General features: G+C 71.7%; 38 protein-coding genes, 1 tRNA gene and 1 pseudogene. 17 read left to right on the forward strand and 23 right to left on the reverse strand.

The genetic code is table 11. The features are described from left to right. From ACWCP6_RS33970 to pdhA (ACWCP6_RS33980), 3 genes are all read right to left on the reverse strand, one after another. The coding region (locus ACWCP6_RS33970) for a biotin/lipoyl-containing protein (RefSeq protein ID WP_450936482.1) at nucleotides 1–441 on the reverse strand (441 nt) is incomplete at its 3' end. A gap of 10 nt (nucleotides 442–451) precedes the next feature. Beyond that, a complete protein-coding gene (locus tag ACWCP6_RS33975) occupies nucleotides 452–1,432 on the reverse strand; it encodes an alpha-ketoacid dehydrogenase subunit beta (protein ID WP_450936483.1) in 981 nt (326 codons plus the stop codon). Between the two features lie 2 nt (nucleotides 1,433–1,434). Further along, complete coding sequence (gene pdhA, locus ACWCP6_RS33980; protein WP_450936484.1) at nucleotides 1,435–2,583, reverse strand: pyruvate dehydrogenase (acetyl-transferring) E1 component subunit alpha; 1,149 nt, start codon at nucleotides 2,581–2,583, stop codon at nucleotides 1,435–1,437. Between the two features lie 385 nt (nucleotides 2,584–2,968). Here pdhA (ACWCP6_RS33980) and ACWCP6_RS33985 point away from each other — a divergent pair, with 385 nt between their 5' ends. Then, nucleotides 2,969–3,628, forward strand: coding sequence for a response regulator (locus ACWCP6_RS33985; RefSeq protein ID WP_450936485.1), 660 nt, complete (start codon nucleotides 2,969–2,971; stop codon nucleotides 3,626–3,628). 390 nt (nucleotides 3,629–4,018) lie between these two features. Beyond that, nucleotides 4,019–5,017 carry a phosphotransferase gene (locus ACWCP6_RS33990; protein ID WP_450936486.1) on the forward strand — a complete coding sequence of 333 codons (999 nt, stop codon included), beginning with the start codon at nucleotides 4,019–4,021 and terminating at the stop codon, nucleotides 5,015–5,017. Nucleotides 5,018–5,098: 81 nt separating this feature from the next. On the opposite strand, the gene ACWCP6_RS33995 is transcribed toward ACWCP6_RS33990, so the two are convergent. Next, on the reverse strand, nucleotides 5,099–6,664 hold the full coding sequence (locus tag ACWCP6_RS33995) for a protein kinase domain-containing protein (RefSeq protein ID WP_450936487.1): 1,566 nt from the start codon (nucleotides 6,662–6,664) through the stop codon (nucleotides 5,099–5,101). Nucleotides 6,665–6,992: 328 nt separating this feature from the next. Here ACWCP6_RS33995 and ACWCP6_RS34000 point away from each other — a divergent pair, with 328 nt between their 5' ends. Next, nucleotides 6,993–8,606 carry a protein kinase domain-containing protein gene (locus tag ACWCP6_RS34000; RefSeq protein WP_450936488.1) on the forward strand — a complete coding sequence of 538 codons (1,614 nt, stop codon included), beginning with the start codon at nucleotides 6,993–6,995 and terminating at the stop codon, nucleotides 8,604–8,606. A 106-nt stretch (nucleotides 8,607–8,712) separates the two neighbouring features. Here ACWCP6_RS34000 and ACWCP6_RS34005 read toward each other — a convergent pair whose 3' ends face one another. The 9 genes from ACWCP6_RS34005 to pdhA (ACWCP6_RS34045) form a co-directional block, all read right to left on the reverse strand. Next, nucleotides 8,713–9,255 (reverse strand): bacterial proteasome activator family protein, encoded by a 543-nt coding sequence (locus tag ACWCP6_RS34005; protein ID WP_450936489.1) that lies wholly within the window; start codon nucleotides 9,253–9,255, stop codon nucleotides 8,713–8,715. A gap of 116 nt (nucleotides 9,256–9,371) precedes the next feature. Next, entirely contained in the window at nucleotides 9,372–10,082 is a 711-nt protein-coding gene (locus tag ACWCP6_RS34010) for a hypothetical protein (protein WP_450936490.1), read from the reverse strand. 356 nt (nucleotides 10,083–10,438) lie between these two features. Beyond that, entirely contained in the window at nucleotides 10,439–11,443 is a 1,005-nt protein-coding gene (locus ACWCP6_RS34015; protein WP_450936491.1) for an NAD(P)H-quinone oxidoreductase, read from the reverse strand. Between the two features lie 122 nt (nucleotides 11,444–11,565). After that, nucleotides 11,566–12,648, reverse strand: a complete 1,083-nt coding sequence (locus tag ACWCP6_RS34020) for a potassium channel family protein (protein ID WP_450936492.1) — start codon at nucleotides 12,646–12,648, stop codon at nucleotides 11,566–11,568. Further along, nucleotides 12,636–14,381, reverse strand: a complete 1,746-nt coding sequence (locus tag ACWCP6_RS34025; protein WP_450936493.1) for a molybdopterin molybdotransferase MoeA — start codon at nucleotides 14,379–14,381, stop codon at nucleotides 12,636–12,638. Before ACWCP6_RS34025 ends, ACWCP6_RS34020 begins: the two co-directional genes overlap by 13 nt. After that, on the reverse strand, nucleotides 14,378–15,280 hold the full coding sequence (locus ACWCP6_RS34030) for an NTP transferase domain-containing protein (RefSeq protein WP_450936494.1): 903 nt from the start codon (nucleotides 15,278–15,280) through the stop codon (nucleotides 14,378–14,380). The genes ACWCP6_RS34025 and ACWCP6_RS34030 overlap by 4 nt, the downstream gene beginning before the upstream one ends. 135 nt (nucleotides 15,281–15,415) lie before the next feature. After that, nucleotides 15,416–16,864 (reverse strand): dihydrolipoamide acetyltransferase family protein, encoded by a 1,449-nt coding sequence (locus ACWCP6_RS34035; protein WP_450936495.1) that lies wholly within the window; start codon nucleotides 16,862–16,864, stop codon nucleotides 15,416–15,418. After that, complete coding sequence (locus tag ACWCP6_RS34040; RefSeq protein ID WP_450936496.1) at nucleotides 16,864–17,874, reverse strand: alpha-ketoacid dehydrogenase subunit beta; 1,011 nt, start codon at nucleotides 17,872–17,874, stop codon at nucleotides 16,864–16,866. The genes ACWCP6_RS34035 and ACWCP6_RS34040 overlap by 1 nt, the downstream gene beginning before the upstream one ends. After that, entirely contained in the window at nucleotides 17,871–19,007 is a 1,137-nt protein-coding gene (gene pdhA / locus ACWCP6_RS34045; RefSeq protein WP_450936518.1) for a pyruvate dehydrogenase (acetyl-transferring) E1 component subunit alpha, read from the reverse strand. The genes ACWCP6_RS34040 and pdhA (ACWCP6_RS34045) overlap by 4 nt, the downstream gene beginning before the upstream one ends. Before the next feature lie 251 nt (nucleotides 19,008–19,258). Here pdhA (ACWCP6_RS34045) and ACWCP6_RS34050 point away from each other — a divergent pair, with 251 nt between their 5' ends. Beyond that, nucleotides 19,259–19,777: an Lrp/AsnC family transcriptional regulator gene (locus ACWCP6_RS34050; protein ID WP_450936519.1), complete on the forward strand. Its 519-nt coding sequence runs from the start codon at nucleotides 19,259–19,261 to the stop codon at nucleotides 19,775–19,777. A 270-nt stretch (nucleotides 19,778–20,047) separates the two neighbouring features. On the opposite strand, the gene ACWCP6_RS34055 is transcribed toward ACWCP6_RS34050, so the two are convergent. Both ACWCP6_RS34055 and ACWCP6_RS34060 read right to left on the reverse strand, forming a co-directional pair. Then, entirely contained in the window at nucleotides 20,048–20,638 is a 591-nt protein-coding gene (locus ACWCP6_RS34055; RefSeq protein ID WP_450936497.1) for a TetR/AcrR family transcriptional regulator, read from the reverse strand. Then, on the reverse strand, nucleotides 20,635–22,149 hold the full coding sequence (locus ACWCP6_RS34060; RefSeq protein WP_450936498.1) for a 3-hydroxyacyl-CoA dehydrogenase: 1,515 nt from the start codon (nucleotides 22,147–22,149) through the stop codon (nucleotides 20,635–20,637). Before ACWCP6_RS34060 ends, ACWCP6_RS34055 begins: the two co-directional genes overlap by 4 nt. Before the next feature lie 148 nt (nucleotides 22,150–22,297). Here ACWCP6_RS34060 and paaN point away from each other — a divergent pair, with 148 nt between their 5' ends. Then, a complete protein-coding gene (paaN, locus tag ACWCP6_RS34065; protein ID WP_450936499.1) occupies nucleotides 22,298–23,989 on the forward strand; it encodes a phenylacetic acid degradation protein PaaN in 1,692 nt (563 codons plus the stop codon). A gap of 67 nt (nucleotides 23,990–24,056) precedes the next feature. On the opposite strand, the gene ACWCP6_RS34070 is transcribed toward paaN, so the two are convergent. From ACWCP6_RS34070 to ACWCP6_RS34080, 3 genes are read right to left on the reverse strand one after another with little or no spacing between them, the layout of a single operon-like run. After that, complete coding sequence (locus ACWCP6_RS34070) at nucleotides 24,057–24,872, reverse strand: TrmH family RNA methyltransferase (protein WP_450936500.1); 816 nt, start codon at nucleotides 24,870–24,872, stop codon at nucleotides 24,057–24,059. 30 nt (nucleotides 24,873–24,902) lie between these two features. Then, nucleotides 24,903–26,123, reverse strand: a complete 1,221-nt coding sequence (locus ACWCP6_RS34075) for an HTTM domain-containing protein (protein ID WP_450936501.1) — start codon at nucleotides 26,121–26,123, stop codon at nucleotides 24,903–24,905. Then, complete coding sequence (locus ACWCP6_RS34080; protein WP_450936502.1) at nucleotides 26,120–27,385, reverse strand: DUF5819 family protein; 1,266 nt, start codon at nucleotides 27,383–27,385, stop codon at nucleotides 26,120–26,122. Before ACWCP6_RS34080 ends, ACWCP6_RS34075 begins: the two co-directional genes overlap by 4 nt. A gap of 249 nt (nucleotides 27,386–27,634) precedes the next feature. Here ACWCP6_RS34080 and paaA point away from each other — a divergent pair, with 249 nt between their 5' ends. The 6 genes from paaA to ACWCP6_RS34110 all read left to right on the forward strand — a co-directional run bounded on the left by paaA (nucleotide 27,635) and on the right by ACWCP6_RS34110 (nucleotide 32,652). Next, nucleotides 27,635–28,705, forward strand: coding sequence for a 1,2-phenylacetyl-CoA epoxidase subunit PaaA (gene paaA / locus ACWCP6_RS34085; protein ID WP_450936503.1), 1,071 nt, complete (start codon nucleotides 27,635–27,637; stop codon nucleotides 28,703–28,705). Further along, nucleotides 28,702–28,992 (forward strand): 1,2-phenylacetyl-CoA epoxidase subunit PaaB, encoded by a 291-nt coding sequence (paaB, locus tag ACWCP6_RS34090; protein WP_450936504.1) that lies wholly within the window; start codon nucleotides 28,702–28,704, stop codon nucleotides 28,990–28,992. The genes paaA and paaB overlap by 4 nt, the downstream gene beginning before the upstream one ends. Next, nucleotides 28,989–29,705 carry a 1,2-phenylacetyl-CoA epoxidase subunit PaaC gene (paaC, locus tag ACWCP6_RS34095; RefSeq protein WP_450936505.1) on the forward strand — a complete coding sequence of 239 codons (717 nt, stop codon included), beginning with the start codon at nucleotides 28,989–28,991 and terminating at the stop codon, nucleotides 29,703–29,705. Before paaB ends, paaC begins: the two co-directional genes overlap by 4 nt. Continuing rightward, nucleotides 29,699–30,295, forward strand: a complete 597-nt coding sequence (paaD, locus tag ACWCP6_RS34100; RefSeq protein ID WP_450936506.1) for a 1,2-phenylacetyl-CoA epoxidase subunit PaaD — start codon at nucleotides 29,699–29,701, stop codon at nucleotides 30,293–30,295. Before paaC ends, paaD begins: the two co-directional genes overlap by 7 nt. Continuing rightward, the gene (locus tag ACWCP6_RS34105; RefSeq protein ID WP_450936507.1) at nucleotides 30,295–31,353 is read left to right on the forward strand and encodes a 2Fe-2S iron-sulfur cluster-binding protein; all 1,059 of its coding nucleotides are present in this window, start codon (nucleotides 30,295–30,297) and stop codon (nucleotides 31,351–31,353) included. Before paaD ends, ACWCP6_RS34105 begins: the two co-directional genes overlap by 1 nt. Before the next feature lie 165 nt (nucleotides 31,354–31,518). Further along, the gene (locus ACWCP6_RS34110; RefSeq protein ID WP_450936508.1) at nucleotides 31,519–32,652 is read left to right on the forward strand and encodes an acyl-CoA dehydrogenase family protein; all 1,134 of its coding nucleotides are present in this window, start codon (nucleotides 31,519–31,521) and stop codon (nucleotides 32,650–32,652) included. Between the two features lie 15 nt (nucleotides 32,653–32,667). Here the strand turns inward: ACWCP6_RS34110 and ACWCP6_RS34115 are convergent, their stop codons facing one another. From ACWCP6_RS34115 to ACWCP6_RS34130, 4 genes are all read right to left on the reverse strand, one after another. Then, a complete protein-coding gene (locus tag ACWCP6_RS34115; RefSeq protein WP_450936509.1) occupies nucleotides 32,668–33,015 on the reverse strand; it encodes a rhodanese-like domain-containing protein in 348 nt (115 codons plus the stop codon). Between the two features lie 59 nt (nucleotides 33,016–33,074). Then, nucleotides 33,075–34,070 carry a J domain-containing protein gene (locus ACWCP6_RS34120; protein ID WP_450936510.1) on the reverse strand — a complete coding sequence of 332 codons (996 nt, stop codon included), beginning with the start codon at nucleotides 34,068–34,070 and terminating at the stop codon, nucleotides 33,075–33,077. A 156-nt stretch (nucleotides 34,071–34,226) separates the two neighbouring features. After that, nucleotides 34,227–35,681: a DUF2252 domain-containing protein gene (locus ACWCP6_RS34125; RefSeq protein WP_450936511.1), complete on the reverse strand. Its 1,455-nt coding sequence runs from the start codon at nucleotides 35,679–35,681 to the stop codon at nucleotides 34,227–34,229. Between the two features lie 330 nt (nucleotides 35,682–36,011). Continuing rightward, complete coding sequence (locus ACWCP6_RS34130; protein WP_450936512.1) at nucleotides 36,012–36,386, reverse strand: winged helix-turn-helix transcriptional regulator; 375 nt, start codon at nucleotides 36,384–36,386, stop codon at nucleotides 36,012–36,014. A 188-nt stretch (nucleotides 36,387–36,574) separates the two neighbouring features. On the opposite strand from ACWCP6_RS34130, the gene ACWCP6_RS34135 reads away from it, so the two are divergent. After that, nucleotides 36,575–37,231, forward strand: coding sequence for an FMN-dependent NADH-azoreductase (locus ACWCP6_RS34135; protein WP_450936513.1), 657 nt, complete (start codon nucleotides 36,575–36,577; stop codon nucleotides 37,229–37,231). A gap of 291 nt (nucleotides 37,232–37,522) precedes the next feature. On the opposite strand, the gene ACWCP6_RS34140 is transcribed toward ACWCP6_RS34135, so the two are convergent. After that, nucleotides 37,523–37,606, reverse strand: a tRNA-Leu gene (locus ACWCP6_RS34140). A 721-nt stretch (nucleotides 37,607–38,327) separates the two neighbouring features. Between ACWCP6_RS34140 and ACWCP6_RS34145 the strand changes: the two genes are divergently transcribed. The 5 genes and pseudogenes from ACWCP6_RS34145 to ACWCP6_RS34165 all read left to right on the forward strand — a co-directional run. Further along, nucleotides 38,328–39,173: an FhaA domain-containing protein gene (locus tag ACWCP6_RS34145; protein WP_450936514.1), complete on the forward strand. Its 846-nt coding sequence runs from the start codon at nucleotides 38,328–38,330 to the stop codon at nucleotides 39,171–39,173. A gap of 10 nt (nucleotides 39,174–39,183) precedes the next feature. Next, complete coding sequence (locus ACWCP6_RS34150) at nucleotides 39,184–39,699, forward strand: FHA domain-containing protein FhaB/FipA (RefSeq protein WP_450936515.1); 516 nt, start codon at nucleotides 39,184–39,186, stop codon at nucleotides 39,697–39,699. Nucleotides 39,700–39,822: 123 nt separating this feature from the next. After that, nucleotides 39,823–41,334 (forward strand): Stp1/IreP family PP2C-type Ser/Thr phosphatase, encoded by a 1,512-nt coding sequence (locus ACWCP6_RS34155; protein WP_450936516.1) that lies wholly within the window; start codon nucleotides 39,823–39,825, stop codon nucleotides 41,332–41,334. A gap of 26 nt (nucleotides 41,335–41,360) precedes the next feature. Continuing rightward, the gene (locus ACWCP6_RS34160; RefSeq protein WP_450936517.1) at nucleotides 41,361–42,791 is read left to right on the forward strand and encodes an FtsW/RodA/SpoVE family cell cycle protein; all 1,431 of its coding nucleotides are present in this window, start codon (nucleotides 41,361–41,363) and stop codon (nucleotides 42,789–42,791) included. Beyond that, nucleotides 42,788–43,415, forward strand: a pseudogene (locus ACWCP6_RS34165) (penicillin-binding protein 2); the annotation flags it as partial. The gene ACWCP6_RS34160 and the pseudogene ACWCP6_RS34165, both read left to right, overlap by 4 nt.

Genomic DNA, 43,415 nt, shown 5'->3' on the forward strand with positions numbered 1-43,415 from the left:
GGCCGGGGGCGCGGTGGGCGCGGCCGGTGCCGGCCGGTCCTTCCTGGGCCGGCGCTTGGTCGAACCCTGGGCGACGCCGTACCCGACCAGGACGGGCTGCCGGCCCTGCGGCTCGCTCTCCTCCGGTGCCGGGGCCGGGACCTCGGCCGGAGCCTCCGGCGCGGCCGTGTCCCCGGGCTCACCACCGACACCGACGGAGATGATCACCTGGCCGACGTCGACCGTCGTGCCCTCGGGGAACCGGAGCTCCCGGACGACCCCGTCCCACGGGATCGGCAGCTCCACCGCCGCCTTGGCCGTCTCGACCTCGCACACGATCTGCCCGTCGGTGACGAAGTCACCGGGCTGGACGTACCACTTGAGGATCTCGGCCTCGGTCAGTCCTTCGCCGACGTCGGGCATCTTGAACTCGCGCACGGACGCCTCTGTCATCGTCGTCACGACCCTCTCCTCAGTACGCCAGCGAGCGGTCGACGGCGTCGAGCACTCGGTCGAGCCCTGGCAGGTACTCCTCCTCCAGCCGCGCCGGTGGATACGGCGCGTGGTACCCGCCGACCCGCAGCACCGGGGCCTCGAGGTGGTAGAAGGACCGCTCCGTGATGCGCGCGGCGATCTCCGCGCCGGTGCCGAGGAACACGGGGGCCTCGTGCACCACGATCAGGCGGCCGGTCTTCTCCGCCGACGCCTGGACGGTGTCGAAGTCGACGGGCGAGAGCGACCGGAGGTCGACGACCTCCAGCGACCGGCCCTCCTCCTCGGCGGCGGCCGCCGCCTCCAGGCAGACCTTCACCATCGGGCCGTACGCCACGAGGGTCACATCGGTGCCCTCGCGCGCGACGCGCGCCTTGTGCAGCGGGGCGGGAATAGCCTCGGGGTCGACCTCGCCCTTGTCCCAGTAGCGCCGCTTCGGCTCGAAGAAGATCACCGGGTCGTCGCTCTGGATGGCCTGCTGCATCATCCAGTAGGCGTCGGACGAGTTCGACGGGGAGACCACCTTCAGGCCCGCGACGTGCGCGAACAGCGCCTCGGGCGACTCGCTGTGGTGCTCGACCGCGCCGATGCCGCCGCCGTAGGGGATGCGGATGACGACCGGCAGCTTGATCTTGCCGAGCGCCCGCGCGTGCATCTTGGCGAGCTGGGTGACGATCTGGTCGTACGCAGGGAAGACGAAGCCGTCGAACTGGATCTCCACGACCGGGCGGTAGCCGCGCAGCGCGAGGCCGATCGCGGTGCCGACGATGCCGGACTCGGCCAGCGGCGTGTCGATGACGCGGTCCTCGCCGAAGTCCTTCTGCAGTCCGTCGGTCACACGGAAGACGCCGCCGAGCTTGCCGACGTCCTCACCCATGATGACGACCTTCGGGTCGGTCTCGAGGGCCTTGCGCAGCGATTCGTTGATCGCCTTGGCGAGGGGCAACTTCTGTACGGCCATGGCTACTTGACCTCTCCGTCCGCGAACGACGCCTGGTAGGCGGCGAACTGAGCGCGCTCCTCGTCCACGAGGGCGTGCCCGTCCGCGTACACGTTCTCGAAGATCGCGAAGTGGTCCGGGTCGGGCATGGCCCGCACCACCTCCCGCACTCGCTTGCCCAACGCTTCGCTCTCCGCTTCGAGTTCCGCGAAGAACTTCTCGTCCGCGTGGTTCGAGGCCTCCAGGTACCGGCGAAGGCGCAGGATCGGGTCCTTGGCCTCCCATGCCTCGCGCTCCTCGTCGGCGCGGTACCGGGTCGGGTCGTCGGAGGTGGTGTGCGCGCCCATGCGGTAGGTGAACGCCTCGACGAGGGTCGGGCCCTCGCCGCGGCGGGCCCGCTCCAGGGCCCACTTCGTCACGGCGAGGCAGGCGAGGACGTCGTTGCCGTCGACACGGACGCCGGGGAAGCCGTAGCCCTGTGCGCGCTGGTAGAGCGGCACACGGGTCTGCTTCTCGGTGGGCTCGGAGATCGCCCACTGGTTGTTCTGGCAGAAGAACACGACGGGGGCGTTGTAGACCGCGGAGAAGGTGAACGACTCGGCGACGTCGCCCTGGCTGGAGGCACCGTCACCGAAGTACGCGATCACGGCCGAGTCCGCGCCGTCCTTGGCGATGCCCATGGCATAGCCGGTGGCGTGCAGGGCCTGCGAGCCGATGACGATCGTGTACAGGTGGAAGTTGTTGCTGTTGGGGTCCCAGCCGCCGTTGTTCACGCCGCGGAACATGCCCAGCAGGTTCGTCGGGTCGACCCCGCGGCACCACGCCACCCCGTGCTCGCGGTAGGTCGGGAAGACGTAGTCGTCCTCGCGGGTCGCGCGGCCCGAGCCGATCTGCGCGGCCTCCTGGCCGAGCAGCGACGCCCACAGACCGAGCTCGCCCTGGCGCTGCAGGGCGGTGGCCTCGGCGTCGAAGCGGCGGGTCAGCACCATGTCCCGGTACAGCCCGCGCAGCTCCTCGGGCGTGATGTCGGCGACGTACGCGTCGTACTCAGCGCTCTTGACCCGCTCGCCCTCCGGGGTCAGCAGCTGGACGAGGTCGTGCTGGGCGCCCGGTGGCTTTTTCGCAGCGGTGCGCTTGCGCGGCTTGCGCGCGGCAGTGCTCTCCACGGTCACGTGTGCTCCTCCGTCGTTCCGGCCCCCGGGGTCGCCGGGAACCGTGGGGGTCCCCCTGCTCCTCGAGAGCCCGGGGGAGGCTCGCCTGGTCCCTACACGCGCACGGGGTGGGTGCGACTCGGCCGGGAACAGGCGTGACAGGTGCCCCGGCGAGCGCCCTGCAAAAGGCACGTTACCCAGAGCTTCCCATAACTGTGAAACCCCACCTGACCTGCAATTTTGCTTGGATTTCCAAGTAAAACCGCGAAGTGGGGAACAGTCGCTGGTCACAGCACTGGTGCGGACCTTTGCAAGTGGCCGGAACATCGGCACGTTATCCCGGCCACCCCGGCGCGGGGAAGAGCCGCCGAAAGCGTCCTCCTAGATCATGTGTGAGACTGACTCCGTGCGCGAAGTGGTAAAAATCAGGGTATTTCTTCTGGACGACCATGAGGTGGTCCGGCGCGGCGTCCACGAGCTGCTCTCCGTCGAGCAGGACATCGAGGTGGTCGGCGAGGCCGGCACCGCCGCCGACGCCCTGGCACGGATCCCGGCGACGCGGCCCGACGTGGCCGTGCTCGACGTACGCCTCCCGGACGGCAGCGGCGTCGAGGTGTGCCGCGAGATCCGCTCCCGGGACGGATCCGTCAGATGCCTGATGCTGACCTCGTTCGCCGATGACGAGGCTCTTTTCGACGCGATCATGGCGGGCGCCTCGGGGTACGTCCTGAAGGCCATCCGCGGCACCGAGCTGCTGACCGCCGTGCGCGACGTGGCCGCCGGGAAGTCCCTGCTCGACCCGGTGGCGACCGCGAGCGTCCTGGAGCGGCTGCGCACCGGGGGCCGCGCCAGGGACGACGACCGGCTCGCGAGCCTCACCGAGCAGGAGCGCAGAATCCTCGACCTGATCGGCGAGGGCCTCACCAACCGCGCCATCGGTGAACGGCTGCACCTGGCCGAGAAAACGATCAAGAATTACGTCTCCGGCCTGCTGTCGAAGCTGGGCATGGAACGCCGCTCGCAGGCGGCGGCGTATGTCGGGCGCATGCAGGCCGAAAAGCGCTGACCTCGTCGAATGGCGCCGACCGCGGAATGGCGTTGACCTGGTCGAATGATGCCGGCCTCGTCGAATGGCGCCGGTCACGATCAAGATCCCGGAACATGCCGGGGACGCCTTTCCCGGTCAGCTTTCCCGGTCAGCCGTCCGGAAGGACTCATGCCATTCCCATAAGGGGCCCGCCAGGGGTCGTATCAGGAGCTTTTCAGGATTCGATCAGGAGGTATCCCGAGGACCGCCCCACAGCCACCTCATGCGGTCATCCGATCGCCCTGTGTGACAAGACGCAGGTCCGGCGCCGCCCGGTGCCCTAACATCTGGCGCGTGCCGCGCTCATATGCACCCTGCCTCAGCCTCCCTGCCCCGCGCGCGAAGGACGGACCCCCGCCCTCCTCCCGCGTGCCTCCCCCGCTGGGTGCCCTGCTCCCGCGCTACGACGCCGGAGCCCCGCTGACCTGCGAGCCCGTCGACCAGGGCCTCCTCAACCGCGGCTACCGCCTCGCCACCACCCGCGGCCGCTACTTCCTCAAGCACCACTTCGACCCCGAGACGGCCGACCCGGCCGCCATCGCCCGCCAGCACCGGGCGACCCAGCGGCTCGCCGACCTCGGCGTCCCGGTCGCCCCGCCGCTGACCGGAAGGGACGGACGGACGGTCGCCGTCATCGGCGGGCACTACTACGCCCTGCACCCCTGGATCGACGGGCGGCACCGCCACGGGGGGCAGCTGACCACCGTCCAGTGCCGGCGCCTCGGAGCGCTCCTGGGCCGCGTGCACGCCGCCCTCGAGGGCGTCATGGGGGCCGTGGGGGCGGCACCCCGGGCACCGCAGGAGAGCGCCGACCCGGAGGCCACCTTCGGCGTGATCGACGACCTGCTGGCCCGCGTGCGACGGCACCGCCCCGCCGACGCCTTCGACGAACTCGCGCGGTACCGGCTGCAGGAGCGGCGCGCCCTGCTGGAGCGGTACGCATCCCTGCGGCCGCCCGCGGCACGCACGGTGGGCTGGACGCACGGCGACTTCCACCCGTTCAACCTGCTCTACCGCGGCGGCGAACCGGCCGCCATCGTCGACTGGGACCGGCTCGGCGTCCAGCCGCGCGCGGAGGAGGCCGTCCGCGCCGCCGTGATCTTCTTCGTACGTCCCGTCGGCACCCTGGACCTGCCGAAGGTGCGGGCCTACGCGCGGGCGTACCGCCGGGCGGCGGGCGCCGGGGCCGCCGAACTCGCGGCCGCCGTCCACCGCGTGTGGTGGGAGCGCCTCAACGACTTCTGGATGCTGCGCTGGCACTACGAGCGCGACGACCGCCGGGCCGATCCCCAATTCCCCGCCGCATCCGCGCTGGTGGTCTGGTGGACGCGCGAATACGGGGCCGTGCGCGAGGCGTTCGCCGGGTAGGACGGAAAACGCCCTCCCCGCGCGTGGGGAGGGCGTTCTCGTCGCGAGCGGCGTCCGCCGGGCGGGACGTCCGGGACGCCGTCAGCCGAGCGGGCCGCTCCCGCCGGCGTCCGTCGGGTCCGGGCTCACCGGGGCGTCCGACGTGGGGTCCGTCGGCTCGTCCGTGGCCGGGTCCGTCGGAGTGTCCGTGGCCGGGTCCGTCGGCTCATCCGTCGTCGGGTCCGTCGGCTCGTCCGTCGTCGGGTCCGTGGGCGACTGCTGTCCGCCCGTCGGCTCCGAGGTCGAGGGCCAGTCGGAGCCGTCGTCGGTCGGAGCGGTGTCCGGGTCCGTGGCCTCGTCGCTCGGCGTCTCCTCGGCGCTCTTAGTCGGCTTCCTGGGCTTGCTCGAGTGCGTCTGCGTCTGCTTGTGGTCGTTGCCCTTGTCGGTGCCGGGGCTGCCCGCGTTGTTCATCGCCAGGGCGACGCCCGCCGCGATGGCGATCACCGCGAGCACGGCGAGGATCCACAGCTTGCCGCGGCCGTTGCCCCGGTTGCCGCCGCCCTCGAAGCCGCCGTCGTCGCGGCCCACGGACGGCAGGATCGGCTGCGGGATCTGCGCGGTGCCCGCGTCACCGGGGTGCGGCAGTGCGGTCGTGCCCGCGAGACCGGTGGCCGGCGTGTGCGCGCCCTCGTGCATCTCGACGAGCCCGGTGTTCCAGATGCCGCCGGTGTGGCTGCCCTGGTCGTACAGCATCTGCAGCGCGTACTGGACGAGTCCGCGCATCTCCTCGGCGGTCTGGAACCGGTCGTCCGGGTCCTTGGCGAGGGAGCGCATGACGAGCCCGTCGAGCTCCGGCGCCGCAGCGTCCGACACCTCCGACGGCGGCACCGGCATGTCCTGGACGTGCTGGTAGACGACCGACAGCGGCGTCTCGCCGGTGAACGGCGGGCGCAGCGCGAGGAGTTCGTAGAGCAGACAGCCGGTCGCGTACAGGTCGCTGCGGTGGTCGACCGCCTTGCCGAGCGCCTGCTCGGGCGACAGGTACTGGGGCGTGCCCATGACCATGCCGGTCTGCGTCATCGTGGACTGCGCGCCGTGCAGGGCACGCGCGATGCCGAAGTCCATCACCTTCACCGCGCCGGAGTTGGTGATGATCACGTTCGCCGGCTTGATGTCGCGGTGCACGATGCCGTGCTGGTGCGAGTAGGCGAGCGCCTCGAGGACCCCGGAGACGATGATCAGCGCCTGCTCGGGCCCGGGGGCCTCGGCGCTGATCAGCAGGTCGCGGATCGTACGGCCCTCGACCAGCTCCATGACGATGTACGGGACGGTGCTGTGGCCGACCTGGTCCTCACCGGAGTCGTACACCGCAACCACGGCATGGTGGTTGAGTCCCGCGACGGACTGGGCCTCGCGCGTGAAGCGCGCCTTGGACACGGGGTCCTCGGCCAGGTCGGAGCGGAGCAGCTTGACGGCGACCGTGCGGCCGAGTCGTACGTCCTCGGCGGCGAACACCTCGGCCATGCCGCCCCGGCCGAGTCTGTGGGTCAGCCGGTACCTGCCGTCTCCGACAAGCCCGCCGTTGCCCCACATCTCCGGCGCGTCTGACATACCGCCGCCAGTCGCCTCGGGGTCGGACGGGCCCTGAGCGCGCTGCGTCTGTGCCATCAGTCCTCGCCGTCGTTTTCTGCCCGCGGTTGCGCGGTGGTCTTACGGTCTCCGTCGGGCCACGCTACAGCCTTCGCGCGGGCCCCCGGTCCGAGATTGACCGGCCATCCAACCTCGCACGGCCCCACCCGGGCAAATCCGGTACGGCCCGCATGGCGCACCTGTAACGCTTCCGCGACGCTTCTTGCGCGTACGGTCACGGAACGGGCACCGAGCTTGACGTGTCCGTGCCCTCGGGCAGACTTGGGCCGGAAACAGCGGTAATGGATCACCGACAGCGGGGCCGCGGGCGACAGCTTCCGCCCGCGCCGATGGGGGACGCACAAACATGAGCCAGGACGGCGCACAGGGCCGGTACATGGGGCGCTCGGTGGCCGGCGGGCGCTATCAGCTGCGGGATCTGCTCGGCGAAGGCGGCATGGCGTCGGTCCATCTCGCGTACGACTCCGTGCTCGACCGTCAGGTCGCGATCAAGACACTGCACACCGAGCTCGGCCGGGAGCAGGCGTTCCGCGAGCGGTTCCGCCGCGAAGCCCAGTCTGTGGCGAAGCTCACGCACACGAACATCGTCTCGGTCTTCGACACCGGCGAGGACGATCTCGACGGCATGACGACGCCGTACATCGTCATGGAGTACATCGAGGGCAAGCCGCTGGGCTCCGTCCTCGACGCGGACGTCCAGCAGTACGGCGCGATGCCCGCCGACAAGGCGCTGAAGATCACCGCCGATGTGCTGGCGGCGCTGGAGATCAGCCACGAGATGGGCCTGGTCCACCGCGACATCAAGCCCGGCAACGTGATGATGACCAAGCGCAACGTCGTCAAGGTCATGGACTTCGGCATCGCCCGCGCCATGCAGTCCGGTGTGACGTCCATGACACAGACCGGCATGGTCGTCGGCACACCGCAGTACCTGTCGCCCGAGCAGGCCCTGGGCCGGGGCGTGGACGCCCGCTCCGACCTCTACTCCGTCGGCATCATGCTGTTCCAACTGGTCACCGGACGGCTGCCGTTCGAGGCGGACTCGCCGCTGGCCATCGCGTACGCGCACGTCCAGGAGGAGCCGGTCGCCCCGTCCTCCATCAACCGCTCCCTGCCGCCGGCCGTGGACGCGCTGGTCGCCCGCGCCCTGAAGAAGAACCCGAACGAGCGCTTCCCGAGCGCCGAGGCGATGCGGGACGAGTGCCTGCGGATCGCACAGTCGCTCCAGCCGTCGGCGCCGCAGATCGTGGCGGGGGCACAGACGCAGAGCGGTGCGGGTGTGAGCTCGGCGGTCTTCCCGCCGGTCGACCAGTCGACCCAGGCGCCCACGGGCCCCGTCCAGGCGCCCTACCAGCCGGGGCCCTACGGCGCCCCGACCGCACCGATGGGCGGCTACGGCTACCCGCAGCAGGGCGGCTACCAGACGCCTGCCCCGGGCCCGTACGCCCCGCAGGCGGCCACCCCGCCGCCGTACACGATCTCCCCGCAGCAGACCTCGGTCGGCTCCTCCGGCGGCGGCAAGAAGTCCAGCATGCCGGTCGTCGTCGGCTCGATCGTCGTGGCCCTCGTCGCCATCGGCGGACTGATCACGGCGCTGACGCTGAACAGCGGCGGCGGTGGCAACAAGGGCGGCGCCCAGGCGAGCCACTCCGCGTCGAAGAAGCCCGGCTTCCGCGGGCCGGACAAGACGAAGACGATGGAAACGACGGAATGCACGGAGCCCACCAAGTCGTACGACGACGAGAAGAAGATCGAGCTGCCCGACTTCGTCTTCAAGAACTGGGACTCGGTGCGGTCCTGCCTTCAGGCGGCGGGCTGGCACTACAAGCTCAACAAGGTCGACGAGAACACCTACGGCCAGGACACGATCATGGATCAGTTCCCCAAGGCCGACACGGCCGTCGACCCGAAGGACCCCGGCGAGATCCAGCTGAACATCTCCACCGGCAACCCGTCCTGACCGGATGACCGGAGCTCCGTCCGGAGCACGACGTGAAGAAGGGGCCCGGCCACGCACGCTGCGTGGCCGGGCCCCTTTTCCTCACGGCTGCGCCGGGTCGGCCTGCTTACAGGTACGGCCCCCCGGAACGGCCCGCGTTGCGCTGTACGTCCTCGTCGTCAAGGGCACCCATGCCCGGCGGCAGCGCACGGCGCATCTGTTCGAGCTGGGCGCGCGCCGCCATCTGCTGGGCGAACAGCGTGGTCTGGATCCCGTGGAAGAGACCCTCCAGCCAGCCCACCAACTGGGCCTGCGCAATGCGCAGTTCCGATTCGCTCGGAACGACGTCGTCCGTGAACGGAAGGGAGAGCCGCTCCAGTTCCTCCACGAGCTCCGGCGCGAGCCCGTCCTCGAGCTCCTTCACCGAACTCGCGTGGATCTCCTTGAGACGCTGCCTGCTCGCCTCGTCGAGAGGCGCGACGCGCACCTCTTCCAGCAGTTGCTTGATCATGCTGCCGATGCGCATGACCTTGGCGGGCTGTTCCACCATCTCGGTCACCGGCACCTCGCGGGAGTCCTCGTCTCCACCGCCACCGATCGCCATACCGTCCTGGCCCACGACCAGGACGTGCGGGTTCTCCGGTGACCTTTCGTTCCTCGGCATCTCCATGCCGCCATTCTCTCGCACCCGTACGTGTCACCTCGGTGGTGCCCCCGCTTGACGGTGATCCACCGTGCACGGGTGCGCACGCACTGTACAAACAGGGTGCGATGTCCAAATTCCGGTCAGCCGCGGCGCAGCCTCAGCGCCAGGAAGGCCAGGCCCAGGCCGATGAGGACCAGTCCGGTGCCCAGCGGCAGCGGCTGGAACGCCTGGTCGGCGGCGCTGCCGGCGGTCTGCTCCCTGGTGCTGCCCGCCGCCTGCGGCGCGGGGGACGTGGACTGCGACGGCGTGGGTGTCGGCGTCGGGCTGGGCGTGGCCTCGTCGGACGAGTCGTCCGGGGAGTCGTCCCAGGGCGGGGAGTCGGCCTCGGAGTGCCGGTGGGGCTGGCTCTGCCGGTGGCGCTTGGGGTGGTCGGACGTCTCGGAGGGAGACGCCGACCGCGGCGGGTCCGCGCTCCGCGAGGACGGGTCCGAGGGCTTGGGCTGCTTGCTCTTCGACGGCGACGGGGTCTTCGGGGGGTCCTGGTCCGTGTACGTCGGCACGTCGTCGCCCTTGCCGGGGGGCGACGGCTCGTCCCGCCCGGGGCGGTCATGCCCCTCACCCGGCCGGGTGCCCGCCCGGGACTCCTCGGGCGTCGCCGCAACGATCGGCCCCGGACCGGGCCCCGGCACCGTGCGCACCGGCCCGGGCTCCGCCGCGTGGGCGAGCGGGACGTGCGGCAGGAGCAGACGGGACAGATGGGTGGGCAGGCCGGGTGCCGGAAGCAGCAGGGCGGCGCCGATCAACAGTGGTGCGGCCCCGCGGAACACGCGGGGCCCAGGCCGTGGAGTCACGTCGGTGACCCCCCTCCGGGTCGAGCCGAGTCGCCAAGATCCGAAAAGCAAGATCAACGGAATAAGCGTCACATGGCTCGTGAATTCCGGCATCTTGACTGTTGGGATCCCGACGGCCCGCCCAGGGCGGAAGCTTGCCGCCTCACCTCACCGGGGGGCCTCCGCGCCACCGCCCGCCCGCGACGGATTCGGCCTCCCGGCCCGCCTCACCTGGCCCTGGGCGCCGAGCCCACGGACGGCCTGCGGGTGAGGCTGCGGGCCGACCGGCTCCTCGGGGCCTGTTCACCCGTCCGGACCACCTCCGCCCCCGGTGAGCCCACCGCCGGGGGCGGGGCGGGGTTGAGGCCCGGCGCCGTTCAGGCTCCGCGGGCCGCCTGCGCGCCGGGCGTGACGAGCAGCACCTTCCCCACGTGCCCGCTCTCCTCCACCACCCGGTGCGCCTGCGGCGCCTCGTTCATCGGCAGCACCCGGTCGACGATCGGCCGGACATGCCCGCCACCGATCAGCGGCCACACGTGCTCCCGAACGGCCGCCACGATCGCCGCCTTCTCGGCGAGGGGCCGACCCCGCAGCGAGGTCGCCGTGATCGCGCCTCGCTTGTTGAGCAGCGTCGCGATGTTCAGCTCGCCCTTGATGCCGCCCTGCATCCCGATGATCGCGAGCCGGCCGTTGACCGCGAGGGTGCGCACATTCCGGTCCAGGTACTTCGCGCCGATGATGTCGAGGATGACGTCCGCGCCCGCACCGTCGGTCGCCGAGCGGACCTCCTCGACGAAGTCCTGCTCGCGGTAGTCGATGAGGACGTCCGCGCCCAGCTCGGCGCAGCGTTCCAGCTTCTCCTTGCCGCCGGCCGTGACGGCGATCTTCGCGCCGACCGCCTTGGCGAGCTGGATGGCCATCGTGCCGATACCGCTCGCCCCGCCGTGCACCAGCAGCGTCTCGGCCGGCCGCAGGTGGGCGATCATGAACACGTTCGACCAGACGGTGCACGTCACCTCGGGCAGCGCGGCCGCTTCCACCAGGTCCGTGTTCTCCGGTACCGGTAGCAACTGACCGGCGGGCACGGCGACCTTCTCGGCGTACCCGCCGCCGGAGAGCAGTGCGCACACCTCGTCGCCGACGGCCCATCCGGAGACGCCGGGGCCCAGGGCGGCGATCCGTCCGGAGCACTCCAGACCGGGGTAGGGGGACGCCCCGGGCGGCGGATCGTAGAAGCCCTGCCGCTGCAACAGATCGGCTCGGTTGACGGCGCTGGCCACCACGTCGACCAGCACTTCGCCCTCGCCGGGCACAGGATCGGGCGCCTCCGTCCACACGAGCGCTTCGGGTCCGCCAGGTTCCGGAATCGTGATCGCATGCATGCCGCGAGGCTACTCCGCGCGGCCCTCACTCCCACGCTGCCGGCCCGCCCGGATCGACGGCGGCCGGCCGGCGGGCGCGCACCCCGCGGAACGGCGGGCTCACACCCGGCAGAAGGGCGGGCTCACACCCCACGGGAAGCGTTCGGTACCGCCCGCACGATCGTGATCAACCGATCCGTCAACTCCAGGGGCGCGGCCCCCGGATCGTCGTAGGCGAGCACGCGATGCCCTCGTACGACGCTCACCACCAGGTCGTCGGTCTCCCGCGTCCCACGGCCCACCTCGGCCCTGGTCACGGGCCGTTCGACGAGATCGAGCCCGCTGCCCTGCTGGATGAGGTCCTCCAGCACCCGGCTGGCGCTGGGGCTGAGCACCGCAAGCCCCAGCAGCCGCCCGGCCGCGCTGGAGCTCGTGATCACCGAGTCCGCGCCGGACTGTGCGAGCAACGGCGCGTTCTCCTCCTCCCGCACGGCAGCCACGATCTTCGCTCCCCGGTTCAGCTGTCGGGCCGTGAGCGTCACCAGGACTGCCGTGTCGTCGCGCTGCGTCGCGATGATGATCTGGCGCGCCTTCTGCACCTCGGCGTGCAGCAGTACGCCGGTGCGAGTGGCATCACCGACCACGCCCACATACCCCTCCGCGGAAGCCGCCTCGATCGCCTTCTCGTCGGGGTCGACGACGACCACCTGTTCCTTCCTCAGCCCCGTCGCACGGACCGTCTGAAGCGCGGAGCGCCCCTTGGTGCCGTATCCGACGACCACGGTGTGCTCACGCAAGGCCGACCTCCAGCGATTCAGCCGCCATTCGTCCCGGGTGCGCTCGGTGAGCACTTCGAGAGTCGTACCGACCAGGATGATCAGAAAGAGCACGCGCAGCGGCGTGATCACGAAGATGTTGGTGAGCCGGGCGGCGTCGCTGACCGGGGTGATGTCGCCGTATCCGGTGGTGGAGAGCGTGACGGTGGCGTAGTAGAAGGAGTCCAGCAGGCCCACCTTGCCGTCAGCGGCGTCCCGGTAGCCACCGGCATCCGCAAACACGATGAGCGCCGTGGCGACGAGCACCAGCAGGGCGAGCAGCACCCGTCTGCTGACCTGCCTGATCGGTCGTTGGACGGCTCGCCGCGGCAGTTTCACCCGATGGGTGACCAGGTGTTCGTCGGCCTGCCGGGCCATCGCGTCCCGGACCGACTGTTTCACGTGAAACACTCCCCGCTTCCCGGCAACACCCCGTTCCCGGGTAGCGACCAGGGCAGGTCGAGGATGTCCAGTTCCTGCCCGGACCGGGCTCCGCCGGGCGGCACGACCGCGAGACCATCGGCAACCGCCACACTCCGCAGCATCGCCGGCCCGTTGTAGTGCAGCGGCACGGCCCGGTCGTCGCGCAGGACGACGGGAACGAGCCGGGTGTCGTACGGGTGCCCGTGGACCTCCTCCCGCACGGGGGCGGTGTACGTCTCCGGGGCACGGCGGCCCGCGAGAGTGCGCAGCACCGGCTCGGCCAGGGTGAGCAGACCGGAGACGGCGGCGAGCGGATTGCCCGGCAGTCCGACCAGGTGCTGGTTCTCCCCGGTGCGCGCCAGCAGCATCGGGTGGCCCGGGCGGACCTTGACGCCGTCCACGAGGAGTTCCGCGCCCAGGCGCCCCAGCATGGGGTGCACATGGTCGACGGGGCCGCCCGCGGTGCCGCCGGTCGTGACGACCAGGTCGGCCTCGGACGCCGCGACCGCCTCGTACAGCGCGTCCTGGGTGTCGCCGAGGCGGCGTACCGCGATGACCTCCGCGCCGAACGACCTCAGCCACGGCGGCAGCATGGGGCCGAGCGCGTCCCGGATCAGCCCCTCGTGCGGCAGGCCCTCGCTGAGCAACTCGTCTCCCAGCACAAAGACTTCGGTGCGGGGGCGCGGAACGGTGAGCAGCGTGTCGTACCCGGCGGCGGCCGCCAGGCCGAGTACCGCGGGCGTGACCAGGGCACCGGGTGGCAGCAACTGATCGCCCGTGTGGCACTCCTGGCCGCGCGGGCGGATGTCCTGGCCGTGCACGACGGTGGGGGTCCCCCCTGCTCCAGCGGAGTCGAGAGCCCGGGGGAAGCCGAGGTGCAGACGGCCCTTGCTGTCGATATGGCCGTGTTCGCTGCGCAGGACGGCCGTGGCCTCCTGCGGCACCCGGGCGCCGGTGGCGATGCGCACCGCCTCGCCGTCCGCGAGCGGCGGGGGCGGCGCATGGCCCGCGAGGATCCCCTGGGCGTGCACGTGCCAGGGGCCCGGCCCCGAGACGGCCCAACCGTCCATGGCGGAGGTGTCGAAGGACGGCAGATCGGTGAGCGCGGTCAACGGTGCGGCGAGCACCAGACCGAGCGCCGCGTCGAGCGGTACGCGTACGGGCGTGCGCGGGGTGCGCGCGCGGGCTGCCCGTTCGGCGACGGCGCGGGCCTCGGGCCAGGGGGTGGCTCTGTGACCGCGGTTCTTCGTGGACGCCTTCCCTTTGTCGCCGTTCTCGCCGTTTTCGGCGTTCTCGCCGTTCTCGGCGTTCTCGCCGTTCTCGCCGTTCTCGGCGTTCTCGGCGTTCTCGGCATTGCCCTGCGCGTCGGCACGGCCCTGCCGGGCACTCGCCGGGAAACCCTCGGGGCTGTCCGAGTGCCGGGACCCTGAAGGGGCGGGGCGGGCGCGGTCCCCTGCCGACGAGGGGTCCTCGGAGGAGCCCGCGGGCTCGGACGACGCGGAGTTCGGCCGAGGGCCACTGTGCCGTGCGTGGGGTGCGCGGACGGGCGACCGCCATGCCGGACCGTCCGCGCGCCCCTCACGGGCGAGCGCCAGGGCGTCGTCGACGGCGAGGTCCTCGTCGGCGCGGACGGCATCGGCGAGCGGGAGGGCCGAGGCCAGGGCGCCGGGGACGCCGGTGTGGTCGGCGGCCCGGCCGGGCCGCCCCGGGTGCCCGGTCATCCGGCATCGTCCGGTCGGGCGTCGGACCGGTCCTCCTCGGCCCACCTCAGCGCGAGCGCCGCCGCCTTGCGTGCCGCATCGGCCACGGCCTCGGGGCCGCCCCCGGCCCGCGCGGCGGCGTATCCGACGAGGAAGGTCGTCAGTGGCGCTGCGGGCCTGGCGACCGAGTGCGCGGCGTCGCGGGCGAGGTCGAGCAGGACCCCGGTGTCGACGTCCAGGTCGATGCCCAGCTCGTCCTTGACTGCGGAAATCCATTCATCCAACACGTGCCCATGCTCCCTGATGCGTGCCCGGGCGACGGCGATGTCCTCCCAGGTGTCGCAGTCGAACGACGCGACGGGGTCGGTGATGCGGGTCAGGTCGAGCTCCGCCGTGAGCAGCCGCAGCGGCAGGCCGGTGAGATTTCCGTGCTCGGCCGCGAGCAGGGCGATCTCCCGGCGCAGCGGCTCGCTCCGGTAGGCGGCGACGAGAGGCTGGTCGCGCCCACCGGGGTCGGTGAGCAGGGCGCCGTCGGCGCGGCCCGCCGTGAGCGCGGCGAGCAGCCGGTGCACGGTGTCGGCGTGCAGGAACGGCAGATCGGCGGAGAGGACGACGACGCGGTCCGCCGAGGTGTGGCGCAGCCCGGCGTCGAGTGCGGCGAGGGGCCCCGCGCCGGGCGGGTTCTCGCGCGCCCAGACGACCGTGCGTGGGGTGGGTCTGCGCCCGGCGACCACGACGGTGGTGGCCGCGTCCGAACAGGCGGCGAGCACACGGTCGAGCAGGGCACGGCCGCCGACCCTGAGGCCGGGCTTGTCCGCGCCGCCGAGCCGTCTGGCGGCGCCTCCGGCGAGCACGACTGCGTCGAACACGGGCGCGGCGGACCGGCCCCCCACCTGGTCCTCGGGCGCGTACGCGGTCATCCCCCGAGTATGGGCGCCCGATAGATCAGCACCACCCCGATCGGGGGGTGGCCGGCGACGCGATGTCCGTCACAGGCCGCCCCACGGATCGCGCCGTGGCCGGCGGGTTCCGTGGGGCGGCGTGTGAGGGCGGTGTCACAGCGTGCGCAGCAGCACCGCCGGCTGTTCCACGCAGTCCGCGACGTAGCGCAGGAAGCCGCCTGCCGTACCGCCGTCGCACACCCGGTGATCGAAGGTGAGCGAGAGCTGCACGACCTGGCGCACCGCCAGCTCTCCCCGGTGGACCCAGGGCTTGGGCACGATCCGGCCGACGCCGAGCATGGCCGCCTCGGGGTGGTTGATGATCGGTGTGGAGCCGTCGACCCCGAACACGCCGTAGTTGTTCAAGGTGAAGGTGCCCCCGGTGAGTTCGGCCGGGGTCAGGGTGCCCGCCCGCGCCGACTCGGTCAGCCGCGCGAACTCGGCGGTCAGCGACTCCACGTCCCGCGTATGCGCGTCCCGGACGACGGGCACGACCAGCCCTCGCTCGGTCTGTGCGGCGAACCCGAGGTGCACGCCGTCCAGCCGGACGATCTCGCGGGCCTCCATGTCGACCGTGGAGTTGAGCTCCGGGTAGCGGGCCAGGGCCGCGGTGCAGATACGGGCGAGCAGTGCCAGGACGGAGATCTTCGGTCCGCCCGCGGCGTTCATGGCCGCCCGTGTGTTCATCAACTCCGTGGCGTCGGCGTCCACCCAGCAGGTGGCGTCGGGGATCTCCCGGCGGCTGCGCGTCAGCTTGTCGGCGACGGCTCCCCGGACGCCCCGCAACGGGATGCGCGTCCCGGTTGCCGCGGCGCCACCGCGCCCGGCGGAGGCGGCGCCCGCGGCTGCGGGCCCGGCGGTCGCGTGCGCTGCCGTCCGGGGCGTTGCCGCACCGAGCGGGGCCGTCGAGGGGGCGGTCCGGGCCAGCATCGCCTGCTCGACGTCGGCCCGCAGGATGAGCCCGTCCCGGCCCGTGCCCGCCACCTGGCGCAGGTCCAGGCCGTTCTCGCGTGCCAGTTTCCGCACGAGCGGCGAGATCACCGGCACGGGACCCGTGGTCTGCGGGCGGGCCGACGGAACGGGGGCGCCCGGGGGCGGGGCCACCGTCTGCTTCGCGGATCCGGCGGACCGCACGGCACCCGTCGCCGCTCCCTGGGATCCGTTCGCCAGGCTCGCGGGGCGTACCCTGCGGCGCCTGGCCGGCGCGGCGCCGGTGCCGTAGCCCACCAATACGTTCCCGGATGTCTCCTCGCCCGCGTCGCCGTTCACGCCGGGTGCGGCGGGGGCGTCCGCGGACGCTCCCACGGTCTCGGCGGGCTCCCCGACGGCGACGGTCAACAGCGGTGCTCCCACGGGGAGTTCCGTGCCCTCTTCGCCGAAGCGGGCCGTCACCACGCCGCCGTAGGGGCAGGGGACCTCGACCATCGCCTTGGCGGTCTCCACCTCGACCACCGGCTGGTCGATCGCGACGACATCACCCACCTGCACGAGCCAGCGGACGATCTCGGCCTCGGTCAGCCCCTCGCCGAGGTCGGGCAGCGTGAACTCCAATACCTGCGCCATCAGCTCTCCGCCTCCCACTGCAGTCGCGCCACCGCGTCCAGGATCCGGTCGACGCCCGGCAGATGGTGACGCTCCAGCATCGGCGGCGGATACGGGATGTCGAACCCGGCGACCCGCAGCACCGGCGCCTCCAGGTGGTGGAAACAGCGCTCGGTGACCCGCGCGGCGATCTCCCCTCCCGGACCGCCGAACCCGTTGGACTCGTGGACCACGACCGCGCGCCCGGTCCGTCGCACGGAGGCGCACACCGTCTCGTCGTCGAACGGCACCAGCGAGCGCAGATCGACGACTTCGAGGTCCCACCCCTCGGCCTGTGCGGCCTCGGCCGCCTCCATGCAGACGGGCAGGGACGGCCCGTACGTGATGAGCGTGGCGCTGCGGCCCGGACGCCTGACCACCGCGCGGCCGATCGGCTCGACGGCCTGCGGCTGCTCGGGGTTCCAGTCGGCCTTGGACCAGTACAGCCGCTTGGGCTCCAGGAAGACCACCGGGTCGTCGGAGGCTATGGCCGCCCGCAGCAGCCCGTAGGCGTCGGCGACCGTCGCGGGCGTGACGACATGGAGTCCCGGAGTCGCCATGTAGTACGCCTCGGAGGAATCGCTGTGGTGCTCCACACCGCCGATCCCGCCGCCGTAGGGCACGCGGACGGTGATGGGCATCGGCATGGCGCCCCGGGTGCGGTTGCGCATCCGCGCCACATGCGAGATCAGTTGTTCGAAGGCGGGGTAGGCGAAGGCGTCGAACTGCATCTCCACGACGGGACGCAGCCCGTACATGGCCATGCCGACGGCGGTGCCCAGGATGCCCGCCTCGGCGAGCGGTGTGTCCGTGCACCGGTCGTCGCCGAACTCCTTGGCGAGCCCGTCGGTGATCCGGAAGACGCCGCCGAGGGTGCCGACGTCCTCCCCCATCACATGCACCGAGGGGTCCTCGGCCATGGCGTCCCGCATCGCGCGGCCGAGGGCCTGCGCCATGGTGGCCGGCTTGGCCTTCGCTGCGACGGTGCTCATCGTCCGGTTCCTTCCGGCTCGTCCTCGGACGCCACGAGCTCGGCGCGCAACTGGGCGGCCTGCTCGCGCAGTTGTGCGGTCTGCTCGGCGAACACCTGCGTGAACAGGTCCATCGGCTCGAGCGAGGGGTCCTGGTTCATGTGCTCGCGCAGATCCGCCGCCATCCGCTCGGCATCGTCCCGCGCGGCCTGTATGCCGGCTTCGTCGAGCAGTCCGCGCTCGGTCAACTCGTGCTCCAGCAGGGCGATCGGGTCGTGGGCCCGCCAGGCCTCCACCTCGGAATCGCCGCGGTAGCGGGTGGCGTCGTCGGCGTTGGTGTGGGCGTCGATGCGGTACGTCACCGCCTCCACGAGGGTCGGCCCGCCTCCGTTGCGTGCGTGCCGCACCGCGTCGCTCAGCACCTCGTGCACCGCGGCCGCGTCATTGCCGTCGACCAGGCGGCCCGGCATGCCGTAGCCGACGGCCTTGTGGGCAAGCGACGGCGCGGCGGTCTGCTTGGCCAACGGCACCGAGATCGCGAAGCCGTTGTTCTGCACCAGGAAGACGACGGGGGCCTGCCATACGGCGGCGAAGTTCAGTGCCTCGTGGAAGTCGCCCTCGCTGGTGCCGCCGTCGCCGACCATGGCGAGGGCGACCACGTCGTCGCCCTTCAACCGTGCGGCGTGCGCGAGGCCCACGGCGTGCGGAAGCTGGGTGGCGAGCGGGGTGCACAGGGGGGCCACGCGGTGCTCGTACGGGTCGTACCCGGTGTGCCAGTCACCGCGCAGCAGCGTCAGGGCCTGCACCGGGTCGACGCCGCGGGCCACGGCGGCGAGCGTGTCGCGGTAGCTGGGGAACAGCCAGTCCTGCTCCTGGAGGACCAGTGCGGCGGCGACCTCGCAGGCCTCCTGGCCGGTGCTCGACGGGTAGACAGCGAGCCGCCCCTGCTTGGTCAGGGCCGTCGCCTGCACGTTGTACCGGCGACCGCGCACCAGCTCCGTGTACAGACGGCGCAGCAGCCCGGGGTCGGCCTTGGCGGCGGCCTCGGTGCCCAGCACGCGGTACGGCTCCGCGTCGGGCAGCAGCGGCGCGGGGTCGATACGGGGCTTCCAGGCGGGGGGCGGGGTCGGACGGTAGCCGTCCCGCTGCTCCATGACCTGCGTGCTGTGCCTCTTCACCGCGTGCACCTCCTCGTACTGGGGGTTCCCCGGCGGGATTCCGGGGAGGTCTCCTCGTGGGAGCGACCGAGGCGCGGCGTGTGAGGCGCCTCTCCCTACCGATTGTTCGGTCGTCGGCACATTTTGGCTACAGGCACCGCAAGGCTGTGGACAAACGGTTCTCCACAGCTTGGTATGGACGCAGTACGTCCATGGTAGGGAGGCGGGGGGACATGGCATCTGAACGAATGGCCGACGACGGCGACGGGATCGGCATCCAGCAGGCCGCCGGCGGGCCCGACGTGCGCCCCGAGGCCCCTGCGCGCCCGCTGGACGCCATAGACCGGGACATTCTTCAGATGCTCCAGACGGACGGCCGGGCGTCGATCCGGTCCGTCGCCGAACGGGTGCACGTCTCGCGCGCCAACGCATACGCCCGTATCAACCGGCTCATCGACGACGGCGTGATCCGCGGCTTCGGGGCCAGGGTGGACCATGAACGCGCCGGCCAGGGTGCGTCCGCCTACATCACGCTGAAGATCGTCCAGAACTCCTGGCGCACCGTGCGCGAACAGCTGCGGGCACTGCCGGGCGCGTCCCACATCGCCCTGGTCAGCGGAGACTTCGACGTGCTGCTGCTCGTGCACACGCCGGACAACAGGGCCCTGCGGGAGCTGGTGCTCACCCGCCTCCAGGCCATTCCCGAGGTGCTCAGCACGCGGACGCTCCTGGTCTTCGAGGAGGACGACCTGGAGACGGAGGACTGAAGCCCGGGGCCGGTGGGCGGGCGCACCCGGCCCGCGGACGTACGGGCCCGGCCCTGACAGGCTCGGGGACCCTGAGGGGCGCGTGACCCTCTGACGCACGGACGGGGAGACCCGACGGGACCCGGACCGCCGACGTACGGGCCCAGGGGCCCGACAGGCCGGCAGCCCGACGGGCGCGGTCCACCGGCGCACGGGCGCAGGCGCGACGGAACCGGTCCGCCGGCGCACAGGCGCTGACGCGCGGCAGGACCCGGCCCCGGGCCGCCCCGGTCACTCCGCCTCGCGGAGCCCCCCGAAGACCAGCCGCACGACGGCCTCGGCGACCTCGCGCTCACCGGCGCCGCGGCCGTCCGGCCGGTACCACTCCACAACGGAGTTGATCATTCCGAAGACGAGCCGGGTCGCGAGCCTGACCTCGATGTCGCCGCGGACGTCGCCGTCGGCTGCGGCCGCCTTCATCAGATCGGCCACCCGGTGGTCGAAGTCGCGGCGCCGTTCCAGCGCCCAGCGTTCGGTGTCCGTGTTGCCGCGCACCCTGAGCAGCAGGGTGACGTAGGGCAGTTCGGCGATCAGCACCTCGACCATGCGTCGCGTGACGTGCTCCAGACGCTCGGCGGCGCGCCCCACGCGCGCGGGCTCCTCGGCGAGAATGCCGAAGAGCCCGTCGAGGGCCCTGCTGACGGCGCGCCGCAGCAGTTCCTCCTTGCCTGCGACATGGTGGTAGATCGACGACTTGGAGATGCCCGCGGCCTTGGAGAGGTGCTCCATGGAGGTGCCGTCGTAGCCGCGTTCGTTGAAGACGGTGACCGCGACGGCGAGCAGTGAGTCCGGCGTGTAGGTGTCACGCTTGGCGGTGGTCATGAGGCCGACTCCCGGTTCTCGGACGCGTACGAGTTCCGGTGGAGCGCGAGCGAGGGGGCGTAGCGCCCCGAGGGATCGCGCCGGTGCAGCTTCTCCAGGAGATCCAGCGCCCAGGTCCGGCCGAGCCTGCGGCTCCATTCGAGGGGACCCAGAGGGTAGTTGACGCCGAGGCGCATCGCCGTGTCGATGTCCTCCTCGGTGGCCACCCCCTTCGCGACGGCGTCGTGCGCCAGGTCGATCAGGCGTGCCACCGTGCGCGCGACGATCATGCCGGGTATGTCGGCTATGACGCTGACGTCCTTGCCGAGCGCCTGGAAGAGGCCGACGGCCTCCTTCAGGGTCTGCGGTCCGGTGGCCGACGAGGCGGACAGGGCGACGCGGGTCGCCGCACGGTAGTCGAGCGCGAGGTCGAAGTGGACGACGTCGCCGGACTCCACCGAGGTCCGTCCGTCCGTGAGCGCGAGCCGGCCGCCACTGGGCAGCACCAGCCGGGTGCCGTCGGCCTCCTCCGCCTCGCGCACCGTGATGCCCGCCTCGCGGATGAGGTCGAGCAGCTCGGGAACGGGCTCCAGGCCGCCCTCCACGACGACGTGGGCGGGCGGTTCCCCGGGTTTCGCGGTGTGCGGCTCGGGACGGGCGGCGCCGTCGCCGTACGCGTACCAGCCGCGGCCGGTCTTGCGGCCGTGCATGCCGGACTGGACCAGCCGGCGCTGGGCGAGCGAGGGGGTGAACTTCACGTCCTGGAAGAAGGCCTCCCAGACGGAGTGGGTGACCGCTTCGTTGACGTCCTGCCCGATCAGGTCGGTCAGCTCGAAGGCGCCCATTCTGAAGCCGCCGGACTCCCGCAGGACGGCGTCGACCGTCGCCGGGTCGGCGCCCCGGTTCTCGTGGACCGTGAAGGCCTCCGCGTAGAACGGCCGGGCGATCCGGTTGACGATGAAGCCGGGGGTGTCGGCGCAGGCGACGGGCGTCTTGCCCCACGCGCGGGCCGTTTCGTACGCGCTCGTGGCCGACGCGGCGTCCGTGGCGAAGCCCGAGACGACCTCGACGAGGGGGAGCAGGGGCGCCGGGTTGAAGAAGTGCAGCCCGACGAATCGCCCGGGCGCGCGGAGCACGCCGCCGATGGCGGTGACGGACAGGGACGAGGTGTTGGTGGCGAGGAGGCAGTCGTCGTCGACGACGTCCTCGAGATCACGGAAGAGCTGCTGCTTCACGTCGAGGCGCTCCAGCACCGCCTCCACGACGAGGCCCGACCCGGCGAGCTCGGCGAGGCTCCCGGCGGCTGTCAGCCGCGCGGTCGCGGCGTCCCGGTCCGCTGCGCCGATGCGGCCCTTCTCGACGAGCCGGTCGAGACGGGCGGAGATCGTGGATGCGGCCGATTCGGCACGGCCCGGCACGGTGTCGTACAACCGCACCGGATGGCCCGCGACCAGTGCGACCTGGGCGATGCCCTGACCCATGGTGCCGGTGCCGACGACGGCCACGGGGCTGCTGAGGTCGAGTCCTGTCATGCTCGCGATCCTCCCGCACGGGGTTGTCCACACGTTCAGCGGACCCCCTTGTCCCGACCGATCGTTCGGTTACTCTAACCCTGTCCGCCTGTTCCTGCCCAGCTCGCCGGATCGACGAAGATCCGACCCGAGGAGGAGTTGGTCCCTGATGGCCGCCGAACTCACCGCGTCCCAGCTGATCGAGAAGCACCGGCCCACCCTCGACCAGGCGCTGAAGGCGATCCGCACCCGCGCGTACTGGTCCCCCCACCCCGAGCACCCCAAGGCCTACGGCGAGAACGGCAGCGTGAGCGCCGCGGACGGCAAGGCCGCCTTCGACGCCCTGCTGAACACCCGCCTCGACCTCGGCCAGCCCGGCACCGACGACTGGACGGGCGGCGAAACCTCGCCGTACGGCCCGGCGCTGGGTGTCACCTACCCGCGTCCGGACATCGACGTCCTGCTGCCGGCCATGCGCGCGGGCATGCGTGCCTGGCGCGAAGCGGGCCCCGAGGCCCGCGCCGCCGTCTGTCTGGAGATCCTGTCCCGGATCAGCGCCCGGACGCACGAGTTCGCCCACGCCGTGATGCACACCAGCGGCCAGGCCTTCATGATGGCGTTCCAGGCGGGCGGCCCGCACGCGCAGGACCGCGGCATGGAGGCGGTGGCGTACGCGTACGAGGAGCAGATGCGCACCCCGGGCGCCGCGGACTGGTCGAAGCCCCAGGGCAAGCGGGACCCGCTGGAGCTGCACAAGCAGTTCACACCCGTGGCCCGCGGCATCGCGCTGCTGATCGGCTGCAACACCTTCCCGACGTGGAACGGCTACCCGGGCCTGTTCGCCTCCCTCGCCACGGGCAACCCGGTCCTGGTCAAGCCCCACCCGCGCGCGGTGCTGCCGCTGGCGCTCACGGTGCAGGTGGCGCGGGAGGTGCTCGCCGAGGCGGGCTTCGACCGGAACCTGGTGGCGCTCGCCGCCGAGCGCCCCGGCGAGGGCATCGCCAAGGAGCTCGCCGTACGCCCCGAGATCAGGATCATCGACTACACGGGGTCGACGTCCTTCGGCGACTGGCTGGAGGCCAACGCCCGACAGGCGCAGGTCTACACCGAGAAGGCCGGCGTCAACACGGTCGTGATCGACTCGACCGACGACTACAAGGGCATGCTGTCCAACCTGGCGTTCTCGCTGTCCCTGTACAGCGGCCAGATGTGCACGACGCCGCAGAACCTGCTCATCCCGCGCGACGGCATCTCCACCGACGCGGGCGACAAGTCCTTCGACGAGGTCGTGTCCGACCTGGCGGCGGCCGTGGGCAGTCTGCTCGGCGACGACGCGCGCGCCAACGCACTGCTGGGCGCCCTGGTCAACCCCGATGTGAAGGCCCGGCTGGAGGCCGCCCCCGGCCTCGGCGAGGTCGCCCTCGCCTCGCGCGAGGTCGCCAACCCGGAGTTCCCCGACGCCGTGGTCCGCACCCCGGTGATCGTGAAGCTCGACGGCACGAAGCCGGACGCGGACGCCGCCTACCTGAGCGAGTGCTTCGGCCCGGTCTCGTTCGCCGTGTCCGTGGACTCCGCGTCGGACGCCGTGGAGCTGCTGCGCCGCACGGTGCGCGAGAAGGGCGCGATGACGGTCGGCGCGTACACGACCTCGGACGAGGTGGCCGGCGCCGTCGAGGACGCCTGCCTGGAGGAGTGCGCCCAGCTCTCCCTCAACCTCACCGGCGGGGTGTACGTCAACCAGACGGCCGCCTTCTCCGACTTCCACGGTTCGGGCGGCAACCCGGCGGCGAACGCGGCCCTGTGCGACGGTGCGTTCGTGGCGAACCGGTTCCGGGTGGTGGAGGTCCGCCGGGAGGCGTGAGCCGCAGCAGGCATCGGGGCGGCTCGCGGGCCTCGGTGACACCTGGGCGGGGACACGCTCTCCGTGGCTAGTGGCCCGTCAGGGGTCCGTTCCCCGGCAGGGGGACGGACCCGGCGGGGCCCGCCGACCAGTGGAAGAGGGTCATCGCCACGCTCGTCGCCAGGTTGTAGCTGGACACCTGCGGCCGCATCGGCAGGGACACCAAGTGGTCGGCCCGCTTGCGGAGTTCGGGGGAGAGGCCGCTGCGCTCGGAGCCGAAGGCGAGCACGGCGTCGCCGGGGATCACGAGCCCGCGAATGTCCTCCCCTCCCGCGTCGAGCGCGAACACGGGCCCCGGGGGCAGCTCGGCGACGTCCAGGCGCTCCACGGCCGTCGCGAAGTGCAGGCCCGCCCCACCGCGCACGACCGTCGGATGCCAGGGGTCGAGCGTGCCCGTGGTGATCACGCCCGTCGCCCCGAAGCCCGCCGCGAGGCGGATGACGGCACCGGCATTGCCGAGATTGCGGGGGTTGTCGAGGACGACCACGGGCGCCTGGCGGGGCATGCGCGCCAGTGCCTCCAGATTGGCGGCGCGGGAGGGACGGACCGCCAGCGCGGCGACATTCGTGGGGTGCAGCCGCGGGACCAGGGCACGGAGCATGTCCTCGGGAACCTCCACGAGGAGGTCGCCCAGCGGCGCCCTCAGATCCGGGGCGAGATCGTCGGCCAGCGCGAGCGCCGACGCCCGGTCGCCGGTGAGGGCCACGGGCACGCGGGCGCCGAAGCGTACGGCGTGCTTGAGCGCGTGGAAGCCGTCCAGCAGCACCGACGAGTCGGCGAGCGCGCGCCAGGTGCGCACCGCGCGGTTCGTGTCGTCCGGGTCGTGGGCCTGCGTCGCGCTCATGCCGTGCAGCCTACGTGCGCCGCGAGACGGCTATCCCGCCCGCACCTGACCGCTCCCGTCGGACGCGTGGACCGAGCCCGTGCGCTGCCTCGGCACCGTACGCCCCCCATGACCGGCCGAGCCCGAGAGCCCTTCCCGCGCGCGTGCCAGCCGTCCGCCGACCCTCCGCAGGAACGAGGTCGGCAGGAACACCGCGTCGGCGGCGATCATCGCGAGCGAGAAGAAGGGCAGGCCGAGGAGGACCGCGATGGCGGCGTGCTCGCACATCATGGCCACCAGCAGGACGTTCTTGACGCGCCGGTTGAACAGGGTGAAGGGGAAGGCGACCTGGACGGCGACCGTCCCGTACGTGACCAGCATGATGGCCAGCCCGTGCGCGGCGAGCAGGTCGGAGAGGGCGGGCCAGGGCGAGAAGTAGTCGAGGCGCAGCGGGTAGTAGACGGCGGTGCCGTCCTGCCAGCGTGATCCCTGGATCTTGTACCAGCCCGCGGTGGCGTAGATCAGACAGGCCTCGGCCATGATGACCAGCAGGGACGCGTTGTGCAGCATGTTCGCGACGACGTCCATCAGGAGGCGGGACTGGCCGCCGGGGGCACGTCGGCCGACGGCCCACCAGACACCCTGCACCGCCCACAGCCCCCAGAAGAGCAGCAGCCAGCCCCCGCTCAGCTCCCCCATGAAGGTCACCGCCGAGAGCGCGAGTCCGAGCAGCCACCACAGGACGGGCCCGACGCCGTCCTCACGGAATCGCTGCCCGTACGCGCGTGCCCGGGCCGCCCGGCGCGCCCTGCGCGCGTCGAGCGACCAGACCTGCGCGCACCGGGTGAACACCAGGTAGATCGACATCAGATGGATGACGTTGTCGCCGCCGTCCCCCATGAAGATGCTGCGGTTCTGCAGCGACAGCACGCCGATCATGAACAGCACGGACGAGGCGCGGGTGTGCCAGCCGAGCAGGAGCAGGGCGCTGGAGACGATCGCCAGGCCGTAGACGATCTCGAACCAGAGACGGCCGTCGGACCACAGCAGGGCGGTGAACGCGTCGTTGCTCGCGACGAGCTGCCGCGCCATCTCCCAGTTCCACGGCCCGTCGGGCCCGTACAGCTCACGCCGGTGGGGGAACTCGCGGAGCAGGAACAGCAGCCAGGTGGCGGAGAAGCCGATGCGGATGACGGCGGTCTGGTACGGGCCGAGCGCGGCGGCGGTGACGCGCGTGATGCCCTGGGAGAGCGAACGGTCGAGACGCTTCACCTGGCACCAGCCTCCTTCGCCGAGCGGAGCGGGACGTCGCCGGCCGTGACCGACCACCAGGGAAGCTCACGGAACAGCGGCCGGGTGTCGGCCTTCTCGCCGCTCCACGCGGGCGGCCGCACATTGGTTGTCCGCGTGCGCACCTGGACCCGCTCTATGACGACGTCCCGGGCGCCGGGCTGCCGCTCGAGCCGCAGCAGCGCGATACGGCGGAGGTAGCGCTCGGACAGCTCGCCGCGCAGGCCGGCGGGACGGTTCTGCGTGTCGTGCGAGGCGGCGTAGAAGTCCCAGGCTCGGCGCAGTTCGTTCTGCTGCGTGTGGCTCGGCAGCGGGTTGCCGTCGATCGCGGCGCCGTCCTGGGCGGAGAGGTCGACCCACCCCGTGGTCCGGAAGGACCCGTCGCCGGTCCGCTCGTCGGCCCGCACCTCCACGGAGATGTTCTGCTGCAGCGGGTTGGGCGCGAAGAGCTTCCAGTTCTGCTCGAACTCGGGGTAGACCCAGGCGTCCACCGCCTGGCCGTGCTGCTTGGTCAGGGTGTTCGCCGGGGCCACGTGCAGGAACACCATGCCCAGATGCACACAGGCGAGCACGGCCACCACCGCGAGGGCCAGCGCGGCCGGCACCTGGTAGGGGAGCGAGAGCCCGGCGATACCGAGCGCCCGAGGCCCGTCGGAGGCCGGCGGAAGGGGCAGGCCTGGGGGCCCGGAGGGCTCGCGGGGCTGCCCCGGCGGGCCGGGGGGCCAGGGGGTGCCGGGAGGGTCGGGGACGGCGGGGGCTGCGGGGGCCGCTGAGACCTCGGGAACCACCGAGGCGTCGGGAACCGCGGAGATGTCGGGAACCGCGGAAGTCCCGGGAGCCGCGGAGGTCGCAGGTGCGGAGACGTCGGAAACCGCCGAGACATCGGGGGCGGGGTCGACCGGGTGACCGCCTCCCGGCTCCGTGGCCCCGTCACGAGACGCTTCGTCACCGGACACTTCGTCGCGAGACGCACCGTCGCCGGACGCGCCGCGCACAGGGCCGGTCGTGTGGTCTTCGTCGGGCGCCGCCGTCGCCGGGCCGGAGCCGAGGTCGTCGTGGGCGTCCGCGCGGCCGTCGCGGGGTGCCACGGTCGCGTCGTCGCCGGGGCCGTCCAGGGAGCCGGGAGGAGATACGGCCCGGTCCGTGGAGCCAGGAGAAGGTACGGCCCGGTCCGTGGAGGGCGGCGGCGCGACCGGCTCGCCCGCCCCGGCCCGGGCGTCCGCTCCTTCGTCGTACGCGTCCATTCCGCCCCGTCTCCCCGATCCGGTCACCTGCCGCGGCCGGCCCGGCTCCTGGCCGGACGGCCCTCCGCTCCGCCGCCCCGGACCGCCTCGCCGGCCACATCCGCACCGGAACGCTACTCACGCCCGCCCGCCACGCACAGCGTCCGTGAGGTTATCCACAGGGTTGACACCTTATGGCGCCGCACCCACCATTGAATCCAGACGGACCGAACGATCGGTCGGTAGCAGGACAAGGTCGAGGGGAACGGCATGGCGACAGCAGCTGCGCACCAGACGGCCCGGACGGCGTCCGCCGGACCCGCGGCGGACGCCGCGCAGGTCGCGGCGTTCGAGGCCGTTTTCGATGCCGCCGTGGCGGCCGACGAGCGCGTCGAGCCCCGCGACTGGATGCCCGACGCCTATCGCGCGACGCTCGTACGGCAGATCGCCCAGCACGCCCACTCCGAGATCATCGGCATGCAGCCCGAGGCGAACTGGATCACGCGCGCCCCGTCACTGCGGCGCAAGGCCATCCTGATGGCGAAGGTGCAGGACGAGGCCGGGCACGGTCTCTATCTCTACAGCGCCGCGGAAACGCTCGGCACGAGCCGGGACGAGCTGCTGGACAAACTGCACTCGGGCCGCCAGAAGTATTCGTCCATCTTCAACTACCCGACGCTGACCTGGGCCGACGTCGGCGCGATCGGCTGGCTGGTGGACGGCGCCGCGATCACCAACCAGGTCCCCCTGTGCCGCTGCTCCTACGGCCCGTACGCCCGGGCGATGGTGCGGATCTGCAAGGAGGAGTCCTTCCACCAGCGCCAGGGTTACGAACTGCTGCTGAGCCTCAGCCGCGGCACCGAGGCCCAGCACCGGATGGCGCAGGACGCCGTGGACCGCTGGTGGTGGCCCTCGCTGATGATGTTCGGCCCGCCCGACGACGAGTCGTCGCACTCCGCCCAGTCGATGGCCTGGAAGATCAAGCGGCACTCGAACGACGAGCTGCGCCAGCGCTTCGTCGACATCTGCGTCCCGCAGGCGGAGTCGCTCGGCCTGAGCCTGCCCGACCCGGACCTCGTGTGGAACGAGGAGCGGGGGCACTACGACTTCGGCGCCATCGACTGGACCGAGTTCTGGGAGGTCCTGAAGGGCAACGGCCCCTGCAACGAGCAGCGGATCACCCAGCGCCGCCGCGCACACGACGAGGGCGCCTGGGTCCGGGAGGCGGCCGCGGCCTATGCGAAGAAGCAGAGCGACAGGCACGACGGGCCGCACGACGGCACCGTGAAGGACGAACCGAGCGACGAGCACGGCGCGCAGGACGGGAAGGCGACGGCATGAGCAACTCGACGGACTGGCCGCTGTGGGAGGTCTTCGTACGGTCGCGCCGCGGCCTGTCCCACACCCACGCGGGCAGCCTGCACGCCCCGGACGCGGAGATCGCCCTGCGCAACGCCCGTGATCTGTACACCCGGCGCGGCGAAGGCGTGTCGATCTGGGTGGTGCCGTCCACCTCCATCACCGCGTCGTCGCCCGACGAGAAGGACCCGTTCTTCGAGCCGGCCGCCGACAAGCCGTACCGGCACCCCACCTTCTACGACATCCCGGAGGGAGTGAAGCACCTGTGACCACCACCGTGAACACCGCGGCGCTGGCCCTCGGTGACGACGCACTGGTGCTCTCGCACCGTCTGGGGGAGTGGATGGGTCACGCGCCCGTCCTGGAGGAGGAGGTCGCCCTCGCCAACATCGCGCTCGACCTGCTCGGCCAGGCGCGCGTGCTGCTGTCCCAGGCCGGCGACGAGGACGAACTGGCCTATCTGCGGGAGGAGCGCGCCTTCCGCAACCTCCAGCTGGTGGAGCAGCCGAACGGCGACTTCGCCCACACGATCGCCCGGCAGCTGTACTTCTCCACCTACCAGCGGCTGCTCTACGCCGAGCTGGCGAGCGGGGACGGCCCCTTCGCCGGTCTCGCTGCGAAGGCCGTCAAGGAGGTCGCCTACCACCAGGACCACGCGGAGCTGTGGACGCTGCGGCTCGGCGACGGCACCGAGGACAGCCACGCACGTATGCAGCAGGCGTGCACGGAGCTGTGGCAGTTCACCGGGGAGTTGTTCCAGCCGGTGGAGGGCGTGGACGTCGACTGGGACGCGCTGCGCGACGGCTGGCTCGCCTCGGTGACCGCGATCCTGGCAAGGGCGACGCTGAGCGTGCCCGAGGGGCCGCAGTCCGGGGCCTGGGCCGCGGGCGCGGGCCGCCAGGGTCTGCACACCGAGTCGTTCGGGCGGATGCTCGCCGAGATGCAGCATCTGCACCGCAGTCACCCGGGGGCGTCATGGTGACGGACCGGGCGGTGGCCACCGCGGCCCCCGCGGCAGGCGCCGACACGGCGCTCGAGGCGCAGCTGCGCGCCCTCGCCGGCTCCGTCCCCGACCCGGAGCTGCCGGTGCTCACCCTGGAGGAGCTGGGCGTTCTGCGCGGGCTGCGGATACTCCGGCCCGGCAGCGTCGAGGTCGACCTGACCCCCACCTACACCGGCTGCCCCGCGATCGAGGCCATGAGCATGGACATCGAGCGGGTGCTGCACGAGCACGGCATTGCGGATGTGACGGTCAGGACCGTGCTGGCGCCCGCCTGGTCGACCGACGACATCTCGGCCGAAGGGCGTGACAAGCTGCGGGAGTTCGGCATCGCCCCGCCGCGGACGACGCGTCCCGGCGGCCCGATCGCGGTCGAGCTGGGCCCGACCCGTACCGCGGCCCCGCCCGCCACCGGGTCGGCTGCCTCGGCCGCCGTGTTGGAGCCGGTGTGCTGCCCGAACTGCGGGTCGGCCGACACCGAGCTGCTGAGCCGCTTCTCGTCCACCGCGTGCAAGGCGCTGCGACGGTGCCTGACCTGCCGTGAACCGTTCGACCACTTCAAGGAGTTGTGATGTCCCGTTTCCATCCGCTCCGGGTAGCGGCGGTCGACCGGCTCACCGACGACTCCGTGGCCCTGACCCTCGACGTGCCGTCCGCGCTGCGCGAGGACTACCGGCACGCACCGGGCCAGCACCTGGCGCTGCGACGCATCGCCGACGGCGAGGAAATACGCCGCACCTACTCGATCTGCTCCCCCGCGCCCGGCCCGGAGGGCCCTCGCTCGCTGCGGGTGGGCGTGCGCCTGGTCGACGGCGGGGCGTTCTCGACGTACGCCCTGAAGGAGATCGCGGTCGGGGACGAGCTGGACGTGATGACCCCGGCCGGACGGTTCACGCTCGACCCGGCCCCCGGGCTGTACGCCGCGGTGGTCGGCGGCAGCGGCATCACACCGGTGCTGTCGATCGTGGCGACCCTGCTGGCGCGGGAGTCGGGGGCACGCTTCTGCCTCGTCCGCAGCGACCGGACCGCCGCGTCGACGATGTTCCTGGAGGAGGTCGCCGATCTGAAGGACCGCTTCCCCGACCGGTTCCAGCTGGTCACAGCCCTGTCCCGGGAGGAGCAGGAGGCAGGCCTGCCGACCGGCCGACTGGATGAGGAGCGGCTGACCGCGCTGCTCCCGGCGCTGCTGCCGGTCGAAGAGGTGGCGGGCTGGTTCCTGTGCGGGCCGTTCGGCCTGGTGCAGGGAGCCGAGCGGGCTCTGCGCGGACTGGGCGTGTTGCGGTCCCGTATCCACGAGGAGATCTTCCATGTGGACAGCGGCGCCGCGTCCGCGCCGAAGGTGCCGGTCCCCGCGCACAGCTCGGTGACCGCGAAGCTCGACGGCCGCGCCGGGACCTGGCCCGTCCAGGACGGCGAGTCGCTGCTGGAGACGGTGCTTCGCAACCGGCCCGACGCGCCCTACGCATGCAAGGGCGGGGTGTGCGGGACGTGCCGGGCGTTCCTGGTCTCCGGCGAGGTGCGGATGGACCGAAACTTCGCGCTGGAACCCGAGGAGACGGACGCCGGGTATGTGCTGGCCTGCCAGTCGCACCCGGCCACGGAGAAGGTGGAGTTGGACTTCGACCGCTGAGGGACGGAGGCCGCGGCGCGGTGCACTCGGGGTGCTGTGGCCCGGGAGGCCACGGTTCGGGGCGCCGCGACCCGTTCCCTTCTTCTAGAACCTGTTCTATCTTGACGCCTCGTCAGACCGGTACGGCAGGTACCGGCCCGGGCGGCGCGCGGAAGGACAGGGGCTGTGGACTTCACCTTCACCGAGGAACAGCAGGCGGCCGTCGAGGCGGCGGAGGCGGTGTTCGCCGGGGTCGCACCCGACGGAGTCCCCAGCCCGGCGCTCACACCGGGTGCCGTAGCCGAGGACTTCGACCGCGCACTGTGGGCCAGGCTCGCCGACGCCGGTCTGCTGAGCCTGCTCCTCGCCCCGGAGCACGGCGGGGCCGGCCTGGACGCCATCGCGCTCTGCCTCGTGCTGCGCGAGTCGGCGAAGGTGCTGGCCCGGGTGCCGCTGCTGGAGAGCTGCGCGGCCGCGGCCGCCGTCCAGGCCCACGGAAGCGCCGCGTTGAAGGACGACATCCTTCAGCGCGCGGGCCGGGGCGAGCTGGTGCTGACGGTCGCCGCGCACGGCCGCACCGGCCACGACCCGGTCGAACTCGCCGTGTCCGCACGCCGGGACGGCGACGACTGGGTGCTCGACGGCGTGCAGACGGCGGTCCCCTGGGCGCACAACGCGGGCCTGGTCCTGGTTCCCGCGCACAGCGCCGACGGACGCGCCGTCCTCGCGCTGCTGCCGCGCATCCACGACGGCATCGTCATCGCCGAGCAGATCTCCACGACCGGCGAGCGCCTCGGCGAGATCCGGCTCGACTCCGCACGCGTCGGCGCCCGGTATGTGATCGACGCCGACGGGGCCTGGGAGTGGCTGCGCGACCTGCTCGCCACGGGCACCTGCGCACTGGCCCTCGGCCTCGGCACCCGCGTGCTGGGGATGACGAGCGAGTACACCGGCAAGCGGGAGCAGTTCGGGCATCCGGTGGCCACGTTCCAGGCCGTGGCCGTCCAGGCGGCCGACCGCTATATCGACCTGCGGGCCATGGAGGTCACGCTGTGGCAGGCCGCATGGCGCATCAGCACCGGCGCGGGCGGGGCGCTGCCCGCCGCCGGGGACGTCGCCGTGGCGAAGATCTGGGCATCGGAGGGCGTGCGGCGGGTCGTACAGACCGCGCAGCACCTGCACGGGGGTTTCGGGGCCGACACCGACTACTCCCTGCACCGCTACCACGCCTGGGCCAAGCAGTTGGAGCTGGCGCTCGGACCCGCTGCGGCGCACGAGGAGGCGCTGGGAGACCTGCTCGCGGCCCATCCCCTCGGCTGAGCGCCTCGCGGACGGTCAGATGACGACGCCCGGCCGGCCCTGGTCGTCGACGACAGGACGGCCGAGAGCTGCCCAGACCTGCATGCCGCCGTCGACGTTCACGGCGTCGAGGCCCTGCTGCACCAGATACATCGCGACCTGCGCGGAGCGTCCTCCGGAACGGCAGATGACGTTGATCCGGCCGTCCTGCGGCGCGGCCTCCGTCAGCTCGCCGTACCGGGCGACGAACTCACTGATCGGGATGTGCAGCGCACCCTCCGCATGGCCCGCCTGCCACTCGTCGTCCTCACGGACGTCCAGCAGGAAGTCCTTGTCCGAGAGGCCGTCGATCGCGACCGTGGGCACACCAGATCCAAAATGCATGCCTACGACGCTACCCGACGTTCGGGCGCACCGGACCGGCCCGATCCACGGGACACCGCCTAGGCCCCGAGCAGACCGGCCAGCTCGGCCTCGCGCTCCGCGACCTGCGCGAGCAGCTGCTCGGCGATCTCCTCCAGCAGACGGTCGGGGTCGTCCGGCGCGAGCTTGAGCATGGCGCCGATGGCACTCTCCTCCAGCTCCCGGGCGACCACCGCGAGCAGCTCCTTGCGGTGCGCCAGCCATTCGAGGCGGGCGTAGAGCTCGTCGGTGGGGCTGGGCGGCGGGGCCTGGGGGGCCGGGCCCGCTGCCCATTCCTCGGCCAGCTGCTGCAGCTGCGCGACGTCGCCACGGGCGTAGGCGGCGTTGACGCGGGTGATGAACTCGTCGCGCCGGGCCCGTTCCTTGTCGTCCTGCGCGAGGTCGGGGTGGGCCTTGCGGGCCAGCTCCCGATAGAGCTTGCGGGCCTCTTCGCTGGGCCGCACCCGCTGCGGGGGCCGCACGGACTGATCGGTCAGCATCGCCGTGGCCTCCGGGGAGAGACCGTCGGAGTCCATCCAGCCGTGGAACAGTTCCTCGACCGACGGCATCGGCAGCACCTTGGCCCGCGCCTCCGCGGCCCTGCGCATGTCCTCGGGGTCGCCGGTGCGGGCCGCCCGGGCCTCGGCGATCCGGGCCTCCAGCTCGTCCAGCCGCGTGTACATCGGGCCGAGCTTCTGGTGATGCAGACGGGAGAAGTTCTCGACCTCGACGCGGAACGTCTCGACCGCGATCTCGAACTCGATCAGCGCCTGCTCGGCGGCCCGGACGGCGCGCTCCAGCCGCTCCTCCGGCCGCGGCCGCTCACCGGCCAGGTCCTGGACCCGGTCCTGATCCCCGGCCTGGTCCCCGGTCCGGGCTTCGCCGGATCCCTCGGACCCGTCGGGCTCACCAGCCCCATCGGAACCAGGAGACCCGCAGTGCCCATCGAGCCCCGCGAGCCCGCCGGGCACGTCGGAGGCATCAGGGGCATCGACGGCAACGGACTCGGTCGGCTGTTCGGCTTCCGGGGTCGTCACCCGACCAGCGTAGGGCACGGGCGGGAGGGCCGATCCGGTCCGGGGCGGCCGAGGCCCTCGCGCGGCACCCCGTGCCCGAGGAACGGACCCGGCAGATCGCCGGCCCGCACCGGCGGAACTGGTACGCGTGCACCACCGGCGGGACCCTGCACCCCCTTACACGCCCGGCTCCGCCGCAACCTTCCCCGCCCGCACACCGGCGAGGAGCGCGTCGTGGTCCGCCTCCGTACGGTCGGCGTAGGCGACGGCGAAAGCCGCCACCGCCTCGTCCAGTTCCTCGTTCTTGCCGCAGTACCCGGAGATCAGCCTCGGGTCGGCACTGTGGGCATGGGCGCGGGCCAGCAGTGCTCCGGTCATCCGGCCGTAGTCGTCGAGCTGGTCGGCGGCGAGGGCGGCCGGGTCGACGCTGCCCTTGCGATTGCGGAACTGACGCACCTGATACGGACGCCCCTCCACCGTCGTCCAGCCCAGCAGGATGTCGCTGACGACCTGCATCCGCTTCTGGCCGAGCACCACCCGGCGTCCCTCGTGCTCCGGTTCCGGCGTCTTGAACCCTGCCGTCGGCAGATGCGGTACCAGGGCCGACGGGCGGGCCTCCTTCACCTGGAGCACCAGCGGCTCGCCGCGGTGGTCGAGGAGCAGTACGACGTACGACCTCGTGCCCACGCTGCCGGTGCCGACCACACGGAACGCCACGTCCTGTATCGCGTACCGCGCGAGCAGCGGAAGCCGGTCCTCAGCGAGCGTGCGGAGGTAGTCGCCGAGCGCGGCCGCGACGGCGGCGGCCTCACCGTCGGGTATGCGGCGCAGCACCGGCGGCGCGTCGATGAACCTGCGTCCGCCGTCCGCCGTGGGCTCCGTCGACTTGGCGGCGAAGCGGCCGCTGGTGTTGTTGCGGGCCTTCTCCGCGACCCGCTCCAGCGTGCCCAGCAGATCGTGGGCGTCGGTGTGCGAGACGAGCTCTTCGTCCGTGATCGCGTTCCATGCGTCCAGCACGGGCAGCTTCGCCAGCAGCCGCATGGTGCGCCGGTACGCCCCCACCGCGTCGAAGGCGGCGGCACGGCACACGTCGTCGTCCGCGCCCGCCACCCGCCCGGCCAGGACCAGCGAGGTCGCGAGCCGTTTCACGTCCCACTCCCAGGGGCCGTGCACCGTCTCGTCGAAGTCGTTCAGGTCGATGACGAGTCCGCCGCGCGCGTCGCCGTAGAGGCCGAAGTTCCCGGCGTGCGCGTCGCCGCATATCTGGGCCCCCACGCCGGTCATGGGGGTGTGCGCGAGGTCGTGCGCCATGAGTCCCGCCGAGCCGCGCAGGAACGCGAAGGGGTTCGCGGCCATCCTGCCGACGCGTATCGGGGTGAGGGCCGCCAGCCGGCCGCGGTTGGACTCCTCGACGGCGGTCACCGCGTCCGGACGGCTCGCGTCGGGTTCGAAGCGGGCGTGCGACGGGCGCGGGACCCGGTCCCGCAGTGCCTTGCCCTTCTCCTTGGGGCCGGCGCCGTCGGCCCTCGTACGGATCCGCGGCCACGAGGCGAATCCCCGGACCGCGGGGAGCCGGGGAGCCGGAGCCGCCCCCTCGCTCTGCCCCGGAATCGCCGTACCCAGCTCGGTCATCGGACCGCCTCCCCCGTTGTCGTTCCTCGTTCCGCGCGCGCCGCGCCGCGCGGCCCCGGTGCGGCACGGCGGCAAGCGGAACGACCCTACAGATGATCACGAGGGGACGGCAGGGGGCTGTGGACAACTGGACGGTTGTGGAAAACCTGGTGAGCCCGGCCACCGCGGGGGCGGCCAGTGCGCCCGCTCACAGCAGGGAAGGCCGGTGCGCCCGGTCACGGCACGGGACGGCCGATGCGCCACCGCACGCGAGGGTCCCATCCGCGACAGCCCCGGCCCCGACAGCTCTCTCCCGACAGGCCGACCGGGACAGCCCCGACCGCGACGGCTCTAGCGGCGTCCCGCCCCCGGGCACGGTCCCGCCTCGGGCAGATGGGTCTCGGCCCACCGCCCCAGTTCCTCGAGTGCACCCTCGAGTGCGGCGCCCGCCTCGGTGAGCCGGTAGGAGACCCGCAGCGGCGGCCCCTCGTCCACCTCGCGAACGACGAGGCCCGCGGCGCCGAGTTCGGTGAGCCGGTCCGACAGCATGCGTTCGCTGATGCCGGGGATGGCCCGCCGCAGATCGGCGAAGTGCGCGGGGCTCTGAATCAGGACGGCCACGATCAGCCCGGTCCAGCGCTTTCCGAGCAGCGCGAACACGCGCGTGATGCCTTCGTCGACCTTCTTGCACGTCGCTTCGTCGTGGACCACCGGGTTGCCCGCCATGCACCCAGGGTACTGCCTTCCCGTACGGGGATGAAAAAAAGTAAGTAGATGTGTTATCACTAGTTGCGTACTCAACAGCAGCTACGAACCATGCTTCAGCCGCTGCGGATCTCTCACTGGCTCCGCGGGCGGGAAACCGGTTCGACCGCTGCGGATCCATCCCCATATTCCGCTCACAGGAGATCGTCATGGCCACCCTGCTGCACCTGGACTCCTCCGTCCTCCCGGGTTCCGCCTCCGCTTCGCGCACCGTCACCGACCTGTTCCGCAAGGCCTGGGAGGAGCAGCACCCCGAGGGCACGGTGATCTACCGCGACCTCTCCGCCACCCCGGTTCCGCACCTGGACGGGCTCACCGCCTCCGCCGGCTTCGCCGACCCGGCCACGCACTCGCCCGAGCAGGCCGCCGCGCACGCCGAGCGCGTGAAGCTGATCGAGGAGCTCGAGCAGGCGGACGCCGTGCTGATCGGTGCCCCCATGTACAACTTCACGATTCCGTCGACGCTGAAGGCGTGGCTGGACCAGGTGATCCTGATGGGGCGCACCGCGGGCGAGGCCCCTTCCGCGAAGGGCACGCCGGTCACGGTCGTCGCCAGCCGCGGCGGTTCGTACGCGCCGGGCACACCGCGCGAGGCCTTCGAATACGTGCAGACCTACCTGCGGGACGTCCTCGGCACGATGCTCGGGCTGGACGTCGACTTCATCGTTCCGGAGCTGACGCTCGCCGCGTCCAACCCGGCGATGGCGGAGCTGATCCCGCTCGCCGAGGCGTCCCGCGCAAAGGCCCACGAGGAGGCCGCCACCAAGGGCAAGGCTCTGGCCCAGCGCGTCGGGTCGGCGGCCTGACCAGCCGCGGGCTCCCGGCGGTACGACCCGAGCAGAGCCTCCGGCCCTCATCACCGCACCCCGGGCAGCCCGTCGGGCCCTCGGCACGGCGCCCCGGGGAGACGCCCGGACCCCCGGCGGGGGTATGCCTGGCCACCGGCCGGCCACTCCAAGTCGCCCTTTCCACCGGGCCACTTGGGGGATCCGCCTGAGAGATGCATCACCCCGGAGGGGCCTCGATCCCGCCCGGGGTGATGCACCACACACGAAAAAAAGCGGTCCCACGGCTTTCACCGTGGGACCGCTTCGCTGTGCGCGAGGGGGGAGTTGAACCCCCACGCCCTTGCGGGCACTGGAACCTGAATCCAGCGCGTCTGCCTATTCCGCCACCCGCGCATGGGTGCTGTCTTCCGGCTCCTCACTTTTCGGTGCGGCGCCTTCCGACATCCAGAAGATTAGCACGCTGGCAGCGGTGGATTCACATCCGTATCCGCGGGGAAGCCGCAGGGCAGTGCGTGCGGCGGTGCGCACCGGAGACGAGGCGGGGAGCGGCGCGGCGTGCGACGGGCGGTACGCGTGGCGGCGCACGGCCGGGAAGGCAACCGCCGGGTCCGGTCACGTCACGGCAACGGTCGCGACCTCAACCGGTCACATGACGGCAACGATCCCGTCCCCGTACCCGATGCACCTCGCACCCACGATCCGGCGTCATACCGGGAGAGGGCGCTGGTACGGACCGGGGCGGCCGCCGGGGACCACCGGGCGACCGGCCCCGGCCCCGCCCCCGGGTCGTCCGAGGTCCGCACTCGGGTGCGGGACACTGGCTTGGGACCCCCTCTACGATCCCTACGAGGAGGAGGCCGAGGAGTCACCCCCCGATGCGGTTCCACCGGCGTCCGGAACGGGCCTGCGGACGGGATCCCCGACGGATCCCGGAGGCGGTCCCGGACGGATCCCGGAAGCTGGGTTCCGGACGGATCGAGGTGCCGTCACGAGGGCATGACCTGTGAGTGTCGACACTCGTCGGCCGGGCAGACAGGGGGAACCAGCCGATTTCCCGGCGCGTGGATACGATCAGTGAGCAGTACCAGGACGACAGAGAAGGAGGAGGTGCCCCATGGGAGTCCTGAAGCGTTTCGAGCAGCGTCTCGAAGGTCTGGTCAACGGCACCTTCGCCAAGGTCTTCAAGTCCGAGGTCCAGCCCGTCGAGATCGCCGGCGCGCTCCAGCGTGAGTGCGACAACAACGCGACGATCTGGAACCGCGAGCGGACCGTCGTCCCCAACGACTTCATCGTGGAGCTGAGCGCGCCCGACTTCGAGCGCCTGAGCCCCTACTCCGGCCAGCTCGGGGACGAGCTGTCCGGCATGGTGCGCGACTACGCGAAGCAGCAGCGCTACACCTTCATGGGACCGATCAAGGTCCACCTGGAGAAGGCCGACGATCTCGACACCGGCCTGTACCGGGTGCGCAGCCGCACGCTCGCGTCCAGCACCTCGCAGACTCCGGAGCGCGCCCCGGCGGGTCCCGCCGGCCCGCCCGCGGGCCGCGCGGGCGGTGGCTACGGCTACCCGCCCCAGCCGGCCGGCGCTCCTCCCATGCCGTCCGCCCCGCCGCCCGGCGGCCGCCCCGGCGCTTCGCCCGCCGGCCCCCGGCCCGGTGCGGGCGCGATGCCGGGCGCCCAGGTGCGGCGCTGGATCGAGATCAACGGCACCCGTCACCAGATCGTCCGCCCCACGCTGGTGCTCGGTCGCAGCACCGAGGCCGATGTGCGGATCGACGACCCCGGCGTCTCGCGCCGGCACTGCGAGATCCGGACCGGAACGCCCTCGACGATCCAGGATCTCGGATCCACCAACGGCATCGTGGTGGACGGACAGCACACCACCCGCGCTACGCTCCGCGACGGCTCGCGGATCGTCGTGGGCAGCACCACCATCATTTACCGGCAAGCCGAAGGGTGAAGCGGGGGCAATGTCAGAGCTGACCCTGACGGTCATGCGGCTGGGTTTCCTGGCCGTTCTGTGGCTGTTCGTGATCGTGGCCGTACAGGTCATCCGCAGCGACCTGTTCGGTACGCGCGTCACCCAGCGCGGTTCGCGCCAGGGCGGCGGGCGGCAGCAGCAGGCCGCCCGACAGTCCGCGCCGCCGCAGCAGCGGCAGCAGCAGAGCGCGGGCGGTCGCCAGCGCCGTGGCGCTCCGACCAAGCTGGTCGTCTCCGAGGGCTCCCTCACGGGCACCACGGTGGCCCTGCAGGGCCAGACGATCACGCTGGGCCGCGCGCACGACTCCACGATCGTGCTGGACGACGACTACGCGTCCAGCAGGCATGCCAGGATCTACCCGGACCGTGACGGCCAGTGGATCGTCGAGGATCTCGGGTCCACCAACGGCACGTATCTCGACCGGAACCGGCTGACCACTCCGACACCGATTCCGCTGGGCGCGCCGATCCGCATCGGCAAGACCGTCATCGAGTTGCGGAAGTAGTACGACAATGAGCGAGCGGAGCGAGCGAGCCGACGCGGCGGCCTGGGCACTGGTCGCCGGCGCGCTCCCGACCGGAGGGTGGGCACCGTGCGGATGTACCCGGAGCCGACAGGCGAGGTGCGCATGAGTCTGTCACTGCGCTTCGCCGCCGGATCGCACAAAGGCATGATCCGCGAGGGCAACGAGGACTCGGGTTACGCCGGTCCGCGCCTGCTCGCGATCGCCGACGGCATGGGCGGCCAGGCCGCGGGCGAGGTCGCCTCGTCCGAGGTCATCTCGACGCTCGTCACACTCGACGACGATGTACCCGGATCCGACATCCTCACCTCGCTCGGCACCGCGGTGCAGCGTGCCAACGACCAGCTGCGGCTGATGGTCGAGGAGGACCCGCAGCTCGAGGGCATGGGCACCACGCTCACCGCCCTGCTGTGGACGGGTCAGCGGCTCGGCCTGGTGCACGTCGGCGACTCCCGCGCGTACCTGCTGCGCGACGGCGTCCTGACGCAGATCACCCAGGACCACACCTGGGTGCAGCGGCTCGTCGACGAGGGCCGGATCACCGAGGAAGAGGCCACCACCCACCCGCAGCGTTCCCTGCTCATGCGGGCGCTCGGCAGCGGCGACCACGTCGAACCCGACCTCTCCATCCGCGAAGTCCGCGCCGGCGACCGGTACTTGATCTGCTCGGACGGCCTGTCCGGCGTCGTGTCCCACCAGACGATGGAGGACACCCTCGCCAGCTACCAGGGCCCGCAGGAGACCGTGCAGGAGCTGATCCAGCTCGCGCTGCGCGGCGGCGGCCCCGACAACATCACCGTGATCGTCGCCGATGTCCTCGACATCGACAGCGGCGACACCCTCGCCGGTCAGCTCTCCGACACCCCGGTCGTGGTCGGCGCGGTCGCCGAGAACCAGCACCAGCTGCACGACGGCGGCGCCATGCAGACCCCCGCGGGCCGCGCCTCCGGACTCGGCCGGCAGGTGCCGCCGCAGGGCGGCGGCGAGTTCGGCCCGCCCGGCAGCAGCGACGCCCCCGGCTATGTGCCCGAGGGAACCTTCGGCTCCTACGGCGACGAGGACTTCATCAAGCCCCGCAAGGGCCGCAGGTGGCTCAAGAGATCCCTCTACGGCGCTCTGGCACTCGCGGTCGTCGGCGGCGGTCTGTACGGCGGCTACCGCTGGACGCAGACGCAGTACTACGTCGGCAGCAGCGACGACCACGTCGCGCTGTACCGCGGGATCAGCCAGGACCTGGCCTGGGTCAGCCTGTCGAAGGTCCAGAAGGACCACCCCGAGATCGAACTCAAGTACCTTCCGCCGTACCAGCGCAATCAGGTCGAGGCCACGATCGCCGAGGGCGGCCTCACCCAGGCCAACGACAAGATCAACGAGCTGGCCCTGCAGGCCTCGGCGTGCAAGAAGGACGCCGAGCGCCGCGCCAACGAGCGCAAGAAGACCAAGCAGGGTCAGAGCCGGTCCGGCGGAACCGACAGCGCGAACGACGCGTCGAAGCCGCTGAGCCAGTCCTCGAAGCCGAAGTCCAGTCCCAGTCCCAGTTCCAGTCCCACGCCCACACCCGGCCCCAGCCTCTCGGAGGACGAGCAGAAGCTGGTCCCGCTGTGCGGTAAGCAGTAAGCAGCCGTGAGGGGCCTTTTCACGCGATGAGCAGTAGTACTACGCATACGTCGACCATCGGCGCCATCGGCGCGCCGAGCCGTCGCAACACCGAGCTGGCGCTCCTGGTGTTCGCCGTCGTCATCCCCGTGTTCGCCTACGCCAACGTGGGGCTCGCCATGAACGGCGAGGTGCCGACCGGCCTCATGGGCTACGGCATCGGACTGGGCCTGCTGGCCGGCATCGGGCACTTGGTGGTGCGCAAGTTCGCGGCGTACGCGGACCCTCTGCTGCTGCCGCTGGCGACCCTGCTGAACGGACTCGGGCTCGTGGTCATCTGGCGCCTGGACCAGTCGAAGCGGCTGGCTCACCTCGCCGAGCTCCAGGGCTTCAAGTACGCGGCGTCGGCGCCCAACCAGCTGCTGTTCTCCGCACTGGGCATCGCGTTCTTCGTCGCTGTCGTCATTTTCCTCAAGGACCACCGCATCCTGCAGCGCTACACCTACATCTCCATGGTGGTCGCGCTGGTCCTCCTCATCGCCCCGGTCTTCTTCCCCGGCAAGTTCGGAGCGAAGATCTGGATCACCATCCCGGGCCTCGGCTCGATCCAGCCCGGCGAGTTCGCCAAGATCATTCTGGCAATCTTCTTCGCCGGATATCTGATGGTGAAGCGGGACGCCCTCGCGCTGGCCAGCCGCCGCTTCATGGGCCTGTACCTCCCGCGCGGCCGTGACCTTGGCCCGATCCTGGTGGTCTGGGCGCTCTCCCTCGTGATCCTGGTCTTCGAGACCGACCTGGGCACCTCGCTGCTGTTCTTCGGCATGTTCGTCGTCATGCTGTACGTGGCCACAGAGCGCACCAGCTGGATCGTCTTCGGTCTGCTGATGTCGGTGGGTGGCGCGGCCGTCGTCGGCTCCATCGAGCCGCACGTCAAGGTCCGAGTGATGGCCTGGCTGCACCCCTACGCCGTCTTCGACAACCCACGACCTTCGTGGGCCACTACCGACCAGATCGCCCAGTCCCTCTTCGCCTTCGGTTCCGGCGGTGTCCTCGGCAAGGGCTGGGGCCAGGGCCAATCCGACCTCATCGGCTTCGCGGCCAACTCGGACTTCATCCTCGGGACTGTCGGCGAGGAGCTCGGCCTGGCTGGAACCATGGCGGTACTGCTGATCTACGGGCTGATCGTGGAGCGTGGCGTGCGCACCGCTCTGGCCGCCCGTGACCCGTTCGGCAAGCTGCTGGCCATCGGTCTGTCCGCCGCCTTCGGCATCCAGGTCTTCGTGGTCGCCGGCGGTGTCATGGGGCTGATCCCGCTGACCGGTATGACCATGCCGTTCGTCGCGGCCGGCGGTTCGTCCGTCATCGCCAACTGGGCCTTGATCGCCGTGCTGATCAAGATCAGCGATACCGCCCGCCGCCCAGCTCCGACTCCCGCACCCAATCCTGATGCCGAGATGACCCAGGTGGTCCGCCCGTGAACAAGCCCCTGCGCCGGATCGCGATCTTCTGTGGTCTTCTCGTGCTCGCCCTGCTCATACGGGACAACTGGCTCCAGTACGTCAAGGCTGACGCTCTGCAGACCAACAAGAACAACCGCCGGGTCACGATCGAGCGCTACGCCACGCCGCGCGGCGACATCATCGTGGACGGAAAGTCGGTCACCGGCTCGGTCGCCACTTCGGGTACGGACTACAAGTACAAGCGCACCTGGAAAGACGGCCCCATGTGGGCGCCCGTCACCGGGTACGCGTCGCAGCTCGTGGGCGCCACGCAGCTCGAGTCCATCGACGATCGCATCCTCAGCGGCAGCGACGACCGCCTCTTCTTCCGCAACACCCTCGATATGATCACCGGGAAGAAGAAGGCAGGCGGCAACGTCGTCACGACGCTCAACAGCGCCGCGCAGCAGGCCGCGTACGACGGGCTGAAGAGCCGGGGCAAGGGCGCCGTCGCGGCGATCGACCCATCGACCGGCGCGATCCTGGCCCTGGCATCGACCCCTTCGTACGACCCGTCGACTTTCGCCGGGATCACGAACAAGGACGGGGCACGGTTCCAGAAGCTGGACAAGGACCCCGACAAGCCCATGACCAATCGCGCAC

It is taken from the genome of Streptomyces sp. NPDC002004 (assembly GCF_053593975.1).

Bases quoted from the DNA above. Each gene is read 5' to 3' on its own strand.
- paaD (WP_450936506.1), top strand. From the start codon at position 29,699: ATGGTGACGGACCGGGCGGTGGCCACCGCGGCCCCCGCGGCAGGCGCC.
- paaB (WP_450936504.1), top strand. From the start codon at position 28,702: ATGAGCAACTCGACGGACTGGCCGCTGTGGGAGGTCTTCGTACGGTCG.
- ACWCP6_RS34155 (WP_450936516.1), top strand. From the start codon at position 39,823: ATGAGTCTGTCACTGCGCTTCGCCGCCGGATCGCACAAAGGCATGATC.
- ACWCP6_RS34130 (WP_450936512.1), bottom strand. From the start codon at position 36,386: ATGGCGGGCAACCCGGTGGTCCACGACGAAGCGACGTGCAAGAAGGTC.
- ACWCP6_RS34150 (WP_450936515.1), top strand. From the start codon at position 39,184: ATGTCAGAGCTGACCCTGACGGTCATGCGGCTGGGTTTCCTGGCCGTT.
- ACWCP6_RS33975 (WP_450936483.1), bottom strand. From the start codon at position 1,432: ATGGCCGTACAGAAGTTGCCCCTCGCCAAGGCGATCAACGAATCGCTG.
- ACWCP6_RS34025 (WP_450936493.1), bottom strand. From the start codon at position 14,381: ATGACCGGGCACCCGGGGCGGCCCGGCCGGGCCGCCGACCACACCGGC.
- ACWCP6_RS34000 (WP_450936488.1), top strand. From the start codon at position 6,993: ATGAGCCAGGACGGCGCACAGGGCCGGTACATGGGGCGCTCGGTGGCC.
- ACWCP6_RS34005 (WP_450936489.1), bottom strand. From the start codon at position 9,255: ATGGAGATGCCGAGGAACGAAAGGTCACCGGAGAACCCGCACGTCCTG.
- ACWCP6_RS34145 (WP_450936514.1), top strand. From the start codon at position 38,328: ATGGGAGTCCTGAAGCGTTTCGAGCAGCGTCTCGAAGGTCTGGTCAAC.
- ACWCP6_RS34055 (WP_450936497.1), bottom strand. From the start codon at position 20,638: ATGACCACCGCCAAGCGTGACACCTACACGCCGGACTCACTGCTCGCC.
- ACWCP6_RS34040 (WP_450936496.1), bottom strand. From the start codon at position 17,874: ATGAGCACCGTCGCAGCGAAGGCCAAGCCGGCCACCATGGCGCAGGCC.
- ACWCP6_RS34125 (WP_450936511.1), bottom strand. From the start codon at position 35,681: ATGACCGAGCTGGGTACGGCGATTCCGGGGCAGAGCGAGGGGGCGGCT.
- ACWCP6_RS34060 (WP_450936498.1), bottom strand. From the start codon at position 22,149: ATGACAGGACTCGACCTCAGCAGCCCCGTGGCCGTCGTCGGCACCGGC.
- ACWCP6_RS34080 (WP_450936502.1), bottom strand. From the start codon at position 27,385: ATGGACGCGTACGACGAAGGAGCGGACGCCCGGGCCGGGGCGGGCGAG.
- ACWCP6_RS34160 (WP_450936517.1), top strand. From the start codon at position 41,361: ATGAGCAGTAGTACTACGCATACGTCGACCATCGGCGCCATCGGCGCG.
- ACWCP6_RS34135 (WP_450936513.1), top strand. From the start codon at position 36,575: ATGGCCACCCTGCTGCACCTGGACTCCTCCGTCCTCCCGGGTTCCGCC.
- ACWCP6_RS34030 (WP_450936494.1), bottom strand. From the start codon at position 15,280: ATGACCGCGTACGCGCCCGAGGACCAGGTGGGGGGCCGGTCCGCCGCG.
- pdhA (WP_450936518.1), bottom strand. From the start codon at position 19,007: ATGGAGCAGCGGGACGGCTACCGTCCGACCCCGCCCCCCGCCTGGAAG.
- ACWCP6_RS33995 (WP_450936487.1), bottom strand. From the start codon at position 6,664: ATGGCACAGACGCAGCGCGCTCAGGGCCCGTCCGACCCCGAGGCGACT.
- paaA (WP_450936503.1), top strand. From the start codon at position 27,635: ATGGCGACAGCAGCTGCGCACCAGACGGCCCGGACGGCGTCCGCCGGA.
- ACWCP6_RS34050 (WP_450936519.1), top strand. From the start codon at position 19,259: ATGGCCGACGACGGCGACGGGATCGGCATCCAGCAGGCCGCCGGCGGG.
- ACWCP6_RS34070 (WP_450936500.1), bottom strand. From the start codon at position 24,872: ATGAGCGCGACGCAGGCCCACGACCCGGACGACACGAACCGCGCGGTG.
- ACWCP6_RS34115 (WP_450936509.1), bottom strand. From the start codon at position 33,015: ATGCATTTTGGATCTGGTGTGCCCACGGTCGCGATCGACGGCCTCTCG.
- ACWCP6_RS34035 (WP_450936495.1), bottom strand. From the start codon at position 16,864: ATGGCGCAGGTATTGGAGTTCACGCTGCCCGACCTCGGCGAGGGGCTG.
- paaN (WP_450936499.1), top strand. From the start codon at position 22,298: ATGGCCGCCGAACTCACCGCGTCCCAGCTGATCGAGAAGCACCGGCCC.
- ACWCP6_RS34015 (WP_450936491.1), bottom strand. From the start codon at position 11,443: ATGCATGCGATCACGATTCCGGAACCTGGCGGACCCGAAGCGCTCGTG.
- ACWCP6_RS34105 (WP_450936507.1), top strand. From the start codon at position 30,295: ATGTCCCGTTTCCATCCGCTCCGGGTAGCGGCGGTCGACCGGCTCACC.